40 protein-coding genes are annotated in these 43,768 nt (G+C 63.7%); 15 read left to right on the top strand and 25 right to left on the bottom strand.

What is annotated here, in order from left to right:
* The 14 genes from KGJ62_15205 to KGJ62_15140 all read right to left on the bottom strand — a co-directional run.
* Nucleotides 1-2,521, bottom strand: a 2,521-nt coding sequence (locus KGJ62_15205) for a FecR domain-containing protein (protein MDE2127927.1), incomplete at its 3' end; no start/stop codon positions are given.
* 419 nt (nt 2,522-2,940) lie between these two features.
* Nucleotides 2,941-5,319: a FecR domain-containing protein gene (locus tag KGJ62_15200; protein MDE2127926.1), complete on the bottom strand. Its 2,379-nt coding sequence runs from the start codon at nt 5,317-5,319 to the stop codon at nt 2,941-2,943.
* A gap of 306 nt (nt 5,320-5,625) precedes the next feature.
* Entirely contained in the window at nt 5,626-6,180 is a 555-nt protein-coding gene (locus KGJ62_15195) for a hypothetical protein (GenBank protein ID MDE2127925.1), read from the bottom strand.
* Nucleotides 6,181-6,361: 181 nt separating this feature from the next.
* A complete protein-coding gene (locus KGJ62_15190) occupies nt 6,362-6,700 on the bottom strand; it encodes a hypothetical protein (GenBank protein MDE2127924.1) in 339 nt (112 codons plus the stop codon).
* 30 nt (nt 6,701-6,730) lie between these two features.
* Nucleotides 6,731-7,174 (bottom strand): hypothetical protein, encoded by a 444-nt coding sequence (locus KGJ62_15185; GenBank protein ID MDE2127923.1) that lies wholly within the window; start codon nt 7,172-7,174, stop codon nt 6,731-6,733.
* A gap of 51 nt (nt 7,175-7,225) precedes the next feature.
* Nucleotides 7,226-7,579: a hypothetical protein gene (locus tag KGJ62_15180; protein ID MDE2127922.1), complete on the bottom strand. Its 354-nt coding sequence runs from the start codon at nt 7,577-7,579 to the stop codon at nt 7,226-7,228.
* Nucleotides 7,572-7,880 carry a hypothetical protein gene (locus tag KGJ62_15175; GenBank protein MDE2127921.1) on the bottom strand — a complete coding sequence of 103 codons (309 nt, stop codon included), beginning with the start codon at nt 7,878-7,880 and terminating at the stop codon, nt 7,572-7,574. Before KGJ62_15175 ends, KGJ62_15180 begins: the two co-directional genes overlap by 8 nt.
* Nucleotides 7,873-8,889 carry a major capsid protein gene (locus KGJ62_15170; GenBank protein ID MDE2127920.1) on the bottom strand — a complete coding sequence of 339 codons (1,017 nt, stop codon included), beginning with the start codon at nt 8,887-8,889 and terminating at the stop codon, nt 7,873-7,875. Before KGJ62_15170 ends, KGJ62_15175 begins: the two co-directional genes overlap by 8 nt.
* Before the next feature lie 33 nt (nt 8,890-8,922).
* Entirely contained in the window at nt 8,923-9,648 is a 726-nt protein-coding gene (locus KGJ62_15165) for a hypothetical protein (GenBank protein ID MDE2127919.1), read from the bottom strand.
* A 66-nt stretch (nt 9,649-9,714) separates the two neighbouring features.
* On the bottom strand, nt 9,715-10,143 hold the full coding sequence (locus tag KGJ62_15160; GenBank protein ID MDE2127918.1) for a hypothetical protein: 429 nt from the start codon (nt 10,141-10,143) through the stop codon (nt 9,715-9,717).
* 3 nt (nt 10,144-10,146) lie between these two features.
* Entirely contained in the window at nt 10,147-11,217 is a 1,071-nt protein-coding gene (locus KGJ62_15155) for a hypothetical protein (protein MDE2127917.1), read from the bottom strand.
* On the bottom strand, nt 11,214-12,659 hold the full coding sequence (locus KGJ62_15150; GenBank protein MDE2127916.1) for a DUF935 family protein: 1,446 nt from the start codon (nt 12,657-12,659) through the stop codon (nt 11,214-11,216). The genes KGJ62_15155 and KGJ62_15150 overlap by 4 nt, the downstream gene beginning before the upstream one ends.
* A 9-nt stretch (nt 12,660-12,668) precedes the next feature.
* Entirely contained in the window at nt 12,669-14,267 is a 1,599-nt protein-coding gene (locus tag KGJ62_15145) for a hypothetical protein (GenBank protein ID MDE2127915.1), read from the bottom strand.
* Nucleotides 14,161-14,589: a hypothetical protein gene (locus KGJ62_15140; protein ID MDE2127914.1), complete on the bottom strand. Its 429-nt coding sequence runs from the start codon at nt 14,587-14,589 to the stop codon at nt 14,161-14,163. Before KGJ62_15140 ends, KGJ62_15145 begins: the two co-directional genes overlap by 107 nt.
* 7 nt (nt 14,590-14,596) lie before the next feature.
* Between KGJ62_15140 and KGJ62_15135 the strand changes: the two genes are divergently transcribed.
* From KGJ62_15135 to KGJ62_15110, 6 genes are all read left to right on the top strand, one after another.
* A complete protein-coding gene (locus KGJ62_15135) occupies nt 14,597-15,355 on the top strand; it encodes an SDR family oxidoreductase (protein ID MDE2127913.1) in 759 nt (252 codons plus the stop codon).
* Nucleotides 15,356-15,573: 218 nt separating this feature from the next.
* Nucleotides 15,574-15,783 carry a hypothetical protein gene (locus tag KGJ62_15130; protein ID MDE2127912.1) on the top strand — a complete coding sequence of 70 codons (210 nt, stop codon included), beginning with the start codon at nt 15,574-15,576 and terminating at the stop codon, nt 15,781-15,783.
* On the top strand, nt 15,780-18,875 hold the full coding sequence (locus tag KGJ62_15125) for a type I restriction endonuclease subunit R (GenBank protein ID MDE2127911.1): 3,096 nt from the start codon (nt 15,780-15,782) through the stop codon (nt 18,873-18,875). Before KGJ62_15130 ends, KGJ62_15125 begins: the two co-directional genes overlap by 4 nt.
* Nucleotides 18,865-20,070 carry a restriction endonuclease subunit S gene (locus KGJ62_15120; protein MDE2127910.1) on the top strand — a complete coding sequence of 402 codons (1,206 nt, stop codon included), beginning with the start codon at nt 18,865-18,867 and terminating at the stop codon, nt 20,068-20,070. Before KGJ62_15125 ends, KGJ62_15120 begins: the two co-directional genes overlap by 11 nt.
* A 3-nt stretch (nt 20,071-20,073) precedes the next feature.
* A complete protein-coding gene (locus KGJ62_15115) occupies nt 20,074-21,252 on the top strand; it encodes an AAA family ATPase (protein ID MDE2127909.1) in 1,179 nt (392 codons plus the stop codon).
* The gene (locus KGJ62_15110) at nt 21,249-22,883 is read left to right on the top strand and encodes a type I restriction-modification system subunit M (protein MDE2127908.1); all 1,635 of its coding nucleotides are present in this window, start codon (nt 21,249-21,251) and stop codon (nt 22,881-22,883) included. Before KGJ62_15115 ends, KGJ62_15110 begins: the two co-directional genes overlap by 4 nt.
* Nucleotides 22,884-23,206: 323 nt before the next feature.
* Here the strand turns inward: KGJ62_15110 and KGJ62_15105 are convergent, their stop codons facing one another.
* Together KGJ62_15105 and KGJ62_15100 are read right to left on the bottom strand one after the other, a co-directional pair.
* A complete protein-coding gene (locus KGJ62_15105) occupies nt 23,207-23,716 on the bottom strand; it encodes a hypothetical protein (GenBank protein MDE2127907.1) in 510 nt (169 codons plus the stop codon).
* Between the two features lie 187 nt (nt 23,717-23,903).
* On the bottom strand, nt 23,904-25,928 hold the full coding sequence (locus KGJ62_15100) for an NPCBM/NEW2 domain-containing protein (GenBank protein ID MDE2127906.1): 2,025 nt from the start codon (nt 25,926-25,928) through the stop codon (nt 23,904-23,906).
* A gap of 316 nt (nt 25,929-26,244) precedes the next feature.
* On the opposite strand from KGJ62_15100, the gene KGJ62_15095 reads away from it, so the two are divergent.
* The 3 genes from KGJ62_15095 to KGJ62_15085 all read left to right on the top strand — a co-directional run bounded on the left by KGJ62_15095 (nt 26,245) and on the right by KGJ62_15085 (nt 28,537).
* Nucleotides 26,245-26,427 (top strand): hypothetical protein, encoded by a 183-nt coding sequence (locus KGJ62_15095; GenBank protein MDE2127905.1) that lies wholly within the window; start codon nt 26,245-26,247, stop codon nt 26,425-26,427.
* Nucleotides 26,428-27,113: 686 nt separating this feature from the next.
* Nucleotides 27,114-27,731, top strand: a complete 618-nt coding sequence (locus KGJ62_15090; GenBank protein ID MDE2127904.1) for a transposase — start codon at nt 27,114-27,116, stop codon at nt 27,729-27,731.
* 59 nt (nt 27,732-27,790) lie between these two features.
* Nucleotides 27,791-28,537: a hypothetical protein gene (locus tag KGJ62_15085; GenBank protein ID MDE2127903.1), complete on the top strand. Its 747-nt coding sequence runs from the start codon at nt 27,791-27,793 to the stop codon at nt 28,535-28,537.
* Here KGJ62_15085 and KGJ62_15080 read toward each other — a convergent pair.
* The 5 genes from KGJ62_15080 to KGJ62_15060 form a co-directional block, all read right to left on the bottom strand.
* Nucleotides 28,491-29,027, bottom strand: a complete 537-nt coding sequence (locus KGJ62_15080; protein MDE2127902.1) for a methylated-DNA--[protein]-cysteine S-methyltransferase — start codon at nt 29,025-29,027, stop codon at nt 28,491-28,493. The two genes, KGJ62_15085 and KGJ62_15080, sit on opposite strands and share 47 nt — an antisense overlap.
* Entirely contained in the window at nt 29,024-30,454 is a 1,431-nt protein-coding gene (locus KGJ62_15075) for a helix-turn-helix domain-containing protein (GenBank protein MDE2127901.1), read from the bottom strand. The genes KGJ62_15080 and KGJ62_15075 overlap by 4 nt, the downstream gene beginning before the upstream one ends.
* A 76-nt stretch (nt 30,455-30,530) precedes the next feature.
* Complete coding sequence (locus KGJ62_15070) at nt 30,531-31,034, bottom strand: zf-TFIIB domain-containing protein (protein ID MDE2127900.1); 504 nt, start codon at nt 31,032-31,034, stop codon at nt 30,531-30,533.
* Nucleotides 31,035-31,068: 34 nt separating this feature from the next.
* A complete protein-coding gene (locus tag KGJ62_15065) occupies nt 31,069-32,403 on the bottom strand; it encodes a TIGR03790 family protein (GenBank protein ID MDE2127899.1) in 1,335 nt (444 codons plus the stop codon).
* 384 nt (nt 32,404-32,787) lie between these two features.
* Nucleotides 32,788-33,831: a LacI family DNA-binding transcriptional regulator gene (locus tag KGJ62_15060; GenBank protein ID MDE2127898.1), complete on the bottom strand. Its 1,044-nt coding sequence runs from the start codon at nt 33,829-33,831 to the stop codon at nt 32,788-32,790.
* A gap of 206 nt (nt 33,832-34,037) precedes the next feature.
* Between KGJ62_15060 and KGJ62_15055 the strand changes: the two genes are divergently transcribed.
* Both KGJ62_15055 and KGJ62_15050 read left to right on the top strand, forming a co-directional pair.
* Entirely contained in the window at nt 34,038-35,135 is a 1,098-nt protein-coding gene (locus KGJ62_15055) for a GDSL family lipase (GenBank protein ID MDE2127897.1), read from the top strand.
* Nucleotides 35,135-35,554, top strand: coding sequence for an acyl-CoA thioesterase (locus KGJ62_15050; GenBank protein MDE2127896.1), 420 nt, complete (start codon nt 35,135-35,137; stop codon nt 35,552-35,554). Before KGJ62_15055 ends, KGJ62_15050 begins: the two co-directional genes overlap by 1 nt.
* Nucleotides 35,555-35,573: 19 nt before the next feature.
* Here the strand turns inward: KGJ62_15050 and KGJ62_15045 are convergent, their stop codons facing one another.
* On the bottom strand, nt 35,574-37,406 hold the full coding sequence (locus tag KGJ62_15045) for a hypothetical protein (GenBank protein ID MDE2127895.1): 1,833 nt from the start codon (nt 37,404-37,406) through the stop codon (nt 35,574-35,576).
* Nucleotides 37,407-37,510: 104 nt separating this feature from the next.
* Here KGJ62_15045 and KGJ62_15040 point away from each other — a divergent pair, with 104 nt between their 5' ends.
* From KGJ62_15040 to KGJ62_15025, 4 genes are read left to right on the top strand one after another with little or no spacing between them, the layout of a single operon-like run.
* Complete coding sequence (locus KGJ62_15040) at nt 37,511-37,816, top strand: YciI family protein (protein MDE2127894.1); 306 nt, start codon at nt 37,511-37,513, stop codon at nt 37,814-37,816.
* A 48-nt stretch (nt 37,817-37,864) separates the two neighbouring features.
* Nucleotides 37,865-38,773 carry a dihydrodipicolinate synthase family protein gene (locus tag KGJ62_15035; protein MDE2127893.1) on the top strand — a complete coding sequence of 303 codons (909 nt, stop codon included), beginning with the start codon at nt 37,865-37,867 and terminating at the stop codon, nt 38,771-38,773.
* A gap of 2 nt (nt 38,774-38,775) precedes the next feature.
* Nucleotides 38,776-39,726 (top strand): proline racemase family protein, encoded by a 951-nt coding sequence (locus KGJ62_15030; protein MDE2127892.1) that lies wholly within the window; start codon nt 38,776-38,778, stop codon nt 39,724-39,726.
* Nucleotides 39,723-41,006, top strand: a complete 1,284-nt coding sequence (locus tag KGJ62_15025) for an FAD-dependent oxidoreductase (GenBank protein MDE2127891.1) — start codon at nt 39,723-39,725, stop codon at nt 41,004-41,006. The genes KGJ62_15030 and KGJ62_15025 overlap by 4 nt, the downstream gene beginning before the upstream one ends.
* Before the next feature lie 8 nt (nt 41,007-41,014).
* Here the strand turns inward: KGJ62_15025 and KGJ62_15020 are convergent, their stop codons facing one another.
* The 3 genes from KGJ62_15020 to KGJ62_15010 form a co-directional block, all read right to left on the bottom strand.
* Nucleotides 41,015-42,142 carry a hypothetical protein gene (locus tag KGJ62_15020; GenBank protein MDE2127890.1) on the bottom strand — a complete coding sequence of 376 codons (1,128 nt, stop codon included), beginning with the start codon at nt 42,140-42,142 and terminating at the stop codon, nt 41,015-41,017.
* 225 nt (nt 42,143-42,367) lie between these two features.
* Nucleotides 42,368-42,934, bottom strand: coding sequence for an isoprenylcysteine carboxylmethyltransferase family protein (locus tag KGJ62_15015; protein ID MDE2127889.1), 567 nt, complete (start codon nt 42,932-42,934; stop codon nt 42,368-42,370).
* 78 nt (nt 42,935-43,012) lie between these two features.
* Nucleotides 43,013-43,321: a hypothetical protein gene (locus KGJ62_15010; GenBank protein MDE2127888.1), complete on the bottom strand. Its 309-nt coding sequence runs from the start codon at nt 43,319-43,321 to the stop codon at nt 43,013-43,015.
* Between the last annotated feature and the right edge of the window lie 447 nt (nt 43,322-43,768).

Genomic DNA, 43,768 nt, shown 5'->3' with positions numbered 1-43,768 from the left:
ACTGCTGCGGCGCGCGGTACTGCTGCCGGAACTGCTGCGGCGCGCGGTACTGCTGCCGGAACTGCTGCGGCGCGCGGTACTGCTGCCGGAACTGCTGCGGTGCGCGGTACTGCTGCCGGAACTGCTGCGGTGCGCGGTACTGCTGCCGGAACTGCTGCGGTGCGCGGTACTGCTGCCGGAACTGCTGCCGGAACTGCTGCGGCGCGCGGCCGAAGCTCCGGCGTGCCGCACCGACGTTCGCCGGTGCGCGGCGTGTACCGAAGCCCGTCAGGTTGCCGGATCGCCCGAACGCCGGTCGGCCTGCCGCATGCGAACTGCCGCTGAATCCCATGCTTCGCCGCGCCGCGAATGCCGAGGAAGGCGCTCCGCGGCCAATGCCGCCGGACGGCCGGGTGAACGAACCGAACCCATGCGCGGTCGCGGGAGTTCCGCCTCGGTAGCCGGAAAAACCCATGCTCCTACGCGCTGCGAACACGTTTGCCGGCATTCCGGAATTGCGTGACACTCCGCGGCCGATACCGCCGGATGGCCGGGTGAACGAATTGAACCCATGCGCGGTCGCCGGAGTTCCGCCCCGGTAGCCGGAAAAACCCATGCTCCTACGCGCTGCGAACACGTTTGCCGGCACGCCGGAGTTGCGTGACGCTCCGCTGCGGGCGCCAAAGCCCATCGCCTGGGCGCTCCGCCCAAATGCGGGCATCCCCGCTATCCGGGATGTTCCTGCGAACCCCGCGTTGCGACCTGCGGCTCCGGATCCGAGACTCGACGCCCGCCCGCCGAAACCGCCAAAGGCGGATGGCCGGGCCGTCTGCCCGAATGCCGTGCGAGTTGCCAGCGTGCGGATGGAGCCGGCATATCGGTGTGACGACAGCGCCGCTACAGGAGCGGGCAGCGCTGCGCGGTACACGCCGCGCGAGAGTACCATCGAGGGCCGTGAGCTGGACCACGCCCGGCGAGAAGCCGAGAAGGAGGCCAGGGTAGCTCCGCCGCGAGGGCCCGAAAGCGGCTGGAACCCGGAGCGTGGCGCGCCCATGATACGGCCGCGGGTAAACGGCGTTACGTTCCCCGCATTCAGGCCGCGGTAAACGCCACGCCCGCCGAATGCGGCTGCGGTGGCAAACGTGGCGCCGGCAGCAAAGCGCGCATTCTGCGGTATGAAGCTGCCGCCAAACGCCGTGTTGATACCCGCAGATGGCAGGTAGCCGCCCTGATAGCCGGGCTGGTAACCGCCGGTGTAGGCGCCGTTGTACCACGCGCCTGCAACAGCACCGTTATTGTAGATGTTGGTGATGTTGATATTGGTGACGCGGTTTACGTAACCGGTATTCCACGGATCACCGGAGTAGTAGTCTCCATACCCCGATGGGTAGTAGTTGCAGGCGCCACCAATCGAGAAGTTGAGCCACCAGTTGCCGGAACCAAATCCGATGTCGAAGGCAGCCGGGTAGCGAACCTCTGAAGGGCCGAGCGGGCACCACGCGTACCCACCATTGTAGTAGCTCAGGCTGACCACGGCGGGAGACCAATACTGGCAGGCGGGCCCGGGAATCCACTCCCAGGCGCTGTCCACGTAGGCCCACGATCCGTAGTGATAGGGCGCCCAGCCCCACGGCTCATAGGCCACCCACATCCAGCCGATCGGCGCCACCCACACCCAGCGCCCCGAGTGATACGGCCGCCAGCCGACCGGCTCGGTGGGCCGCCACACGGAACCGTAGCTCGGGTCGTTGTACCAGCTGCCATAATCCGACAGGTTGCCGCTTACCAGCGCGATGTCGGACGGAAGCACCCGTGTAGAAATCTGATCGCCATAGAGCACGTTGTCTCTGTGGCTGCACCAGCGGTCAAATGAGTCGCTGCGGCGCGGCGATTGCACCGCGATTGGAGCACTGGAGTCACCCAGTCGAACCGTCTGGCCCGGATCCACCCAACGGCTGCCGCTGGAGGATTGAACCTGCGCCCGACCGGCATAGTCGGCGACCGTCAACGCCGCTCCCACGCCGACGCGAAACTCCGCAGGGCCATCTGCCCGTACGGACGCAAACGGGGTATCCACCTGGTAGATCGAACTGCCATGGCGCAAATGCAGGGTCATGGCGCCGGTGGTGAGCCGGATCTCGGTGAACTCGCCCTGCGAGTCGCTGTACATGGTCTGCAGAGTTACCGCAGCCTGATAGCCCAGGCGCATCGCGGCGCCGTCATCGAACTGAACCTCCGAGTCCGCGCCAGGCTGCAGATAGATGCTGGCGCCCTGTCGGAGCGGCTGGTTCACACTGGCCGCGGCCCACAGATTGGTGGAAGCCGGGCGGAACATCACCTCTCCGCGGTTATCGGAGAATCGCGCCATTCGCACCGGCCCTTGCGTGTCGGCGCCGGAATAGGCGTTCTGGTCGGCCAGCGCAGGTCCATTATCGCGCGCTGGTGACCGGTGTAAAGCGAGAACAGCTGCCGAGATAGACAGAAGGACCGCAGCGGTGGTAAGTGGCCATCGGATGGCCTGGATTCTTGTTGGAAGTTTCACGCTTCGTCTCCCTTGCAGGCTTGAAAGTCGGAAGGCGCTGTACGAGGCGGCTGCGGATCCGCCACGTATGTTCCTGACTGCTACGCGAGCCGATTGGTTCCCGTTGAGCGCGGCTTACGCCGCGAATTATGAGACGATTCACAGGGAGTACCGTGACGCCGCGCGACCATGACACGGCGCGGACTGCACCGCTGTGCGATGCCGGAATGCCGGCGGTGGCGCGGCCGGGCAGCTTACTCGCTGGATCCGGCGGATCGCTCCACCGTGTCTGCAAGCCAATACTACGGAGGGCGCGCCGGATTGATCGGAATCTGCGCTCCTTTCGATCTACGGCGCACATCAAACGCTGCAATGCAAACGGGCCGGAGCTGCATGCTCCGGCCCGTTTGCAGGCTCGGCTTACCCGATCCCGCTGCCGCCTAGCGGTGCTTCTGTGGCCGCGATGGCGGGCGGTACTGAGGCCGCGATGGCGCCCGGTATTGAGGCCGGGACGGCCGGTACTGAGGCCGCGATGGCGCGCGGTACTGGGGCCGCGACGGCCGGAACTGAGGCCGCGACGGCGCGCGGTACTGAGGCCGCGACGGCCGGTACTGAGGTCGCGATGGCCGCCGATACTGCGGCCGGTACTGAGGTCGCGAAGGCCGCCGATACTGCGGCCGGTACTGAGGTCGCGATGGCGCCCGGTACCGAGGCTGCGATGGCCGGCGATACTGAGGCCGCGATGGCGCCCGGTACTGTGGGCGGCGCCCGCCGGCGAAAGTCCGGCGTGCGGCGCCGACCGCTGCCGGAGCGCGCCTTGCACCGAAGCCGGCCGGGTTGGCCCTGCGGCCGACACCGGGCCGGTTGCCCGCATGCGAGCCGGGCGCCGGCCGTGCGAACCTCCCGAACGCATGCGATGCCGGGGCGCGGCCCCTGTTACCACCAAACCCCATGCTTCTGCGGGCCGCGGCCACGTTTGCCGGCACACCGGGATGGCCGGGCGCGGCGCGGCGCGCGCCAAAGCCCATCGGCCGGGCGTTCCGCCCGAACGCCGGCATCCCGGGACTCCGCGCGGTTCCAGCGAATCCAGGCGTGCGGCCCGTTCGACCAACTATCCGGCCTGGCGCGCGCCCGAATGCGACGCGAGCCGGCAGGGTGCGGATTGAGCCGGCATAACGGTGCGACGACAGCGCAGCTACCGAAGAGGGCAGCGCTGCACGGTAGACACCGCGCGACAGCACCATCGACGGCCGTGAACTGGCAAACGTTCGACGTGAAGCCGAGAACGATGCCAGCGTAGCTCCGCCGCGCGGACCCGAAACCGGCTGGAATCCGGCGCGTGGCGCTCCGATAATGCGGCCCTGGCTGAACGGCGCTACGTTTCCGGCGTTTAGACCGCGGTATACACCGCGACCCCCGAATGCCGCTGCCGAGGCAAAAGTCGCGCCGGCGGCAAAGCGCGCATTCTGTGGGATAAACCGGCCGTTGTACGCGCTGTTGAAACCAGCCGTCGGCACGCTGCCACCCTGGTAAACACCGCCGTTGTACCACGCGCCAGCAACAGCACGGCTGTTGTAGATGTTGGTGATACTGATATTGGTGACGCGGTTTACATAGCCGGTATTCCATGGATCGCCGGTGTAGTAGGCCCCACCGCCGTACGGATAGTAGTTGCCGGCGCCGCCGATTGAGAAGTCGACCGCCCAGTTGCCGGAACTAAATCCGATACTGAAGGCGGCGGGGTAACGAACTTCGGACGGGCCCAGCGGACACCAGGCGTATCCGCCGCTGTAGTAGCTCAGGCTGACCACGGCGGGAGACCAGTACTGGTACACAGGACCGGGAATCCACTCCCATGCGCCCTCTTCGTATGCCCAGGATCCGTAATGGTACGGCGCCCAGCCCCACGGCTCAGTGGCTACCCAGGTCCAACCGACCGGCGCCACCCATACCCAGCGTCCCGAGTGGTACGGCCGCCAGCCGATCGGTTCGATGGGCCGCCAGACCGAGCCGTAGTTGGGGTCGTGGTACCAGTTGCCATAATCCGTCAGATTGCCGCAAACCAGCGCAATGTCGGAAGGCAGCACACGTTCAGAGGTCGGATCACCATAGAGCACGGTGTCTCTGTGCCGGCACCAGTGATCGAACGAGTCGCTGCGAGGCCGGGACTGCAGCGAGATCGCAGCGCCGGCGCCGCCCAACCGCACCGATTGACCCGCATCGACCCAGCGGTTCCCGCCGGAGGACTGAACCTGCGCGCGGCCCGCATAGTCGGATACCGTCAATGCGGCGCCCACTCCAACACGAAAGTCCGCCGGACCATCGGCTCGCACCGAAGCGAACGGCGTGTCTACCTGGTAGATCGAATTGCCATGCCGCAGATGAAGCGTCATGGCGCCTGTGGTGAGACGCAGCTCCGTAAACTCGCCCTGCGAGTCGCTGTACATGGTCTGCAGCGTTACCGCAGCCTGGTATCCCAGGCGCATCGCGGCGCCGTCATCGAACTGAACCTCCGAATCGGCGCCGCGCTGCAGGTAGATGCTCGCGCCCTGCCGGAGCGGCTGATTGATGGTAGCTGTGGCCCACAGATTGGTGGAGGACGGGCGGAACATCACGGCTCCGACGTTGTTAGAGAATCGTGCCATTCGCACCGGCCCTTGCGTGTCGGCGCCTGGATTTGGGTTCTGGCTGGCCAACGCCGGCCCATTGTCGCGCACGGGCGCGCGGTGCAAAGCGATAACAACTGCAGAGACGCTTAGAACGGCTGCAGCCGTGGCGATCGGCCATCGGATGGCCCGGAATCGTGTCGCAGGTTTCACGCTTCTTCTCCCTTGCAAGCCTGAAAGACGGAAGGCGCTGCACGAGGCGGCGGGCTAGTTCGCCGCGGGTGGTTGGCGCCGAGCCGACGGCGGCTCGGCCATGGCGGTTGCGGATCCGCCATCCACTTGTTGACGGCCAACCCCACCGATTGGTTCCCGTTGAGCGCCGCTTGCGCCGTTCGCTAAACCGTGGTCGCCAGGGAGATCGGTGACCCGGAATCGGCAGCTCGCCGCCCATGACGGGCTGCCCGGCTGCAGCATCTATCCGGCATGCCTGCCGGCCCAAACCGCCATGGAGGGGATGGGCTATGCGGGGCTATCGGCCCGAATTGAGTATCGGATAACCAGAGGGTATGCAGCGCCGGACTCTGCTGCCCCGCCACCGGCCGCGCTGCTGGTCAGCACTTCCCGCGAATCGCCGCCGGCCGCCGCACCGGGCGCCGTCTGCTCGAACCAGTAGCCCGGTTCCACCATATGGGCCATCATGATGGAACGGACGTTTGCCAGCAGCTGATTGCGCTGGCGTTTTGCATCCAGATATCCTGAAGCCGCGCAAACAAGCATCAGCGGGATCGTGAGGAGGCGGTACTCGGTACGCCCGACCGGACTGCTCTGCGACCAGCTCTCCAACCGGTCTTCCAGTTCAAGAGCTTTCGCGCCGCAATAGATGGCCGGACGGGCAGTGTTGGAGTCGGCATCCTCCACGTGATCAAAGAGGTTCACACATCCGGCAGTGGCGGCATCACCATTGGCAATCCGGCGGACGCCGGCAAATCCCGCCGGCCAGGCGCTGCCGCCCGCGATGAGCTGAGCGTCGGCCTCAAGAAGATCGAAGAGATGTGTCGTGATGGTTTCTATCATGTTTGCTTGTGGTTGGAGATACAAAATCGGCGGCATTGCGGCGCCCGAAAACGGCGGCGGCGCCGGCCGGTTGGCGTACCCGTTACGGTACACACACACACCGGCGGCTTCATCTCAACCGAAGTGGAGCGATCCGCTGGTGATGGGTCGGATCTGCGCCACAGCGCAGGGCGGGCTTACCTCATTCGCGCGTGATCAACACCACTACGGCTGTTACCGAAACCACGCTGCCCGATAGCGAGTGAAACTCGAGGGCGCGGCAGACTCCCGTCACGCCGACGCCGGACCAATCGATTTCGCTCCCCACATTCAGGTTCCACGGCGCTGCGAGCGCCGAGGCTGGAAAGTGAACCAGGTAGGCCGGCGACTGGAGGTTCTGCACTTCGATGAACCGGTTGATCCGCCCCGCTTCCGCTCGCTGCCACAGAGCGGTAGCGCCACCCTGGCCATTGATTGCCGTGGGATCGCCGAACTGTTTCAGCGCCTGCGCGGTGGTATCCGCCAGTGTCTGCGACTCCATATGGTTCGCCTTTCGCCGCCGTGACCGAAGTTAAAGATCCTGCGCACGCAGCGGCTTTTGTGGGTCGCCGCTGTAGGCGGTATCGGCCGGGTCCGCGCCACCGGGCGATACTTGCTCCGGCGCTGTGGCCGAAATGCCGCCGGCTGCCGCGGCGCGCTGAGCACGGGCGCGCGCAAGGATCCTGGCGATCTGGGTATCCGTCAGCTGCTCCATCTTCAGCAGCATGGCGTACTGCTGACTCTGCAGAATCCGATCGCTTCCCAGCGTAACATCCACATTGGCGGCGGTTTGGCCCAGCAGGTAGATGATGCAGTGGCGCCTGGAGTACAGGTACTGCAGCTCGGGCGCGATGGCCGCATGCGCGGCGTACAGGTTCCAGATGGTCTTGATCATCGGCGCCAGCGGGTCTGCAGCCGTCTGGTTCAACTCTTCCAGAATGAGTTTCTGCTGCGGGATCAGATCGGAACTTGCCACATCGGCCTCCTGCTGCTGCGCGCTGCGCGCCGGCAGCCTGCCGCCGCCTCGTCACGGTGACCACGGAAGATTAGGCGCCGGCGCAATGTAGAGGGTCAGCTCGCAGACGTGGATATGCCCGGACGTATCCTGAAGTCGAAAGCTGCCGGTGTAGTAGCCGGCCGGCCAGAGGTTGTTCAGGCAGTCTATGGTGTACTTCACCTGGATGGAGCCGGCAGGGCCGGCTGCCACGGTTGCTGCCGGCTGGCCGGCCACAAAGTCGATAGGTGAAGTGATCGGCTGGTTGGTCTCATCGAAGAGGAAGAAGAGCGGCGTACCGGCCAACTGAAGGTTGGCCGGCGCGGTCAGCGTGGCTACCAAGTCGCGTATCTCGCCTTGCCGAACGATGGTGGCGCCGTCAGCCATCCGTGGATGCCTCGGCCGACCTCGGCGGCGGACCGGCGGCCTCCACGATAGCGCCCAGCGCCAGCAGCCGCCGGCGAACGGCTGCGCCCTCCTCCGACGGCGAAAATGCCTTCGCCGGTATGACGTCGCCCTCGAACCAGGGTCCGACTCCGCCACCCGAGCCGATGGCGGTGTGCACCACGCGATACCACCTCGGCGGGCGCATGCGGACCGACGGCGAACCGGCGTGAGGCCGTTCTGCCGCGGCGGCCGTTTGGCTCTCCATCGGGCCCCCGGCATCCTCGCCGACCGCGCTAGACATTCATCACCACGATGGCGCCCGGGTAGTAGATCACCGGCCCGCCGTTGTGCCCGTCGTGAACCTGCAGCGAGCGCGGCACCTTGAACTCACCGGTATCAATCACCTTCATATAGGGTCCCGGCGCGAGGTTGGGGTTGTTGGCATTACGCGTCATGCGGTACTCGCCGACGACCTGCCCGGCGGGACGGCGCCCTACCACCACCACCTTGTTATTGGGAATGTACAGCTGAAAGGCGCCGCTGTCATCAAAGTAGCCGGCATCGTACACAGCCAGCTCCGGCAGTGCATCGCCGCTCAGGATGGTGTTCACGTCTTTCAGGTTGTTGATCGTGGCCAGGCCCGCAGTACGGCGTCCGAACAGGTCGTTCGGATTGTCGTTCATGATCAGGTTGTTGAAGGTGGTCTGGTTCATCCACGCTTGCGCGCCGGCGCCGAGATCTACCGAATGGCCGCGCCGCATCAGCTTTACGGCGCGCAGATCGGCCAGTGGCGCTGCCGTGGCCGCGGTGTTCCACGGTGTGGCGGCGGTATAGCTCTGGAGCGCGAACGTATCGGTGTGCAGCACCTTTCCCGTGCCGTCCGGCACGCTGAACGTGCCTTCAGAAAGAAGCGTCCATCCAATCGACTCGATGCGGTCCAGGCGGCGCTGCAGCAGCTTGCTCTGCGCCATCAGCACCAGATCACTGATGTCGATCGGGCCGCCGAAGCTTCCCATTGCGCGGCGAGCTGTCAGCTCCTGTTCATCGATGTTGTCGAACTCGCCATAGACTCCCGGCTGCATCAGATAGCGCTTGATGCCGGTCTTTCGGACGCGCGTGGCGTCGCCGTCCAGCCCGCGGACCTGCTGCAGGCCCTGGTAGTTGTCCATCTGCTCCCACATCAGCAGGTGCGCATCCACCGCGCGAACCGGGAGGATGTTGAAGATGGGCCGCTCCTCCATCAGGCGCGGCATATAGTCCTGGGCAATCGTTTCCAGCTCAGCGCTGGTGGGGTAAACAAAGTCTGGCATCCGGCTGTTGAACCTCCCTGGCGGCTGCGCCGCTTACAGACGTACGATCCCCTGCGTCACGGTTCCCTCGATGAGGCTGCCGTCCAGCGCGGCGAGCGCTGTGGCGTCCAGTCCGCTTAGCTCCTCGCACCGGAAGATGCCGCTGAACCACGCCGGCGCGCCGAGGCTGGTTTCACCCCACTCGCCGCCTGCCTGCAGGGCGGATGCGGAGAGCGTGATGTTGCCGGCCGCATCGGTCTGTGCATCGTATGCCAGCAGGCACTTCGCCACCTGGCTGCCATCGGTGTTGGCGGATGCATAGGAGCGGTAGATTCCCCACGATGTGTAGCCGGGCGAGGCCCAGGCGACGGCGGCGGCCGGGCTTGTGCCGCCGGTAAGCCCGGCGCCGCTTGCCGAAAGCGTTGGGAAGATGGTGTTTGCCGGTGGGTAGAGCGTCACGGACCACGGCCCTCCGGCGCTGCCGCTCACGGCGACCGCGTTCAGCACACCGAGGGCTGAAAGTGCGGCCTGTACGGCAGTCGAGGTGGCGTTATAGGCGATGGGCGCCGTGGCGAGGCCGCTGCACGAGAGTGTGAAGGTTCCGCCCGTCGGCGCGCCGCTGATCGTCACCGTCTGCACCGGCGTGACCTCGCCGAGCACGGTGCCGCGAGGGAGGCTGAGCGAGGGCCCCAGGGCCACCGTCTGCTCGCGAGCCAAATCCGGGCTCATGAACGGCTCCAGTTTGAGATTGGTGAATGTGGTGGAGGCAGAAACAGGCATATTGCTCCTCGCAGATTGAGAAAGTGGTCGACCAGCCGCCGGGCAGGCGGCGATGACCTGGGCCGGCTAGCCGATACAGACGACGCCGGAGGTGAGATCGCCGGAGATCAGGTGGCCGCCGAGGACGGCCAGCGCATTGGCATCCATGCCGGTGAGTTCGGAGCAGGCGAAGACGCCGGTGTAGTACATACCCACGCTTTGAACCGTCGGCGCCGGCACGCCGAACGGCGCCACGAGCCCGGTGAGCGATATGCTGCCGCCGGCGTCGGTCTGCACATCGTAAGCCAGAATCCCTTTCGGGATCTGGGTGCCGTCGATATGCTGCGCGCCGTAAGCGCCGTATGTACCGGGTTGTGCGGTCAGCTCACCCAGCACGACACCGCTTGCCAGGATGACCGATGGCGCGATCTTCACATCGGCCAGTCTCGCCAGAAACGGGTCGCTCCATGGCTGCAGCCCTCGTAGATCCAGGATAGCCGCGGCGGTTGTGGGCATCGGTTATCGCGCGGATGCCGAGAGCGCGCGCCCGGCATCGGTGGAGAGAAATGCCTGGCCCATCGGGGTAAGCCGGTGCAGCTCGAGCCGGCGCCGGCTGTCGGGCGGCGCGGCATCCCCCACCTGCGGCGTATCGCTGCAGTTGAGCAGCGTGAGCGTATCGCGACCCGCGGCAGCCGGATCGGCCGGCTGCAGAGCCTCAAGACAGAGCAGGCTGGCCGGCCGTGCATCAAGCAGCGCGTGGAGCATCGCAACACGGCTTGCGCCGGAGGCGCCGAAGCACGCGGCAGATCCCTGCTCGTCATCGTGCAGCGCCTGCGCAAACAGGGCCGCAAGAGCCTCGCGCTCGGCCGGCACGGCGTGGCCGTCGCGAACCGCCTCATCGGCTCTGGCGGCGGCCAGCATCTGGGCACGCTCCGCCTTCATCTGCGCGATTTCGGCATCCCGGGTGCGCAGGAGCGCGGCAAACGCCGCCGTCTCTTCCGGCGGCGCAGCCGGCGCCGAGGCGTCTCCACCGGCGCCATCGGGATCGGGCACATCGTCATTTGGGGCGCCTGCCCCGAGCCAGTTCATCACCGATTCACGGAACGACACTCTTGCCAACTCCTCTCTCGGGCAGACGCCCGCATCACACGATTCGTTTCTGGAAGCTTTCAGGCGCGCCATCAAGGCGGCATCAGCGACCCTTGGCAGCGCCACCAGCGCAAGACCGGCGAGCGTTTTGGAGTCCCGGTCCCACTCACAGCTCACGCGGAGCGGCGCCCCGGCCATGGCTTCACGCAGCCACGGCGGTACATCCGCTTCGCCAAACAGGCTATCGCCATCGGTCCAGATGCGCGTCAACCACCCGAGCCGTCCATCGAGCAGAGTCTCCACGCCAAGTGCGCCCAGGTGCTCCAGATTGAGCGGAATCGGCACGAATGCCGCCGCCGCCGACTCCATCTCTTCGCGAGTCAGGCTGAAGCTCTTGTCCAGGTATTCACCCGCCTGAAACAGCTTGCCTTTCAGTCTAACGCTGCCGGGTGGAACACCGTCTGCACCACCGGCGAAGTGCAATGCGACCGTACGATTCATATCTGCTCCGGTTCCTCCTTGCGTTCAGGCAGGCCCAGCATCGCATCGAGTGCGGCGTACTGGGATGCGGCCAGGTATCCCGATGTCTGCAGGGCTGCGATCGAGGCCGCGGTATCAGCGAAATCCTGGCTTTCGGTGTCGGCCAGCGTTGGCCGGGGCGTTAAATCCGCCGCGGCGCCTCCAAAGTTGAGCACGGTGAGTGGGCGGAGGACGTCGCGCTGGAGCGCGGTCTCCAGAGCGTGCTTGCCGGCGCGCACCACCAGCCCCAGCACATCCTGGTGCACGGCGCTGGCCGCACGGCTCTGGTGCTCGCCCTCCTGTGTGGCGAGAGTTTGGCCCGTGACGGCGCGGTCAATCTCGCTGTTGAATAGGCCGATCGCCTGCAGAAATGCGCCCCCGTCACCGGCCATCTGCAGAGGCTCGACGCGACTTCCGAAGGGGAAGACCGCTGCCGTGCCATTCCGGAATGTCTGCAGCGCTGCGAGCATCGCCTGCTCGGGATTGAGGTAGATCGGGCTGCCGTTGGCATCGGTCTGGATATTGCCCAGCGAATCGGTCTGCACGGTCTGCTGGGCCTCTTCCGGAGTAAAGCCGATGAGACTGGGACCGGCAAACTGAGTGAGATACTTGAGATACTCCTGCCACATCTGCGTCTTGAGGAACCAGGCGCTGTACGCGGGACGGAGAATGCTCTGCCCGCGCGGATCGCCGTCACGCTGGCGGAATGTGAACACCAGAAACTTGGATCGCGGCAGCAGATGCGGCGTGCGAGCCGGTTCGCCGATAAGACCTTCAACCAGCACCGGCGCGCCCTGACCGGGAATGAGGCCGAGCACACCGACGAGATTAAGGTAGACATCCGTCACAAAGGCGGTTGCGCGTCGTGGCTTGACCTTGAGGGCAGCCAGCGCCAACCGGCTATCGCGGATGGCATAGACCTGCTCGGCCACCTTGTTGCCCAGCGCCAGGCCATCGAGCAGGTTCCACAGAACGGTGTAGAGCGGCGTCTCCAGCTCATCCAGGCAGCGGCTGCAGAAGTCGCACGCCGCCCGGGCAATTGGCGAATCGCCGGCGGGCAGCAGGCGCATCGTGCTGCTCAGAACGCCCATCTTGACCGTGTTCACACTGGAGGCAACCTGCGGATCCAGCAGCATCCTCTCGTAGAGATCGTCGCCAAAGTCGCGCGTTACGTCGTCGATGGCAAACGGCAGACTGCGAAGAAAGCTGGCGGTCCATGCGTACGAACCGCCTGCCACATACTCCAGCAGCGGGTTGGCCGATATCCGGCTCACACGGCGCTCACCACCACCAGATGCGGGCGCGCCCGGCATTCCGGCCGCCGGCGCTTCGCCCGTTACTACAGTTTCAACGATGGGAGCTGCTTTGGCCACGGCTACCTCTTCGATCTCCCCACATCCCGCGCCCTGACGCCACGATCGCACCGATTCGCTTCAGCCACGGCGCAGGCCACGATTTGGGGTCAGCGTGGCTTCTCGCCGGCCGCCGGCCACAAACGCAACCGGCCGCACGCCGGCAGCAAAAGCATAGGCCAGCGCATCCGCGAAATCGGGGCTTGCCACGCCGCGGCGCGCCATCTCCAGCTTGCTCTCGATGCGGATTTTGCCCGTCTCTGTGTGGAACCACCGCGGCGCCGAGAGCTGCGCCGCAAGGTCGGCGTGGTGCGGCAGGGCGATCAGCTCCTCCAGCGGGTGTTCGATGCCGTGCTCCACAAGCTCAAACGCGGCCTCAAACCGGCTGCGAAGCATCCACCAGAGTTCGGCGCGAAGGTTGAGGAATCGCTGAGCGCTGGTGGCGCCGTCCGGCCAGCGGCGGTTGCCGGGGCGCGCTCCGCCATTGATCGCCACAGCGGCGAAGGCCGGCTTACGCTCCGCGCTTTCGAATGCGCCGCGCACACCGGCGCCTACACCCGTGGCATCGTAGCAGAGTGTCACCACCCCGCGGCGCTCCGCTTCATCCCGCGCCCGCCATGCCGTCTGCGTGGTGTTGGCCGCGCCCCAATCCAGCACGTCGGTTACCATCGGGCCGCGCCGGACGATGAGCACGGTGCGGCTCTTGCCTTCCTCGGCAATGTCCAGCCCGGCGGCCGCCGGGCCATGCACGGGTTCATCGGCCAGGCGTTTCGTCATCTCGATGGCTGCGCGCACAAATGCGGCCGGTATGCAGATGCCCTCCACGCTGGCGGCGTAGTCGATCTCCACTTCCTGCGCCAGAACAACCGGGTCCAGGGTCCGCTTCTGCTGCTGGAACCAGGTTTCCGTTTTGCGTGGATCATCCTGCCAGCGAAACGTAAAGACCGGGTACGCGCCGCTGAAACGCTTGCGGGCAAAGAGGTTGCCGATGCCGTTCGGGGTCGAGACCCAGATTTTGCAGCGCGAAGTCTGGCTGAGCGCAGCCTCCACCCGCTCGGCACGCTCCAGGTGCGCGGCCTCATCAATAATGTAGAGGGTGGCGCGCCCGCCGCGTCCGATGTTGTCGCCCCCCTCGCCGGTGAGCGTTGCGCCCGACTCCGGATTGATCAGCTTGCACAGGTTATCGTGCTCGCGCCAGCTGAATCCGGCGGGCAGCATCCAGCCCGGAAGGTGGCGCAGCACGATACGGATCTTCTCGAAGATGCTGTCGGGATCGCCGAGCCGATCGACCAGCTCCAGCTTCCGGCTGCCGAATGCCCCCTTGAAACCCTTTCGAAACAACCAGGCGTGCCCCATATAGGCGCAGCAAAGCCATGTAAACCCGACGTCGCGGCACTTTTCGGCGACGCCATCCTCCTGATTTGCCTCGCGTTCTTTCAGCCAGAGCAGGAACTCGATCTGCCGCGGAAACGGAACAAAGGGCAGAATCGGCTCCGGAAGGCGGGGATCGTAGGTTTTACAGAAGGTGGTGAGCCAGTAGACCACATCCGCCGCGCAGCGTGCGCGTTCCGCGTCATTCGCCGCCTGGCTCACCACCAGTCCCCTGCGGCTCGCTTCCTGCCTCAGCATCTGCTTCAAGGAGGGCGACAATCTGAAGATCGGTGAGCTTTCTAACGTCAATCTGCCTCCGCTCCTGCCATGCGGCCGGGTCACGGCGGGCCAGCAGGGCCAGCGCGGCGCGCCAATCGCCCTTCTCAACCGCCTCCATCACGGCGGCGGCGCACCGCGTTTCACACTGAGCTTCCGCCTGCGCAAGTTCTGCCTCCAGGCAGGGGTTGTGGCGCAGCATGCTCTGGAGCGCGGCCTCGTTGATGCCGGCCGCAGCCGCGGCTGTACGCCGCGTAGCGCCCTGCAGCAGAGCCGTAATAATGGCTGTGACCAGCTCCGGCCGGTCAGCCGCTTCGGGTTCTATCGGCTGTTTCGAAGTGCGATGCTGTATCATTCTGCGTATGAAGCTTAGAGATAGATCGGTTGTGATTACAGGGGCCGCGCAGGGCATTGGCCGCGCTTCCGCCGAGCTGTTTGCGCGCGAAGGCGCCACCGTGGCCCTTGCCGACATCAACGCTGAGGGAGTTCGCGAAGTGGCGCGCCGGATCGAGGAGTTCGGCGGGCGGGCGCTCGCCATCGAGGCCGATGTCTCGGTGGAGGCCGATGTGCGCCGCATGATCGACGCGGCGGTTTCCGCGTTCGGCCGGCTGGATGTGCTTTTCAATAACGCCGGCATCGTCGTACAGGGCACGGTGGAGGAGACGGCCCACGCCGAATGGGAGCGGCAGATCGCCACCACGCTCACAAGCGCGTATCTCGGCTGCCGCTTCGCCATCCCCGTAATGCTGCGACAGGGCGGCGGGCTGCTGCTCAACATGGCATCGGTGGCCGGTGTGATGGGCCTGCCGAACCGGGCGGCCTACTGCGCGGCAAAGGCGGGAGTTATCGGCCTCACCCGGGCCATCGCCGTCGACTACGCCGGAACCGGGATCCGCGCCGTCTACCTGGCGCCGGGAACCATCGAAACGCCATCGCTCAGCGGCCGCATCGAATCGGCCGCCGACCCGGGCGCCGAGCGCGCGAAGTACGCCGCCCGCCAGCCGCTGGGCCGCCTCGGCAGCGCAGACGAGATCGCCGCCGCCGCGCTCTACCTGGCCTCCGACGAGGCCTCGTTCATCACCGGCAGCGGCCTTGTTATCGACGGGGGCATGTCGGTTTAAAACGCTACCGGCGCCGACCCATCCGGTTGTGAGAAGAGAATCGTTTTCGACGCGCCGGCGTCAACGGCGGGGGCGGGGGCGGCGGCACTGCCTGAACCACGCCCTGAAACCGGCCACAAGCGCGACACCGTGTCGCGCGGCCTTCGGCAGGTATCGATGTGGCGCGCATCGAACCAAAGGCATGAGACCAACACATCCGCGAAGGAGCCACGCCGCCCGTGTCCGATGAACAGCAAGCCCCGAATCCCACCGTGCCAGGAGAGTGGGTGGCCGACAACAGCCGCTTCCGCATGGTGGATGCGCTGGCCGAGCTAACGCGCGGCCACCACCGAACGGTCGAGCACGACAGCGTCGGCACCGGCATCGAGCCTTTGGGCAAGCCGACCACCGGCCTGGCGAAGGCGGCGAGGAGCGCGCAGTCATCATGACACTGTCCGAACGCCAGCTTGAGGATGAACTGATCGAGAAGCTCGTGGCCTTGAAGTATAGGTACCGCGCGGACATCAGAGATAGAGCCGCGCTGGAGCAGAACTTCCGGGAGAAGTTCCAGGCCCTTAACCGGGTCCACCTTACAGATGGCGAGTTCAACCGGCTATTGGACGAGATTGTCACAGCGGACGTGTTCACCGCTGCCCAAACCGTTCGTAACATCAACAGCTTCAGCCGCGACGACGGCACCCCTCTGAACTACACTCTCGTCAACACCAAAGAATGGTGTAAGAACGATTTCGAGGTCATCAACCAGCTGCGGATTAACACGGACTACAGTCACCACCGCTACGACGTAATCCTGCTTATCAACGGCATTCCCGTCGTCCAGATCGAGCTCAAGACCCTCGGTATCAACCCTCGACGGGCCATGGAACAGATCGTCGAGTACAAGAACGACCACGGCAACGGCTACACAAAGACGCTCCTGTGCTTTATTCAGCTCTTCGTTGTCAGCAACCGCGACCAAACCTACTACTTCGCCAATAATAACGCTCGCCACTTCGCATTCGACGCCGATGAGCGCTACCTGCCCATCTGCCAGTTCGCCGACCGGGACAACAGGAAGATCGCGCACCTGGACGACTTCGCGGAGAAGTTCCTGGCCAAATGCACGCTCAGCCGGATGATCAGCCGCTACATGGTGCTCGTCCAGAGCGAACGGAAGCTCCTCATGATGCGGCCCTACCAGATCTATGCGGTGGACGCCATCGTCCGGTGTATCGAAGAGAACAGCGGCAACGGCTACATCTGGCACACTACCGGCAGCGGCAAGACGCTCACGAGCTTCAAGGCCGCCACCCTTCTCAAGGCCAACGACAGTATTCAGAAGGTCCTTTTCGTCGTCGACCGCAAAGACCTCGACCGCCAGACCCGCGAAGAGTTCAACCGCTTCCAGCCCGGGTGCGTCGAGGAGAATACCAACACCGCCGCCCTTGTCCGGCGCCTGCTGTCGGACGACTACGCCGACAAAGTGATCGTCACCACAATCCAGAAGCTCGGCCTCGCGCTCGACGAAGGCAGTAAGCGAAACGAGAACAGGAAGAAGCGCGGCCATGCGACCTTCACGGAGCAGCTCCATCCGTTGCGCGACAAGCGCATGGTGATCATCTTCGACGAGTGCCACCGGTCCCAATTCGGCGAGAGCCACAACGCCATCAAGGAGTTCTTCCCGAACGCCCAACTTTTCGGGTTCACGGGTACCCCGATTTTCGAAGACAACGCCGTGCGTGTGAACGTCCGGGCCGGTGAGGCGTCCCTGTTGACCACCGACGTTGTGTTTCAACAACGGCTCCACGAGTACACGATCACCCACGCCATCGACGACGGCAACGTCCTCCGCTTCCACGTGGATTACTTCGAGCCGCAAGGCGAGGACAAACTCAAACCCGGTCAGCCCCTGACCCGGGCTGCCGTAGTGAACGCCATCCTCGAAAAGCACGACGCTGCCACCGGCAATCGCCGCTTCAACGCGTTGCTCGCCACAAGCTCCATCAACGACGCGATCGACTACTTCAACCGGTTCGCCGATCGCCAGCGCGAGCGGATTACTGAGGATCCCGATTATATCCCCCTTAACATCGCCTGCGTCTTCTCCCCGCCCGGAGACGTGAGCGCCGACGTGAAGCAGATCCAGGAAGACCTGCTTCAAGAGCGGGAAGACAATAAGGTAAAGCCCGAGGAGAAGAAGGAGGCGCTATCTCGGATCATCGCCGATTACAACGAGCGGTACGGGACGAACCACTGCATCGAGGAGTTCGACCTCTACTACCAGGACGTTCAGAAGCGAATCAAGGACCAGCAGTACCCGAACAGTCACCAGCCCCATAGCGAGAAGCAGGACGTTCAGCAGCGAATCAAGGACCAGCAGTACCCGAACAGTGACCAGCCCGATAGCGAGAAGATCGACGTCACCATTGTGGTGGATATGCTTCTCACCGGGTTCGATTCCAAGTACCTGAACACGCTCTACGTGGACAAGAACCTGAGGCACCACGGACTGATCCAGGCGTTCAGTCGCACGAACCGCATCCTCAACGCAACGAAGCCCTACGGCACTATCCTCGACTTCCGGGCCCAACAGCAGGAGGTCGACGACGCCATCGCGATGTTCTCCGGCGCCTCCCCGCGCCCGCCAAAGGAAATCTGGCTGGTGGACAAGGCGCCCGCCATCATTGAGAAGCTGAAGGAGGCCGTCCAGAAGCTTGACGAGTTCATGACGTCGCAGGGCGCCGCAATGAAGCCGGACCAGGTTGCGAATCTCAAGGGCGACCACGCCCGCGTCGGGTTCATTGAGAAGTTCAAGGCGGTACAGACGCTCCGGACCCAGCTCGACCAGTACACCGACCTCACTCCCGACCAAGAGCAGGAGCTGGAGAACATACTCCCCGAGGATCAACTGCGCGGGTTCAAGGGCGCATACCTTGCGACCGCACTTGCGCTAAGAGAAAAGCAGCGCAAGACGGGCGCCGACCCGGACGCAGCGGTCGAAGAAGTGGACTTCGAGCTCGTGCTCTTCGCCTCCGCGCTCATCGACTACGACTACATCATGAGCCTCATCGCCAGGTTCTCCCAACAGAAGCCGGGCAAGGAGGCGATTACGCTGGAGCGGCTGATCGGCGTGATCGCCGCCGACTCAAAGTTCCTCGACGAGCGCGACCTCATCACCGAATACGTCCGCTCGCTGGAGGTCGGAAAGCCGCTGCAAAAGCGCCAGGTCTGCGACGGGTATGTCGCGTTCAAGACCGAACGCGATGCGCAGGAGGTAGCAGAGCTCGCCGCGCGACAAGGGCTCAATGCGGAGGAGGTGCAGCGGCTGGTAGATGAAGTGCTCCAGCGGCGAATCTTCAACGGAGACCGGCTGACCACGCTGCTGGAGCCGCTGGGCCTGGGTTGGCGCCAGCGCGTAGAGAAGGAGCTCGCCCTGATGAACGAGCTCGAGCCGCTTTTGCGACGCCGGGCCGGCGAGCGAGAGATCGCAGGGCTCAAGGTGTACGAGACGCGCGCGGAGTACAACGCAGATGGAGAGTAATCCGCTGGTGCCGAAGTTGCGGTTCCCTGAATTCCACCAGGCGCCGGGGTGGGAATCAACGCCGCTACATAAATTGGCTCGCATAACCCAGGGAGGCACTCCCGACACGACCAAGCCAGAATACTGGCGCGGCTCCGTAATGTGGCTGACGCCGGCGGAAATGGGTAAGAGCGACTGCCCATTCATCGCGGCAACGGTCCGTACGATAAGTCATCTCGGACTCGCCAACTGCTCATCAGAGTTACTGCCTGTCCGCTCGGTCGTTATATCGACGCGAGCTCCCATTGGGCATCTCGCGATAAATCTATCCCCAATGGCGATCAACCAGGGTTGCCGAGGTCTAATCCCGTTTGCCGGTAATGCGACATATTTTCTCTACAGTTCCCTGCTGTGCATGAAACCCAAATTGATTGACCTCGGAGCAGGCAGCACTTTCAAAGAGCTTTCCGGTAGCGCCCTACAAGACCTCCGCCTTCCTGCGCCGCCTCCAGCCGAGCAACAAAAGATCGCCGACTGCCTGATGTCGCTTGACGAACTGATCGCGGCGCAGGGGCGGAAGCTGGAGGCGCTGCGCGACCTCAAGAAGGGGCTGCTGCAACAGCTTTTCCCCGGCGAGGGCGAATCCAGACCGAGGCTCCGGTTTCCGGAGTTTCGCGACGCGGGGGCGTGGACGCGGTTAACCCTTAAGAACCTGTGCGCTATGAGAGCAGGGGCGTTCGTTCCCGCGTGCGACATTGTAGGGCGCCCCGTCGGCGAATTGTATCCGTGCTACGGTGGCAACGGGTTACGCGGATACGTGCAAACCTATACCCACGACGGCGACTATCCACTGGTGGGCAGGCAGGGAGCCCTTTGTGGAAACGTCATGCTCGCGCGTGGCAAGTTTCATGCCACCGAGCACGCCATCGTTGCGACTCCCAATGCTGCCACGGATGCGGCTTGGCTCTACTACGCCCTCGACTTCTTGAATCTGAACCGCTTCGCGACGGGCCAAGCCCAGCCTGGCTTGTCCGTGGATGTGCTCAACAATATCGAGCTGTCAGCGCCGATTGACCGGGTCGAGCAGGAAGGCGTCGCTGGCTGTCTGCTCTCGCTCGACGACCTCATCTCAGGGCAAACAAAAGTGCTCGACGCACTCAAGACCCACAAGCAAGGCCTCATGCAAGGTCTTTTCCCCTCTCTGAAAGGCGCCTAGCCGATGCCGCCTGTCGTGCACGCCTTTGCAGACCTGACGGACACTGCTCGCTTCGTCCGTGAGCAAGGCTCGGCAAAGCGGTTCGTTCTCGTCTATGCACACAACGGCACGGGCAAGACTCGGCTCTGCAGCGAGTTCAAGACGCAGGGACAGAGGAAAGACGATGACGGTCGAACTATTCAGCGCGACACACTCTACTTTAACGCCTACACCGAAGACCTGTTCACATGGGATAACGACCTGGAGAAAGACCAGGATAGAGTGCTCGAGTTCAACCAGGAGTCGAGCTTTTTCGACGGCGTTCGCGAACTGGAGATGGAGGTCAAGATTGGTGAGCTGCTCCAGCGCTATGCGGGCTTTAGTTTCGCCATTAACTATGACCGGAAGAGACAGACGCCGGATGGTCAAGAGGTTCCGGCACCTCCGGCCGTTACTTTCTTCCGCGAGCGCGACACAGACAATGTGCCGATCCCAATGAAGATTTCGCGCGGTGAGCAGAACATTTTCGTCTGGTGCTGGTTTCTTGCAAACGTGAAGCTGGTACTTGATGGAGATGAAGCGTACGACTGGGTCAAGTATATCTACATCGACGATCCTGTTTCATCACTGGACGAGCACAACGCAATAGTCGTCGCGAGTCACCTGGTGCAGTTATTTCGAGAATCCGACTCCGATGTCCCGGCTATAGTCTCGACCCACCATAACCTGTTCTTCAACGTGTTGCATTACGAATTGAAGAGCCACTTCAACAGCAAATCGGTTCAGTTCGTGCTAGCTCGCGACAGGGGCAAAGGCAGATACAAGCTGACCAGGTTCTCTGGCGACACACCTTCATTTCACCACATCGCCGCTCTGCAAGAACTCGCCATCATCGCCCAGGAGGACGCACTCCAGACCCATCACTTTAACCAACTGCGCACGATCCTGGAGAAGACGGCTCTGTTCCATGGGTACACCCATTTCGGTAAGTGCATAAAGCAGACCGACGACGACGCGGAAGGCATCCTTCACCAGCGCTTTGTTGATCTGTTGAGCCATGGCAACTATTCGATGTTCGAGCCGGTGCCCATGGGCGACGAGACCAAGCAATACTTCCGGGCGATACTTAGCTCCTTTCTGGACAAGTTTCCCTTCAACCCCGATCACTTCCCGCGAGGGGGGCCGTCTGCACCGACACCGTGACAGCTCAAGAAAACCACCGGCTCGGCAAGACACTGTGGAGCATAGCGGACCAGCTCCGCGGAGCGATGGATGCGGACGACTTCCGCGACTACATGCTCGCGTTCATCTTCCTGCGTTACCTCTCCGACAACTACGAGGCAGCGGCGCAGAGAGAGCTCGGCTCCGACTATCCGCTGGTCATGGAGGGCGCGAAGAGTGTGCCGCTCGCAGCGTGGTACGCCAACCACCCGGATGACGTGCCCGTCTTCGAGCGGCAGATGCGGGCGAAGGTGCATTACGTCATCAAGCCCGAACACCTCTGGACGAGCATCGCGAACCTGGCTAGAACGCAGAGCGACGGCCTCCTGAATACGCTTCAGCATTGTTTCGAGTACATCGAGAACGAGTCGTTCGAGAGCGCCTTTCAAGGGTTGTTCTCAGAGATTCGGCTGAACTCCGAAAAGCTCGGTAAGGCTTACACGGATCAAAACGCGAAGCTCTGCACGGTCATCCAGAGGATCGCCGAACGGCTTTCCGAGTTCACGATTACGACGGACACGCTTGGCGACGCCTACGAGTATCTCATCGGGCAGTTCGCCGCCGGATCGGGCAAGAAGGCGGGCGAGTTCTACACGCCCCAACAGATATCCAGTATCCTCAGCGGCATCGTCACCCTCGACGCCCAGGACCCGGCGCAGGGCCGGCGCGACCGCCTGGACAGCGTGCTCGATTTCGCCTGCGGCTCCGGCTCGTTGCTCCTGAATATCCGCCACCAGATGGGCGACCGCGGCATCGGCAAGATTTACGGCCAGGAGAAGAACATCACCACCTACAACCTGGCCCGCATGAACATGCTGCTGCACGGGGTGAAGGACAGCGAGTTCGAGATCTATCACGGCGACACACTCACCAACGACTGGGACTTCCTCCGCGAGATGAACCCGGCGAAGAAGCCGCGTTTCGATGCGGTGGTCGCGAATCCGCCGTTCAGCTACCGATGGGAGCCGAGCCAGTCGCTGGCCGACGACATGCGCTTCAAGGACTACGGTCTCGCTCCGAAGTCCGCCGCCGACTTCGCGTTCCTCCTGCATGGCCTCCACTACCTGACGGATAACGGTGTGATGGCAATCGTCCTGCCCCACGGCGTGTTGTTTCGAGGCGGCGCAGAGGAGCGAATCCGCACCAAGCTCCTGAAGGACGGGAACATTGACACCGTTATCGGACTACCAGCCAATCTCTTCTATTCCACCGGCATCCCCGTCTGCATCCTGGTGCTCAAGAAGTGCAGGCAGACGGACGACGTGCTCTTCATCAACGCGGCGGAGCACTTCGAGAAGGGCAAGCGGCAAAACCAGCTGACGGAAGAGCACATCGCCAGAATAGTCGAAACGTACCAGTACCGTCGCGAGGAGCCCCGCTATTCGCGCCGCGTATCGATGGAAGAGGTCGAGGCCAACGACTTCAACCTGAATATCTCCCGATACGTCAGCACCGCGACGGTCGAAGAGGAGATCGATCTGGTGGCCGTCCACGCGAAGCTATCCCAGATTGAGGATGAAATCCGGACTGCAACCGAAAAGCACAACGTCTTCCTGCAGGAGCTTGGGCTGCCGGCCCTGCCGGCGGCGGATTCGGAACCGACGGAGCGCTGAGAGTCTGCGCGTGACGGCCGCGAGCAAGCCCGGCAACTTGCCCAGCTGAAGAACCGGGCGGTCCCGCTCAAGGCATTTGCCAGCAAGCGGATCGCGCATGGCGGAAGAATGCCAGTGGGATGGTTCCGGCTCGGTGGCCGGAGGGGGCGTCCACCAAATGGGACCAATGCGACATATAGGACATATAGGCTCAGGCACCCGCGGCTAGCAAGCGGAATGGTTCCGGCCCCGCATATGTCTCATAGGTCCTATTGGTCCCATTTCACCAAGCGTCGCGCGCTGCCATGGCATGCGCCGCCCCTCTCGCGTCACGCTAACGTCCGTTACAGCTTGGACGTTTTGGCCACATCCCCGGCAATACAATGAATAGCGTCGCAAACTTCAAGCAGCCATTGGTCCAGCGCCGCCAGGGTACCCGCGCTTACGGATCGCCTGGCTATGGCCCGGTACCCGGCTTGCGCCATATTCCGTGTCACATTCGCGGAATGTGATACCGCAGCGGTCCGTGCCGCAGACTTCATGGCGGCGCGGAAGTTCTTGACGGTTGGAGCGACCAGCCTCCTGCAGGTCTCTTCGTCGTACCAGCTGTTGCCGGCGAGCCAGACGAACATGCACTTCGATGGCATCCGGGCATGCGGCAGTCGTCGCGAGACGGCCATGCCGTTCACCAGAGCGAACGTGAAGTACGCCCCGTACGCCAGCCACACCACCGGCTGTTCGCCCGCGTCGAACTCGGCCACGTAGGCCGCCAGCACCGGGTCCTCGATGAGAGCCCGGAGCAGGCCGATCAGCGCCGTTTCGGTGATGTTGGCGCCAAGGCAGTCATCGCTCATCGCATTCTCAAGTCACCAGGGCCGCGGAATACAGCCCGCATAAAGTTACATTCGCAATCAAGGCGCGGTAAAGAGCTCCCACCCAGTCAACATCGATCATCAAGCCTTATACGCACCGGCAGATGCAAATGGGCCTTAAGCGCTCACATCGATGCCACGAACCCGCCGGATGACTATCGACAGGGCTCTACGGCTGGCGCCGGATGCCGCCGATCTTCAGGACCACGGCGCCGTGAGACGGAACGATCACCGAGTAGCCCCCATCGTGCTCTCCCACGTTTTTATGCAGCCACAGGTCTCGAACTGGCTGCCGTCCGCCCAGGCCGATCATGCTCCACGTAACGGCGATCTTCGCCGGCGCCGGGCCGGCGTTTATCAGCCCAACGGCGCGCGTGCCATCCGCCAATGGGCGCGACCAGACGTCGTGTTCGCCATCGGTCCAGACACGGCCGGCCGGCTTGCCGAGCGGGTCCTGATTGATGGCGATCAGCTCGTCGTTGGTCAGCAGCGCGCGGGTGAAGCTGTCCATCTTCGTCATGTCGCATCCAATGAGGAGCGGCGCCGAGAGCAGGCACCACATGGAGATGTGAAGGATCTGCTCGTTAGGTGTAAGGTGACTCGGGTGCGGATTGCCCCAGCCCACGCTTCCCACAACCAGCATATCGGGGTCGTTCCAGTGGCCGGGGCCGGCGTACTTTTCGTGCCCGTTCTGCGAAGAGTAGATACCGTGGAGGCTTCCCCAGCTGTCGTTGATGTCGCCGGTGGTGCGCCAGCAGTTGCCGCCAACCTGCGCGCCCCACTTCCACACATCGCCCATGCCGTACTGGCACAGGCTGAAGAGGATGTCGCGGTTCACGCTGTCCAGTGCATCGTGCATCACCTGGTACGGCTTCTGAAGCCGATCCAGCCCGGCGCCGGTGGCCACACCGCCGTAGCTGCACCAGTCGTATTTCAGATAGTCGATGCCCCACGAGGCATATGTCTGGGCATCCTGAAGTTCGTGCTGCCAGCTGCCGGGATACCCACCGCAGGTTTTCGGTCCTGGCGAGCTGTAGATGCCCAGCTTCAACCCCTTACGGTGAACATAATCGGCCAGCCCGGCCATGTCGGGAAAGCGTTCGTTCGTGGTGATCGCGCCGGAGGCGTCCCGCGGGCCTTCCCATGTGTCGTCAATGTTGACGTACTGGAAGCCGTGCGCCGAAAGGCCATTCCGGTATCGCGCATGCGCGGCCCCGCCCTCTGACGACATGGCGTCGGCCGCGGCCTTCACCCGGTCGGCATTCACGTTGCCGGCCCACACATTCCACGAGTTCCAGCCCATCGGCGGTGTCAGCGCCAACTTGTGGTCGCCGGCAATGATGGTAAGCCTGGCATGTGCTGCGCCGCCGGGCCCGCTGACGGTGAGTGTGGCCACCCACCGGCCGGCGTGCGGAACCACGCCGCTGATGATTCCCGTGACGCGGTTCAGCTTCAGCCCGCCGGGAAGGCCGCGGGCAGTGTAGGTAAGCGGTTCCGGGCCACTGGCCGGCACCAGGAAGAGAAACGGATGGCCGGGCGTGCAGCCGGTAATCCGCGGGTAGTGGATCTCGGGCCGCATGACTTCTGCCGGAACGATGAGGCGTGGCGGCGCCACATCGGGCTTCATGGCTGTCGGCCGGAACCTCGCTCCGGGCTTCAGATAGAGAACGGCGCCGGCCCAGTCGGCGTGATCGAAGTCGATGCCGTCACCGCCGTCGGTAACCACAAGCTGCATCGTTTTGGCGCCATTGAGGTTCGCCGAAACGAGAACCGGCGGGTCACCGCCCCGGAGCAGGGGCGTGGAAGCCCGCTTGAGGCCATCCGCCCATACCTGAAAAACCACCGAGCCACGCGTGCCGGACTCGGCGTCCACACCGACCATGCTCACAAATCGGGTCGCGCTGCCGTTCAGACGGATGTTGAACTCGCTTCGGGCGTGCGTACCCACGCCGTGCGCATACACCATCTGTCCCAGCGTGATTGCGCTGCCGCCAACCGACTGGCCGGCGTGGGGCTGGCCCCAACCCTGCTGGATCGTGCTCACGTCCAGCGAGTCGAGCCAGATGGCGCCGGCCGGCGGCGTGGCGCCCGTCAACTCGGACGGCGTCTGCGTGGCAGGCCGTACCGAATTGGCGGATGCCGGAAGCAGAACGGTCGTTAGCAATCCGGCAGCGAGAACAGTGGCGATGCGCATAAAGACCTCCAGTAACGGCCGCGGCAGTTTCGCTACCGGCGGCCCATCACGGCGCAGGTTACGCGTGCCGGCGGCTGGTTCCTCCGTGGCCGGGAATCGGTCTGTATCGGGAGATTGCAGTCACATGGCGGTTTCAAGCGGTCGGGCAGTTGCACCGTGACTGCTCCTCGACGAGTTGATGAATCGCCACGGCGCCATGGCCCACGGTGAGGTGGAACCTTACGCTGCCGCCAAAATGCGCACGGCAATACTGGGAGCGCGGATACTTGAATCCGCATCTGAAAACACCGCTGCGTCAAGACGGAGGCGGGAGCTTATGGTGAACCGTAACGTCCGTCGGATGCGGATTCAAGTATCCGCGCTCCCAGTGACGATGGTCGATCCGTTGATGACTGGGGACGGTGAGGTGGGGCCCTACGCTGCCGTCGAGATGTGCACGGCAATACCGGGAGCGCGGATACTTGAAGCCGCAGCTGAAATGCCGCTGCCTATGGGTTGAGGCGGAAGGTGGCGCAGCGGGAGTTCATGGTGAAGCGTAACGTCGGCCGGATGCGGATTCAAGTATCCGCGCTCCCAGTGATGACCGTCGATGCGTTGATGAATCGGCAAAGGGCGATGGCCCACGGTGAGGCGGCCACCAAAATGTGAACGGCGATACTGGGACCGCGGATACTTGAATCCGCACATGAAATGCCGCTGCCTATGGGTTGAGGCGGAAGCTGCCGCAGCGGGAGCTTATGGTGAAGCGTAACGTCGGCCGGATGCGGATTCAAGTATCCGCGCTCCCAGTGATGATGGTCGACAAGTTGATGATAGGGGACGGTGAGGTGGAACCTTACGCTGCCGCCAGAATGGTGACGGCAATACCGGGAGCGCGGATACTTGAATCCGCAGCTGAAATGCCGCTGCGTCAAGACGGAGGCGGGAGCTCATGGTGAAGCGTAACGTCCGCCGGATGCGGATTCAAGTATCCGCGCTCCCAGTGACGATCGTCGATGCGTTGATGATAGGGGACGGTGAGGTGGGGCCTTACGCCGCCGTCGAGATGTGCACGGCAATACCGGGAGCGCTAGCGGGTGCGGCAGCATGGTCGGCTGGCTGTCAGGTACCTATTCGCGCGGACGGCCGTTAGCGGTGAGGCACTGGCTGGTGCCTGCAGTTGCTTTTCGACTATAATCGCATGTTATGTCACCGGACCATGTGCGTGGCTGGACGTCCCGCGGCTACTTGCCACACTTTGACGGCGGAGCCGTGGCGCAATTCATCACTTACCGGCTGTACGGCACCGTACCGACCTCACTGATCGAACAATGGAAAGAGGCAGCCGCCGCCAATCCGTCGGGCCCTAGAAACCTTGTGGCGCGCAACATCGAGGCATATGCAGACGCCAACTGCGGATCGGCCCTGCTCTCAGACCCGGCGCTCGCCAGGATTGTTGAGTGCGGGCTACTGCAGTACGACGCGGTTCGCTACCACCTGCACGCTTGGGTCGTAATGCCAAACCACATACATGCGCTGATCACTCCAATGCCAGAGGTAAGCCTCTCGACGATAATTCGCGCCTGGAAGGTAGCCTCGGCGCGCTCCATCAACGCTGTGCTCGAGCGCTCTGGCTCAATCTGGGCACCGGACTATTTCGACCGATTCATCCGTGACGAACGGCACATGGCGAGTACGATCGCCTACATTGATCGTAACCCAGTGAAGGCCGGCCTATGCTGCGTGCCGGAGGAGTGGCCGTTCGGCAGCTGCGCGCGCCTGCATGCCGAACAAAGTTACCCTCGTGATACCCCGGTGCCGTAACCTACAAACACTTACGTAAGCCGACACACGAGTTAACGACGAAGCTCAAGGTAATTCGGATGCGGATTCAAGTATCCGCGCTCCCGGTGATGATCGTCGATGCGTTGATGACAGGGGACGGTGAGGTGGAACCTTACGCCGCCGTCGAGATGTGCACGGCGATACTGGGACCGCGGATACTTGAATCCGCAGCTGAAAATACCGCTGACTATGGGTTGAGGCGGAAGGTGACGCAGCGGGAGTTCATGGTGAAGCGTAACGTCGGCCGGATGCGGATTCAAGTATCCGCGCTCCCAGTGATGATCGTCGATGCGTTGATGATTGGGGACGGTGAGGTCGAACCTTACGCTGCCGTCGAGATGTGCACGGCGATACCGGGAGCGCGGATACTTGAATCCGCAGCTGAAAATGCCGCTGCCTACGGGTTGAGGCAGAACGTGCCGCAGCGGGAGGTTGTGGTGAAGCGTAACGTCGGCCAGATGCGGATTCAAGTATCCGCGCTCCCAGTGATGACGGTCGAAGGGTTTGTGACAGGGGACGGTGAGGGGGAACCTTACGCTGCCGTCGAGATGTGCACGGCGATACCGGGAGCGCGGATACTTGAATCCGCATCTGAAAATACCGCTGCGTCAGGACGGAGGCGGGAGCTTATGGTGAAGCATAACGTCGGCCAGATGCGGATTCAAGTATCCGCGCTCCCAGTGATGATGGTCGATGCGTTGATGATGGGGGACGGTGAGGTGGAACCGGCTTGCGAGGTCATGTCTCCGCCGTCAGGTTTGGCCAACGGCACGCAAACTGCGTAGGGCCATACATGCGCACTTCGGCCTCGAATTGGATAAGCGCCTGCTTCAGCGGCAGGCCGCCACCGTAGCCCGTGAGCCGGCCACCGGAACCGATGACGCGGTGGCATGGAACAACCAGCGCAATCGGATTGCGGGCGTTTGCAAGCCCAACGGCCCGCGAGGCGCTGGGTCGTCCCGTCAACCCGGCAACCTCTCCGTAGGTTGCCGTGGCGCCGTATGGAATGGAGCACAGGCAGCGCCAAACCTCCTGCTGAAACGGCGTGCCGGCCGGGCGGAGGTTCAGATGAAACTCGGTAAGCCGTCCGGCGAACCACGCATCCAACTGCTTCGCTACGTCGTCAAACGGGCGGGCGGCTTCATCGCGTTTCCAGCCATCTGTGTTGGCGGGACCGTACCGGCATTGCGGCAGGTAGAGGCCCGTCAGCGCTTCGCCATCGGACGTCACAGTCAGCTCGCCAATGGGACTCGGCAGAGTGCAAAACCAGGTCAACGCACCACCTCCTGCGATTTCCAGAGATGCATCGCGGCGTAAGCCCTCCAGGGGCGCCAGGTCTCCGCGGTCCGCAGAACCTCGGCCGGATTGCGCGTGCCAAGCGCTTTGGTGATACCAAGATCGGTGTGCGGGAAGGCGTCGGGCCACCCATAAACACGCATGGCGATCGTGTTCGCCGTCCACGCCCCGATGCCGGAGAGCTGCATCAGGCCGGCGATCTTTCGTTCCACGTCACCGCCAGGCGAGAGGTCGACGGCGCCGCTGGCCGCGGCCCGGGCGAGCGACTGGATGCATCGCGCGCGGGCGGGCGTTATCCCCAGAGCGTGCAGCTGCTCCTGCGGCGCGGCCGCCACGGCATCTGCCTTCGGCGTGAGCCACTCCAGTCCGGCCCTGCCGGTCTCAATTCCGGTTCCGAACGCGCACACGGTGCGATTCATCAACGTTGAAGCGGCAGGCACAGAGACCTGCTGCCCCAGGATCGCGCGCACGGAGGTCTCGAAGCCGTCGAAGGCTCCCGGTATCCGGAGACCCGGATGCGGCGCCGCCAGCCGGCCCAGCGTTTCGGAGATTGCCGCCGGGTTGGCGCCAACGTCGAACGCGCGCTTGATCTGTGCCGTTATGGCAACCAGCGCCGGCGCCAGCGAAGCGGACAGTTGCGCCCGGATGAGGTGCCGCTCGGGCAGATGTTCCACGGTCAGCCAGCCTGAATGTGGCCCGTGGCGCAGGGTTCGCTCGTACCGGGCGGCTGAAACCACCTCCACGCCGGCAATCGCGCGGCGCCTCATCCAGCCAAGCAGCGACTGCCAGTCGAGTGGCGGCCGGTATGCCAGGTCACACGTCAGGCTCGGCGGCGCCATGGCGGCGGCACGTGATCGGCGCAGCTCTCCCGGTGCGAGACGGTATCGCTCGGCAAAGAGCGCGTTAAACCGCCGCAGGCTCGCGAAGCCGCTGGCAAACGCCACTTCCGATAACGGAAGGGCGGTGTCGGTGAGAAGTCGCTTTGCGGTAAGCAGGCGATGGGTCTGGGCAAGCTCGACGGGAGATACTCCAAACTCCGTGCGCACAACCCGCCGCAAATGGCGTTCGGACACGCCCAGGCGGGCAGCCAGCTGCCGCACGTTCAGCTCGGAAAGCGCCCCGTCCTCAATGAGGCTGACGGAATCCGCCGCGAGGCGCGGCGCCGAGTCGATGCGGGCGCAGCCCGGGGCAAGCTCGGGCCGGCAGCGCAGACAGGGTCGGAGGTGATCCCGCTCCGCCGCGGCCGCGCTCGGGTAGATCGTACAGTTCCTGCGAAGGGCGGGAGGGGCCGGGCAGATCGGGCGGCAGTAGATACCGGTGCTGTGCACACCGATAAAGAACAGGCCGTCGAAGCGCGCGTCGCGGGCGGCAGCCGCGCGGAAACAGGTGTCGGCATCCAGCGTCATGACGCCATTCTACAGCGTCCGCGGGCAGAATGCTCGCCGTTTTCGGACTCTTAGTCCAGAAATGGCCGCGCGCGGCCTAGATCAATCCCCACCATCCCGAATAGTACCGATCCAGCCGGGTGAACAACTGCGTCAGGCTCTGCTGGCGCGCCATGAACGCCTCATGCTTTGCCGTCATCGCGGCCATCGAGATCGCGGCATCCTCCTGCGGAGTCAGTGGCTGGCGGCTCGCATCCAGCGTCTGCTGCATCTTCACCAACTCATCGGCGGGCACCCAGAGGCCGCCGCACTGCGGGCAGCCATGGATGATCACCGGCGAGGTAACCAGATAGTGCTGTGCCTCGAGCGGGACCACGCACTGCGGGCAGGTGAGCGTGGAAGGCGCCTTCTTCACCGCGCCGCCCGGCTGTGCCTCGGCAGCGGCCAGATCGGTGAACACGTGCGGATCCTGCTCCAGCAGGTCCCTGAGCTCGCCACCTTCAAACCAGATGCCTTCGCACGCGCCGCACACATTGATAACGGCGCCGTGAAAGGTCTCCTGCTTCATCGGGGCCGCACATCCGGGGCAGGCTTCCGTCATGTTATGACCTCCCGTATCACCTCATTCACAGGGCTCAAGGCCGATGTTTGACCGCCCGCCTCCGCGCCGGCGCGTGCCTGCTCGTGTGGGGCGCCGTGGGCGCTTCGGCCGGCATGCGCCTTGCATACGGACGGCAGATGGGATCGCCCAGCACGATATCCTCCCACCCGAGAAACCGTGATGCGGCGTAAAAACTCTCCGCCAGCGTCCAGCCTTCGGTATACCGCTTGAAGAGCACGGATGGACTGGAAATCGCGCTCAGAAGGGGTTCATCGCTGTAGCCCTTTACACCGGTTATTCCCTGCGCAATCAGGTCGGCCACCAGCGACTGACCGCCCGTGGTTGGCAGAAACGTTCGGCCGCTGGTTGAGACGGCGGTGTCGCCGATAGCGCCCGGTGCAAACGTCAGCGAGTGGTACGCTTTTGGATCGAAGTTGCCGTCGTTGCTGCCCCAGGATGCATAGCCGGCCAGGTCCTGGCGATTGCCCACGAACTTCGGCCTCAGATCGAGTTCCACCGGCACATGCCGCGATTCCAGCATCATCGCCGCCTTCACCATGTCGGTATTGTAGTTGTTGTAGGTGATGTCCGGAAGTGTCCGGGTGGGATCGCCGGGCTTTGCCGCGTCGAATATACCCAGGGGTTGATCATTGATCAGCACATAGCCGGTTCCCGGGTTCGTGTCGAGCAGAATATCGCCCGTGGGTGGGCGGGTTGCCTCCAGCGACCGCGTGGTCAGCGCGATGGCGTCCGCTACCGTGTACCCATCGAGCCGCGTAACCAGATAGCCGCCGAAACGCGCGTGCGAAAATGGAACCTCCGACCGCCAGAACCGGTTTGCCCAACCAGTACCGGTAAAGCCGCTGTCGTTGATATGAAACCGCTCCGCTGCCGGATTGGAGTCGTAGCCGATTGCGGCCAGAGTGCTATCTACCGATGGCGTGGTGTTATGAAGGCCCATGCCCGGAGCATCGGCGATTCGGATCGGTACGCCCTTTGTGAGCACAATGAAATCGATTGCCGGGTGAGCTTCCACGAAGTCAACCACGGGACCGAGGATTGCGGTCTCGAATACCTTCCACGTGGTGGTTTCGTTCGCAGCCGAAACTGCCGAATCGGCACATTGAATCTTGACGATATTGTGGACGTGCCGGCGAAGCATATAGTCGTTTGCGATGGTCACTGAGGCCGGGCTGGAGGCGTTTTCCACCACAAGAACACGTTCCGTGTCGGGCACCGGGCGCGGTGGCGACGGATGATGCGAAGTCTTCGCGCCAGCCGCGGCACCGCCGATGCTCACCATGCCGACGCCAAGCATTGCCGCCAGAGTGGAGAATCGCACGATGCGATGTGTGGAGGGAGTGATCATAAGCTGCTTGCGAGAACCGTCCGAAAGCCGGGCAATACGAGCCGCACCGTTTCGTTTACAGTGCGACGCGCTGCGGGGAAATCCTCCTGCACGGTGGCCGCAGCGGCGGCGCTCGATTGCAGTCTCCGGCGCGGCTACCTGCCTGTTCTGGACGCCGGAGAGGTACCGGGTGCGCCGGGCCTGCCCTGTGCCCTTGACGGTGTTGTCTGGCCAACCGTAGATCTGCGTGTTCCTGATATTCGGCTGAACGCAGCGCCGGCTGCTCCCAGCCTAGGCGTCGACGGCGAATATCGGCACGATAATAGCTATAACAACCTGTAATTCGATGCGTGTGACTGCACTCATCGTTCGAGACACGCTGAGTGCGCGTTCGACTTTTGTTCTTTAGCGGCGCGCCGGCGGGCCGCTGGATTGGCGCACGGTAAGGTGCACCGGCAAAACGGGCTGCGGATTCGGAACACCGCGGCCTTCCAGGAGTTCTATCAGCATGGAAACACCGTGGGCGCCCATCTCGGCGATGGGCATATGTACACTTGTCAGTGAGGGCTGCAGCATTGCGCCGAACCAGGTGTCGTCGTAACCCACCAGAGAAAAGTCATGCGGGACGCTCAGCCCTTGCTCCGTAATCGCTCGGAGGGCGCCTTCAGCACACAGGTCATTCGCCGCGAAAATCGCGGTCGGCCAGTTCGATTTGGGGAGCGCCAGCACATGGCACATGGCTTCGTAGCCGGCCTGTCCGTTGAAGTTGGAGGGAACGATGAGCTGTTCGTCGGCTTCCAGCCCGGCAGCGCCAAGCGCGGCGAGATAGCCCTCTAACCGGGGTGCGCTGGTGGCGATCCTGGGATTGCCGGTGAAATGCGCGATTCGCTTGTGCCCCAGCTCGGTAAGGTGTCGCACTGCCAGCCAGCCTCCGTGAAACTCATCGGCATTGATGACGTAGCCATCGGGCCAACCCGGCCGGCACACCAAAGAAACGAAGGGTATGCGCTGCTTGATGCACCGCTCTGCGATTAGGCTCTCGGTACGTGGCAGCACCAGGATCAAGCCATCAGTGCGGGGATCCGGCTGCGTATTTTCGTCGGCTGCGTCCCAGTCATCACCGATGCCGGTATGCAGCATCACGTTGTAGCCGGCGGCGATAACGGCCTGAAACACGCCCGAAAGCACCTCCGAAAAGAACGGGTTGTTTTCCGTGTATGCGTGCGCGTAGGGAAAAACAAGGCCGAGGACTCCCGTTTTCCGGGTGACCAGGCTGCGGGCAAGCAGGTTTGGCGAGTAGTCCAGCGCCGCCGCCGCCTTCTGGATCCGGTCGCGCGTGGCCGTGCTCACGCGGATGTTGTGGCGCGGATTGGCGTTGACAACCGCGGAGACGGCCGACACCGACGTGCCGGCTGCGTTGGCCACGTCGCGAAGCGTAATTCGAGCCACTTTAAGCCCTGCCTTGCCTTCTAGTCCAGCTGCGCACGGGGTTGATCAAACGTTCTATCACTCTACGGTACAGTATATCACACCAACGCCGAAAGTAAAGCTGCGACCGCGCCACCAGCGCCATCGACGGCAGCCTGACGCAGGGAAACGGCCGCCGGCGCCGAACGTAGGGTGGCCGAGCGCCGTTTGGAATGGAGCCAGATACCGTGCGAACCGCTTTTGTAACCCTATCGCTCGTGTGCGTGTTCTGCGCAGCTCTCGCCGGCGCGCAGCAAACCGCTCTACCTGTTTCGGTTGCGCCGTCGAACAGACTGGTGCGAACGATCGGCCGCTGGGACGTCAGCGATCCGCACGGCCCTCGATGCGCCTGGCCGGCGTCGGAGATGCAGTTTCGATTCCGTGGCTCAGCGGCCAGCATCGCCTTCAACGAATCGGGCAATGATGAGTGGCAGGTGGTCGTCGACGGCGTTCCAACGGCGGTGCTTCGGCTTACGCCGGGAGGATCGATGCAGCCGGTAGCTGCCGATCTCAGAAGCGGCGCGCATACGGTAAGCCTTGTAAAGCGCACGGAAGCGTTTGTGGGCACCACGCAGATCACCGCGATCGAACTATCCGCCAGCGGGCGGCTCCTGCCGCTTCCGCGGCCCTCCGCGCGGAATGTGGAGGTGATCGGTGACTCCATCAGCTGCGGCTATGGCAACCTTGGCAAAGATCAGTACCAGCACTTTTCGGTGGATACCGAGGATGCCTACCTCAGTTATGGCGCAGTGGCTGCGCGCCTGCTCGGCGCCAACTATACCTGCGTCGCGTGGTCCGGCCGAAAGCTCTGGCCCGACAACACGATCCCGGAGATCTACAACCGCACGCTGCCCCAGGATGCGGCCAGCAGGTGGGACTATTCGCGCTGGACGCCGAGCGCCATTGTGATCAATCTGGCCACTAACGACTTTGGCGCCGGTATTCCGGATGAGGCCGCGTGGACCGGCGCATATGAGTCGTTTATCGCGCGGCTGCTTCGCCACTATCCTGCCGCCCGCATCTACTGCGCCTCCGGCCCAATGATGTCGGACGCGTATCCGCCCGGAAAGAACGCCCTCACCACTCTGATCGCCTATCTCGGGAAGATCGTCGCGGATGAACACGCGGCGGGAAACCGGCGCGTTGCGGTGCTGGAATTCGCTACGCAGGATGCGAAGAACGGTTACGGTTCGGACTGGCATCCGTCGGTGAAAACCGACGCCATCATGGCGGAGACGATGGCGCGACGCATCGGTCACGATGAGCACTGGAAGTTGGCCCCATAGTGGCCGGTGGCCTGCCCGGCACGCCACGCGTGTTCCGGATGCCGGTGGGCGTGGAGTCGGCCGATATCGACCGTCTCCGTCACGTGAACAACATCGTCTACCTGCGATGGGCCCTTGAGGCTGCGCGGGCGCACTGGGAGGAGCTGAGTTCGGAAGCCATCCGCGCCGAGGTCGTTTGGGTAGTTCGACGCCACAACCTGGAGTACCTCAAGCCGGCGTTTGCGGATGACGATCTGGAGGCCGTGACCTGGGTTGAAGCGGCCTCGGGCGCCACCTGCACGCGGCGCGTGGAGATTCTCCGGCATGGCGAACCGCAGCCGCTGATGGTTGCCATCACCACCTGGGTTGCGGTGGATGCCGGCACCGGTCGGCCACGCCGAATGGATGACCGGCTCAAGCGGCTCTTCTGCCAACCGTAAAAGCAGTCGCGCGCCGCGCCTACAGGCCGGCGATAACCTTGCGGAACTGCGCGCTCGACGCCGCGACCATGCTGGACGGCGCCGGCCATGCCGGCCAGTCGGCCGGTAGATCGTGGAACCGCATTTGCCCGGGCGAGCTCCACATACTGCCTGCGGCAAGTTCGTAGAGTGTTCGCTTCGCCCCGGCACGTGGTTCCACACGCAAACCGCTGGCCGCGCGCAGCTGCGAACGCGTCATGTCGGCGAGGCTGCCGGAGATCGCCTGGCCGATTGCGTGAGACTGCGCCAGTTGCTGACCAACAATCGCCTTGAGCACCGCCATGTTCATCCGTGTGGATTCGGCGATCGCCACGTACGTGGCCAGGTGGCGCCGGAACACGGCGACCGGAGCCTCAACGCCGGTGATCGAAAGCGTCCAGGCGTCGGCGGACCGCATGCCGCCGATGCCGGCGGCGCGAAGCATTGCAGTTGTTGAAGGATATGTGATTACCAGCGCGTCGCCCTCCATCTCCACCGCGGCGCGTTGAACCAGCGGCGGAGACAGGGTGGCGCGCATGAGCAAACTTCCGGTTGTCGGGTTGAGCGTATAGCGATAGTGCACAATGGCGGCCGCGCCGTGGCGGAAGGCAATTGCCTGCGCGTCGGCGGCGCCGGCAGGCGTCACGGCAAGCACCTTCATGTGGCCGATCATGCCGGCCGCCGCATGGGGGTAGAGGGTGCCGATAACCGCCGCCGGCGCGAGCCGTGGTGACACCAACGCGTGATACAGTTCGGCTGCGCCCGGTGGCAGTTGACCGTCGGCGTCCATCGAGAGGCTCTGGAGCGCCGCATTCGCGGCCTGCAGCGTTGACGGAACCTGGAACGTGGTCTGAAACACCCGGTCGCCTGCCGGACCCCAAACGACGATGCCCTGCCGTGCGCTCATGCGCATCACATGCCAGTTTGCGGGCAGATCCATGCTGAAGCTGCCGTCTGCGGCAACCGCGCGATGCATTGGTGGCGCCGGTTCCGGACTGGACGATGCAACGCCGTCAACGTCACGTGTGAAGCGCGGAAGAGAGCGATCGACGGGCGCGAACGCCTGCCGGACTTCGGCACGACCACCTTTGGCCATCACGGTGACTCGCTCTCTGGTGGGAACGCCGGCGCGTGATACCACGAACTCCGCGACCGCTCCATGTCGGTCTCGGCTGACCTGCAGTTGAACCGCGCGCAGCGGGCCATCGTGCTTACGCTCGGCGATCAGCCGGCGGTGCAGATCGGTGAGAATGCTGCCGGAACTCTCCGTCAGGATCAAATCCTCGCCGGACCGGCCGTCCGGAGCGATGGCGGAAAGGCCGTTTGGGATACTCGTGACCCGCCAGGTGGCCGGCGCCTCAATCGCGGCAGGCGCGGCCAGCGGCGCCATCGGATTGATTCCCGCTTTGACAGCCCGTATGAGCGCGCCGAATTCGGCCTGCGGAGCCGCCGCGGTCATGAGGAACTCATGCCCGCCGGTCTGGACGATGCGCACCAGACGTTCGTACTGAACTCCGCCGCTGTTCAAAGCCAGGATGATGTCGGCCCAATGCGTGACTCCCAGCGCCGTCTCGGTCGGGGCGTCGATCGCGCGGATTTGCGGAGTGGCCGCGGTCATCTGGTTCACGGCGCCGCGGAGTTGATCGAGCAGACTGACCGTCGGCTGATCGGCGATGGCCTGCCAGGTGATCACCGCGGTTTGATCGGGACTCGTCAAGACCACACTGCCATCCGCCAGCGTCCGCCGCGTCCACCCGTGCGGTATCTGTCCCTGTGCGCAGGCTGCCAACGCCACCACGTAGAGGGTAGAGAGAAACACGGTAACTCGTTTCATCAGGGCTCCTTCCCATCAGGGCCGGCGGCGCATAACGTGGCGTGGGGTTGCTCATCGCCGTGCCGTCTGGCTGCCCATCGCGCGGTACCATTTAGGTTGCGGCCATGCACATCCTGTTGACGTATACCGTATGTGAAGACTATCCCGCCCGGCGTGTTCCATTCCGGTCGGCGCATCTGGCTCACGCCCGTGCTGCATTCGAGCGCGGCGAACTGGCCCTAGCCGGCGCTCTGGATGACCCACCAGACGGCGCCGTGCTGGTATTTCGCGGTGGTGACCCGGCGATTGCGGAGATGTTCGCCCGCGCCGATCCCTACGTGCAGAACGGCCTGGTCACGGAGTGGAAAACGCGAAAGTGGAGCACCGTGATCGGCGATGGAGCGAAGCTGCCCGAACTTCCGCCGGAATAAGGTTGCGTAAGCCGGCTGCCGGGTGGCGGCGAAGGAGATTTGAGCGCAGTGAACATCGTGTGGCAAGGCGTATTTCCCGCCGTTACAACCCAGTTCCACTCAAACGGAACGCTCGATCTGCCCGCCACGGCAAGGCACATTGAGGCCCTTATTTCGGCCGGCGTGCAGGGCCTGGTGATGCTTGGCTCTCTCGGTGAGAACACGGCTCACGAGCCACACGAGAAGCTGGCGGTGATGGAGATGGCGCTCGGCGTAACGGGCGGCCGCGTACCGGTACTGAGTGGAGTCGCCGAGTGCACCACCGCCATGGCTTGCCGGTATGGCGGCGAGTGCCGCCGATTGGGCGCAGACGGCCTGATGCTTCTTCCCGGGATGGTATACCGCTCCGATCCACGCGAAACCGTCGCCCATTTCCGCACCGTCGCACGCTCTGTGGATCTACCGATCATCTGTTACAACAACCCGATCGCGTATGGTGTGGATATCACGCCCGATATGTTTGCTGAGTTGGCGCGTGAGCGGAACCTGGAAGCTATCAAGGAGTCATCCGGCGACACGCGCCGATTCACCGACCTGTTTAACACGGTAGGTGAGCGGTACCGTCTGTTTGCAGGCGTAGACGATCTGATTATGGAGTGCACGCTGCTGGGAGGCGTAGGCTGGATCGCCGGGGCCGGGCTGGCTCTGCCGGTTGAGAATCAATACCTGTGGAACCTGATGATGGCCGGGCGGTGGGACGATGCCCGGGCGATCTACCGGTGGATGATGCCGGTTCTGCACCTGGATGTGGGTCCCAAGTTCATCCAGAAGATCAAGCTGGCGGTACAGGAAGCCGGTCTCGGAGCGGAGTGGGTGCGCGCTCCGCGGCTGCCGCTGGATGGGTCCGACCGCACTGCTACGATTAGCGCAATTCAAACAGCTCTGGCATCCAGGCCCGCCATGCCGGCGGTGGATTAAGCATGCAGCGTATCCGGGTCGTTGACTCCCATACAGCGGGTGAGGCCACACGCGTGGTGGTGGAGGGCAGTCCGCCGCTCGATACGGGCAGCATGGCCGAGCGACGCCGCCTTTTTGAGGAGCATTTCGACATCTTCCGTCGTTCCGTCATCCTGGAACCGCGCGGGACCGAGGGAATGGTTGGGGCGCTGCTCTTGACGCCGGAGGATCCGGCAGCTGCGGCCGGCGTCATCTTCTTCAACAACCGCGGCTGCCTCGGAATGTGCGGGCACGGCGCCATGGGGGTTGTCACCACTCTGGCGCACCTGGGACGAATCGACGCCGGCGACCATACGATTGAAACCCCGGTTGGCACGATTACGGCCCGTCTTCATCGCGATGGCCAGGTGACGATCGAGAATGTACCCGCTCGCCGCACAGCCTCCGCCATCCGCCTCGAGGTTCCGGGCGCTGGCGCCGTGTGCGGAGATGTGGCATGGGGCGGCAACTGGTTCTACATCACGGAAAGCTGCCCGATTCTGCTTAAGCGGAGTTCGATTCCCGAATTGGTGGACTACTCCACCCGCGTATGGCGAGCGCTTGCAGCGGCCGGCATCACGGGCGACGACGGCGCCGAGATCGATCACGTAGAGTTGACCGCTCCACCCATTGACCCCGCCAATTCGGGACGCAATTTCGTGCTGTGTCCCGGTCTCGCATGGGATCGCTCGCCGTGCGGCACCGGTACCAGCGCGCATCTCGCCTGCCTTTTCGCCGATCGCCGCCTTCAGGAGGGCGAGCCCTGGCGCCAGGAGGGCATTCTGGGAACGGTGTTCGAAGCAACGGCACGAGCCGTTCCCGGCGGAGTGGTTCCATCGATTACCGGGCGGGCGCATATCACCGGCGAGGGCGAGTTACTGGTGTCGCCTGACGATCCCTTTGCGTATGGCATCGATCTGGCCCGCGAGTTATGAGCCGGTCCGGCTCCGTGGTGGTGATCGGCGGAGGCGTTGTGGGCTGCTTCATCGCGTTGAATGCCGCCCGGGCCGGCCTCAAAGTCAGGCTGCTCGAACGTGGCGCCGCCGACGACCGTGGCTGCAGCTTTGGGAACGCCGGCATGGTGGTGCCCAGCCACATCGCGCCGCTTCCGGCGCCGGGGATGGTTGGCGCCGGACTCCGCATGCTCGCCAATCCGCGCGGACCATTTGCCATTCGTCCGCGACCGGATCGTGACCTGTTGTCCTGGCTGAATGCCTTTCGCCGGTTCTGCACCCACGCGCACACGGAGCGCTGCATGCCGATCCTGCGCGATCTTCACCGCGCCGCCCAGCTCATCTATTCCGAGCACAAGTCCGAGTGGCCACAAATGCAGCTTCGTGAGAGTGGCCTCCTGATGCTGTGTGCCACCGAGCGGGGCTTCGAAGAGGAAGCCAGGGCTGCAGCCAGAGCGAACGAACTCGGTGTCACTGCCGAAGTGCTCTCGGCCGCCGAAGCCGACGCCAAACTGGGTAGCTGCAGGTTTCGTGGCGCCGGTGCGGCGTGGTTTCGCGATGACTGCACCCTTTCACCGGAGGGCTTGATGCGAGAGCTTCGCGCCGCTGCCGAACAGGCCGGAGTGGTGACATCGTACGGCGCCGGCGTCGATGCGATCGAGGCACGTGGTGTGGGCGTGACCGGCGTGCGGATTGGCGGCGAAACGCTTCCTGCCGATTCCGTGGTGCTGGCCGCCGGCTCCTGGTCTGCCGGCCTGCTGCGGCCGCTCGGCATTCGGCTGCTCCTGCAGGCCGGAAAGGGGTGCAGCTTCACGCTGCCGGAGGCCTCGCGCTTGCCGGCCGTTGGCGCGATACTCACCGAGGCACGCGTAGCCGTAACGCCGATGGGATCCGGCGTGAGATTTGCCGGAACGATGGAGATAGCCGGCCTGGACCCGCGCGTGAACCAGCGTCGCGCGGCCGGTATGCGCAGCCGGATACCGCGTTACTTTCCGCAGTACCGGGCCGGCGACTTTGTTGGCTTGCCGGTGTGGTCCGGGCTGCGCCCATGCACACCCGATGGCCTGCCGGTGATTGGGCGATGCAGCAGCCTGCCGAACCTGATTGTAGCCACGGGCCACGCCATGATGGGAATCAGCCTGGCGCCGATTACGGCCCGCCTGGTAACGCAACTGCTGCGGGATGAACCCCCGGAGCAAAACATCGCGCCATTTGCCGTCGAGCGTTTCGAGAGCGCCTCAACTCCAGCAGTTCTCGCATAAGCCAGCCGCTATCTTAGGGACTTACTCGCCTCGGCCACCTCAGCCAGGTACCAGGGCGTGAGGGCAAGTCCGCCCCACGATGCCGGTTCAAAGTTTGCTTCGAAGACCTTCCGGAGCGTGGCGTCGTACGGCAGCAGACCGGTCCAAAGCACGCCCGGTGAACTCTTCCAACGAGGATCAGCCGGTCCGCCATCGATCCGCTGAAATAAAGCCCCTTGAACCTTCTGGTTCCACATAAAGTCGCGGTTGGTTGCAATCAGCTTGTTGATATCCTCCCTGGTGAAGACAATCCCGTGCTGATACGCGCATACGATAGCGCGAACGTCGATATCGTAGTAACCACCGTTGGGATGCACACCCACCCACATGCCGGGTTTGCCGGACCGCGGCGCGTCCCACGGCCCGGCTGGATCCCAATAGTTCCAGACAAGTGTGCGGCCGCCATTCGCAGGTTTCATTCGCAGACGCATCGTCTTGAACCACGCCTCGGCGCGCTGCCGGTAGATCGGTTTATGCGTGGCGTCATACATCGCAAGCAGCCACATCGCGATGGCATTTTGCTTGTTTGCCGGCAGCGTGAACCCCGTGGTGAACCGGGCGCCATAGCCGTTCGTGAACTGTCCGCCGGCCGCCTCGATGCCGAACTCCGGAACGGCCCACACACCACCGCCGGATTGGACGCTTCGCCAGCAGCCGCGATCCGACCACTTGCGGAACGTCGCCTCAGAAAGCTCCAGCCAGGTTCGCGCGCTGGCCCCGAATAGGGCGGAGAGCCTCTTGTTGGTTGCGATATGGCGCGCCATCAGCACGGCCGGACGCAGCGCCATGGCCTCGCCCAACATATTGTCGGTTGTAAAATCCGGCACAAAACTGGTGCTGGCGCCAGCCGGTTTTGGCCAGCCGATGAAGCCATCCGCCTCCTTCACGCCGCGGCGCATCCAGGCGTGCGACCAATCGACGAGCCGCTGGAGCCATGCGGTCTCCCGCGTTGCAAAATAGCCGTAGCAGAAACCTCGAAGGAAAGGACTTACAAGCCATCCCAGCTCCTCGCCCATCTCGCGGTCACAATACCGGTCTCGCGATTCGCTCAGGATGTAGGGCTGCCACCGGCCCAGCCACTCTGAGCGCGGAGACACCCACTTCCCGCGGCTGTCCGGCGCCAGGCCGCGCGCAAGCAGAGCTGGGGCGGCCGCGGCAGCGTGCAGAAGTTGCCGCCGCGTAGGGCAGAGGCGCCGATCTTGTGTGTGGTCTATGCGGGAGGTTGCCATAGCGACTGCGAGGCGATCGCCGCGATACAATGGCGCATACCGCCCGAATGCGTCACCAAACCGTCCACGCCGATCAGGCTCACTCGCGAACGGTTAGACAACGAAGGGAACCAGCGCTTTGACGCGGGTTTTGTATTCGGTATATTGCGCGCCAAAGTGCTGCACCATCAACCCCTCCTCCTGCCTCAGCTTGATCCAGCAGCTCAGCACCGCCAGAGGCAGAGCCACCAGACCGCTCAACCTTCCACCTGCGATAGCGGTCCCGAGAAACATGAGCAGCAATCCGGTATAGATCGGGTGCCTCACAAAGGCATACGGGCCATTTTGAACCAGCTTATGATCGTCCTTGAAGGTGACCGTACCGCTCCAGTTGCGCCCAATGGTGAAACGCGCCCAAACGGCCACGGCGAGGCCAAGAAGTACGATAACGAAGCCGGTGGCACCCGACGCGACGGTGCGGGGTATCACCATCTCGGCCAGCACCGGATGTCTCAGCCGGTTCCAGAGCAGCAGCCAGGCCGCCACCCAGAGCGGCACGGCGTAAACCAGCAAGCTGCCAATGCTCATGCGCGACTGGGTTCGCTTGTTCCTGACGGAAGCAATAAGCCAGATCACCAGGAATGCCCACCAGCATGCGTACGTAGCTCGCAGAAAGGTCATCGGTTCCGCTCCGGCGCAGGAGGCGCGCAACAGGCTGCGATTGGTGGCGGCGCCACAGCGAGCCGGCCGTCGGATGGATTACGACATCACCGTTGGCGTGGTTTCACGTGCGCGGCCTCCGTCGAAGGCCGGGTATTCGCCGTTGCGGCGCAGCAGGTCGTTACCGAGGGTGTAAGCCGCCGTAAAGGCGCTTCCCTGCGTTTCCGTTACCGGCGCGCCGCCGGCGTACTGTGTGGAGGTAGGCGTGCCTGAGGCCATGCGGTTCACGCGGCGGCCGAGAGCGTCGTAGCCGAAACTGGTCACCACGGTGCACTGCATGATCGACTTGAGCTGGCCGTGGTCATCGAAGGCGAGGGGGCTGGCGCAGCCATATCGGCATTCTACCATGTTGTTTCTCGCATCGGTAGACGACTTCGCGCCCGTAATCCTCCAGCTACGCTGTCGGCTGTCGCGACACGTGCGTTATTGGTCGCCGCTTTCTCGGATTGGCTTCCGCGGCCGGTTTCAGGTGCCGTCTAGCGGTCGAAATATCGTGGGTTAGGGTCCGGTGTTGGCGCTTGTCCAGTCCATGTGGCGCTAGATTGCGCTGTTTGCGTTGCGACTGTATACGCCTCGCGTGAAAATGCGCTCCGAATCTCGCGTCGAGTTCAGTTGTCGGCTACTCTGAGACGCGCCGGCGTCTTGTGTGGTTGCTAGGTCATGTACTGCGCAACCGCCCTTTCTCTGATGACTGCGACCATCTGCGCAACACGGATCCCAATGTCGGAATCGGATTCCAGCGCCTCTACGGTACACAGATCGTCACCGGGTTAGCATTTTCCGTCGTGGCGGGGT

Source organism: Armatimonadota bacterium, assembly GCA_028871815.1.
GTDB lineage: Bacteria > Armatimonadota > Chthonomonadetes > Chthonomonadales > Chthonomonadaceae > REEB205.
The sequence above is the reverse complement of the archived record's forward strand: the minus strand, read 5'-3'. Positions and strand labels throughout refer to the sequence as shown.

What these genes read in the sequence shown, in the direction of transcription:
- KGJ62_15010 (MDE2127888.1), bottom strand. Translation starts at nt 43,321, where the DNA reads ATGGTAGAATGCCGATATGGCTGCGCCAGCCCCCTCGCCTTCGATGAC.
- KGJ62_15175 (MDE2127921.1), bottom strand. Translation starts at nt 7,880, where the DNA reads ATGTCTAGCGCGGTCGGCGAGGATGCCGGGGGCCCGATGGAGAGCCAA.
- KGJ62_15115 (MDE2127909.1), top strand. Translation starts at nt 20,074, where the DNA reads ATGCCGCCTGTCGTGCACGCCTTTGCAGACCTGACGGACACTGCTCGC.
- KGJ62_15025 (MDE2127891.1), top strand. Translation starts at nt 39,723, where the DNA reads ATGAGCCGGTCCGGCTCCGTGGTGGTGATCGGCGGAGGCGTTGTGGGC.
- KGJ62_15155 (MDE2127917.1), bottom strand. Translation starts at nt 11,217, where the DNA reads ATGAATCGTACGGTCGCATTGCACTTCGCCGGTGGTGCAGACGGTGTT.
- KGJ62_15085 (MDE2127903.1), top strand. Translation starts at nt 27,791, where the DNA reads ATGCGGATTCAAGTATCCGCGCTCCCGGTGATGATCGTCGATGCGTTG.
- KGJ62_15140 (MDE2127914.1), bottom strand. Translation starts at nt 14,589, where the DNA reads ATGATACAGCATCGCACTTCGAAACAGCCGATAGAACCCGAAGCGGCT.
- KGJ62_15045 (MDE2127895.1), bottom strand. Translation starts at nt 37,406, where the DNA reads ATGAAACGAGTTACCGTGTTTCTCTCTACCCTCTACGTGGTGGCGTTG.
- KGJ62_15095 (MDE2127905.1), top strand. Translation starts at nt 26,245, where the DNA reads ATGGTGAACCGTAACGTCCGTCGGATGCGGATTCAAGTATCCGCGCTC.
- KGJ62_15075 (MDE2127901.1), bottom strand. Translation starts at nt 30,454, where the DNA reads ATGACGCTGGATGCCGACACCTGTTTCCGCGCGGCTGCCGCCCGCGAC.
- KGJ62_15040 (MDE2127894.1), top strand. Translation starts at nt 37,511, where the DNA reads ATGCACATCCTGTTGACGTATACCGTATGTGAAGACTATCCCGCCCGG.
- KGJ62_15170 (MDE2127920.1), bottom strand. Translation starts at nt 8,889, where the DNA reads ATGCCAGACTTTGTTTACCCCACCAGCGCTGAGCTGGAAACGATTGCC.
- KGJ62_15070 (MDE2127900.1), bottom strand. Translation starts at nt 31,034, where the DNA reads ATGACGGAAGCCTGCCCCGGATGTGCGGCCCCGATGAAGCAGGAGACC.
- KGJ62_15180 (MDE2127922.1), bottom strand. Translation starts at nt 7,579, where the DNA reads ATGGCTGACGGCGCCACCATCGTTCGGCAAGGCGAGATACGCGACTTG.
- KGJ62_15160 (MDE2127918.1), bottom strand. Translation starts at nt 10,143, where the DNA reads ATGCCCACAACCGCCGCGGCTATCCTGGATCTACGAGGGCTGCAGCCA.
- KGJ62_15015 (MDE2127889.1), bottom strand. Translation starts at nt 42,934, where the DNA reads ATGACCTTTCTGCGAGCTACGTACGCATGCTGGTGGGCATTCCTGGTG.
- KGJ62_15030 (MDE2127892.1), top strand. Translation starts at nt 38,776, where the DNA reads ATGCAGCGTATCCGGGTCGTTGACTCCCATACAGCGGGTGAGGCCACA.
- KGJ62_15120 (MDE2127910.1), top strand. Translation starts at nt 18,865, where the DNA reads ATGGAGAGTAATCCGCTGGTGCCGAAGTTGCGGTTCCCTGAATTCCAC.
- KGJ62_15100 (MDE2127906.1), bottom strand. Translation starts at nt 25,928, where the DNA reads ATGCGCATCGCCACTGTTCTCGCTGCCGGATTGCTAACGACCGTTCTG.
- KGJ62_15065 (MDE2127899.1), bottom strand. Translation starts at nt 32,403, where the DNA reads ATGATCACTCCCTCCACACATCGCATCGTGCGATTCTCCACTCTGGCG.
- KGJ62_15195 (MDE2127925.1), bottom strand. Translation starts at nt 6,180, where the DNA reads ATGATAGAAACCATCACGACACATCTCTTCGATCTTCTTGAGGCCGAC.
- KGJ62_15090 (MDE2127904.1), top strand. Translation starts at nt 27,114, where the DNA reads ATGTCACCGGACCATGTGCGTGGCTGGACGTCCCGCGGCTACTTGCCA.
- KGJ62_15105 (MDE2127907.1), bottom strand. Translation starts at nt 23,716, where the DNA reads ATGAGCGATGACTGCCTTGGCGCCAACATCACCGAAACGGCGCTGATC.
- KGJ62_15190 (MDE2127924.1), bottom strand. Translation starts at nt 6,700, where the DNA reads ATGGAGTCGCAGACACTGGCGGATACCACCGCGCAGGCGCTGAAACAG.
- KGJ62_15135 (MDE2127913.1), top strand. Translation starts at nt 14,597, where the DNA reads ATGAAGCTTAGAGATAGATCGGTTGTGATTACAGGGGCCGCGCAGGGC.
- KGJ62_15165 (MDE2127919.1), bottom strand. Translation starts at nt 9,648, where the DNA reads ATGCCTGTTTCTGCCTCCACCACATTCACCAATCTCAAACTGGAGCCG.
- KGJ62_15125 (MDE2127911.1), top strand. Translation starts at nt 15,780, where the DNA reads ATGACACTGTCCGAACGCCAGCTTGAGGATGAACTGATCGAGAAGCTC.